The following is a 55,626-nucleotide window of genomic DNA, read 5'->3' on the forward strand; positions in this document are numbered from 1 at the left end:
GGCGGTACAACCCGGCGCCCGGCACGACCACGAGGTCCATCACGCCGCGGAGGGCTCCGCGGCGACCAACTGCTGAGTGCTGCTCACGTGCTCGCCGTCCAGGGCACGCACGAGCACTTCGTGCACCGCGTGCGCGGCCGGGAGCTGCCATCCCCAGACCTCCGGCTTGACCCGCCAGTGCACCACTCCGTGCTGATACGGCGTGGGCGGCAACGGAATCCAGCTGTCCGCACCGTGCACGCGGATGCCGCGGTGCTCACCGAGTTCCGCCGGCACCCGGTCGGCCGCGGTGGTCAGGAACAGCCACCGGCCGTTCGGCATGGCGACGATCGGCGCGGGGTGCCCGGTCGCGCGCAGCAGGCGGGCGGCCCGCCGGCCCAGCTCGTCGTCGACCTCGACGGCGTCGAGCACCGTGCCGGTCGCCACGAGCAGGCTGTACGGCGTTCCGGTCCACCAGGACGCCACCTGGTGCGGGTGCGCACCGAGCCGCTCACGCCAGTCCGCGTGCGCGGGCACCGGCCCGAACCAGGCCGCGTCCGGCTCCGCGCCAGGCGCGTCGTCGTCGGCGACCGCCGGATAGGTGCCCGGGAACACCGGCCAGCCACGCCAGGCGAGGCCGATGGCTTCGGCGCGCAGCTCGATGCGGAACGCGCCGCGCCAGCTATCCGACCAATCCGTGTCCAACATTGCTTGCTCTGCCTCCTACCTCTTCCACCTCAGGCGGGGTGGGCTGTCTCACTCAAATAAACGGCAACTTGCAAAGTGCCGGTAGGGCCCCAGCGGCAACCGGCGGTTGCGGCACGATGAACGAACGGCGGCCCACCGTTCGACCGAACGCCGCCCGTCCACCCGTCGCGTGAGTCATCCCCACCCGGGCCTGGCCCACATACCGCCTCGCCTGCACGGTTTTGCCTTGACGCACAACACATCTGCACGTGCATCGCCCGCCTGACCGGGCCCGCGCCGCCTACCGCTCGCCGTACACCGGCGTCGGTGAACGGTCGACCGGCCCGGCGCGGGCCCGCGCGGCGGCCGGTGCGAAACCGTTCAGCGCGCCCGATAACGGGCACTCGACCTCGACCAGCGCGTCCGGCCCGTCGAGGCGGCAGCTGATCAGCCGCGCGCCCATCCGCCAGACGACCCAGCTCGCGCGCTCGCAGGCCACGCCGACGCCGTCCCGCGCGCGACCGGCGGCGGCCAGGGCAGCCAGGTCGGCCGCCCCGCTCGCCCGGTGACGGGCCAGTGCCGCCGAGCCGAGCCAGCACAGCAGCCCGGTGACCAGGAGCAGCCCCGCGATCGCCGCGGCGGTCCACACCGTCGCCATCCCGGCGTCGGCGGACATCCGCCGCGCCCGGCTACGGCGGCGCACCGGGAGCCTCCGGCTCGGGTTCGAGCACCGCGTAGGCCGAACCGCGCAGTTCGACACCGGGCAGCAGCCCACCGGCGGGCGCGGCGCGCACCTCGATCTCCACGGTCCCGGACTCGGTGCGCACCGCCAGCCGGGCGCCGGCGGGCGCGATCTCGGCCACGGCCTGGTCGGCGAGTTGCCGGTCCCCGCGGGCGACCAGCCGGGCGGCCTCGCGGGCGGCGTCGACGCAGCGCAGCTGATCGGCCATCGCGACGAGCGCGGCGAGCGCCATGCCCAGAACGAAGATCAACGCTCCCACGGCGATCGCCGCCTCCACGGTGACCGCGCCGCGCTCGGGATCGCCCCGTGCGGCCACCCCGCCCTCACGCCACGAACGAGAGCGCACGTTCCACCAGCGCCTTCACCCCGTCGGTGATCGTGTCACCGGTGAGGACCAGGTAGAGCACGCCCGCGAACGCCGCCGCGGCGATCGTGCCGATCGCGTACTCGGCCGTGCTCATTCCCACGTCTCCGGCGAACGGCGAACGCCATCCGGGCGACCACCACCGGCGTGACCGGTACTTCCGTTGAGCGATCATGTCGAAATCCCTTCTCGGTTGCGGTTTCCTATCTTGTCCACAGTGGACGCTTGGTGATCAGTGCGGCAGGGCGAGCCCTTCGGCCAGGCCGAGGACGACCGGGAGCACCCCGAGGCAGAGGAACGCGGGCAGGAAGCACAGGCCGAGCGGCCCGGCGATCAGGACGCCCGCCCGCTGCGCCCTCGCCTCGGCTTCGTCGCGCATCGAGTCACGTACGCACGCCGCCAGTTCCGCCGCCACCCCGGCCAGGGCGGTTCCCGAGCGCGTGGTGCGCTGGGCGGCCCGGGCCAGTTCGGCGGTCGCGGGGCAATCCCGTGCGGGCGCCCAGGCTTCGCGTTCGCCCGCGCCCAGGGCGAGCAGTTCGGCCGTGGACCGGAGCGCGGCGGAAGCGGCCGGCTCCCCGGCGCCGTCGGCCACCGCCCGGATCGCCACCGGCACCGGCAGCCCGGCTCGCAGGCAAGCCGCCAGCAGGTCCCAGGTCGCGGCGAGCCGAAGCGCCTCGGCACCTCCGCCCGCGCGACGGCGCCGTGCCCACCACCGCGCGGAAAGCCACGCCAGCCCGGCGACCGGCCCCGCCAGCACGACCCCGTGCGGCCAGCCGCCGAGGGCGATGGTCAGCGCGCCCGTCCCCGCGGCCAGCCAGGCCGCCGGGGCGCGAGCCGGGGACGGCCAGCGACGCGGGTCCCGGCGCGCGGGCGGGCGCAGGCGAGCCAGCCGGGATCGCGCGACGCGGGGTTCCGGCGCCACCAGCAAAGCGGCGGCGATCAGCGCCGCGGCCGCGCCGGTCATCGCGGCACCGCCGGTTCGGTCAGGCGGGCGCTCCAGGCGGTTCCCGCCCAGATCAGGGCGCATCCGATGACCAGCAGCGCCTGCCCGGGCGGGGTCGCGGTGAGCACCCGCAGCGGATGCGCCCCCATGGCCTCGCCCAGCGCGACCCCGGCCGCGGGCAGCAACGCCAGGACGAAGGCGCCGGCCCGGGGACCCGCCATCCTGGCGCGGGTCTGGTCCGCGAAACGGGCGGTCGCCGCGAGGTCCCGCCGTACGGCGTCAAGCACCTCGGCCATCGGGAGCCCGTGCCGCCGGGCGAGCGCCCACGCCCGGGTGAGCCCGCCGAGCGCCCCCGCCGGAGAGAGCGCCTGATAACCGGAGTGACCTGTGGAAGGCGAGCACCGGAACTCGCCGGTCGCAGGCCGCGGCGTCGAGGTACGTCCTCCCGCCGAGGCGGCGTCCAACGCGGTCGCGGCGGCCAGCGCGGCACCGAGATCGCCGCCGAGCCGGGCCGAACCGGCCACCGCTCGCATCGCGGCCGCCGCTGCCGCGGGTGCGTCGGTGGCGGCCGATTCGGCGGCCACCGCGGGGTGTGCGCCCGCCCGCAATTCGGCCACCATGGTGCGCAATGCCTCGGCCATCGCCCGTGCCGAGGCGATCGCGTCGCTCGCCCGCGACCGCAGCCGCCACTGCCGCCATCCGGCGGCCACGAGCAACGCGGCGGCGACCGCACCCGCCGGCCCCGCGAACGCGGCGGCCGGGAGGATCACGAGCACCGGCAGGCAGCAGGCGAGCCGGACCGGGACGCGCGGGAGCCGGGCTCGGCGCGCGTGCAGCAGTCTGGCGAGCCGTGTTTCCGGACACCGGGCGGGCCAGCAGAACAAGGCGGCCGCGCACAGGAAAGCGCTGGGGCTCAACACGGTGCTCGCACCCCTCGCCGCTCGAGCAGTTCGGTGAGCAACGCTCGCGCCTCGGTCCAGGCGCCCGCGCGCCACACCGGCCGCACCCGTACGCCGCCGTCGTCCCGCTGCAGGACGCCGATCTCGGCGAGTCGCCGTGCCCCGCCCGATGCGCGAGTCATGTGCAGCACGACCTGAACCGCGGCGGCGAGCTGGCTGTGCAGCGCGGCCCGGGACAGGCCGCCGAGCGCGGCCAGCGCCTCCAGCCGCGCCGGTACCTCGCCGGGCGAGTTGGCGTGCAGCGTGCACGCCCCGCCATCGTGCCCGGTGTTCAGGGCGGTGAGCAGTTCGCAGACTTCGCGGCCGCGCACCTCGCCGACACCAGGCGATCGGGACGCATCCGCAGCGCCTGCCGGACCAGATCGCGCAGGGTGACCTCGCCCGCGCCCTCCACATTGGGCGGGCGGGCGACCAGCCGGACGAATTGCGGATGCTCGGGCTGCAGCTCACCCGCGTCTTCGACGCAGACGATCCGTTCCGCCGGCGGGACGCGGCCGAGCAGCGCGGCCAGCAGCGTGCTCTTCCCGGCACCGGTGCACCCGGTGACCAGGAACGCGAGCCGTGCCACCACGAGCGCCTCCAGGAGGCGCTCGCTTTCGGCGCCGAACGTGCCGAGTTCGCGCAGGGCGCGCAAGTCGTGCACGGCCGGGCGCAGCACGCGCAGGGAGACGCAGGTGCCGTCCGCGGCGACCGGCGGGAGCACGGCGTGCAACCGGATCCGGCCGTGCGGACCCGCGCCGGGGAGCCAGCCGTCCACGTAGGGCCGGGCGTCGTCCAGCCGCCGCCCGGCGGCGTGGGCGAGCCGCTGGGCGAGCGTGCGGACCGCCTCCTCCCCGGAGAACCGCACCTCGGTGCGGCGGAGCCCGCCCGCCCCGTCGACCCAGACCTCTTCCGGGGCGGTGACCAGGACATCGGTGGTGCTCGGATCGCCGAGCAGCGGCTCCAGCGGGCCTACGCCGACGAATTCCCGGCGCATCAGGCGCAGGGTGTCCAGCACCTCCGCGTGATCGACGGCCCCGCCGGCTTCGGCGCGCACCGCGGCGGCGACCGCCGCGGAGTCCGCGGGGTCCCCGGCGCCCGCGAGCCGCAGCCGGACCCGCTCGACCAGATCGTCGTTCATCGCGGCGCACCCGCTTCGGAGCGGCCGGAGCGGGCCGCGGTCAGGACCGCCTGCGCGGCGGTCGCCAGCGGGCCGCGCGGACGCGGCGCGAACTCACCGCGCTCGAGCGCCTTGGCGAGGCCGCGTTCGGCGGGCATGTCCGCGATGAGCGGTACGCCCACCACATCGGCCACGTACTCGGCGTCGAGACCGTCCGGGGCGGGGCCGCGGACGACCACCCGCACCCGTCCCTCGCGCTCGCCGAGGCGGTGGAGCACGCATTTCGCCGCCAGGCAGGCCCGCACCTCGGCCGGGACGACCAGGACGAGAAGGTCGGCCTGGTCCGCCGCGGCCGCGGCGCCGGCGCCGAGCTGGCGGGGCAGATCGCAGACCACGACCCGGCCGGACCGCCGCCCGGCTTCGACCACGGCCTTGACCGCCTGCGCGGTCGGGCCGAGGCTCTCCCGGTCGCACGAGATGAACGACAGCCGCCCGTCGCCGTGCCGCCGCTCGGGCAGCGCGGAGTGCAACGCGGGCATCGACACCCGCCCGGAGCCGACGCGGAGCGCGGGCCAGCGCAGGCCGCCATCGAGTTCGGCGCCGAGGAGCAGATCGATCCCGCCGCCGAGCGGATCGCAGTCGACCAGCAACGCGGGCCCCTCGCGGGCCGCGGTGAGGCCGATGCTCGCGGCCAGCACCGAGGCGCCCGCGCCGCCCCGGCCGCCGAGCACTCCGACGACACAGCCGCCTTCGACACCCGGGCCCTCGACGACCTCGGCGAGCTCCGCGATGAGTCCGTCCTCGCCTTCGGGCAGCGTGACGACCCGTTCGACACCGGCCTCGAAAGCACGCTGCCAGGTTTCCGGCGCGGGCGGCCCTTTGCTGACCAGGAACACGCCGCGGCGGCGCGGCAGCTCCGGCTCGACGCGGACCACGTGCTCGTCGAGGAGTACGAGCGGCGCGTGCGCCCAGCGGCCGCGCGCCGCGACCAGATCCGGGGCGCGTTCGGTGTCGCACCCGACCGCGGCCGCGAGCCGCAGTATCTCCTCGATGACCGTGTCGTCGCAGCCGACGACGAGTGGCCGGTTCTCCGTCATGGCAAACCCCCTGTGCAACCGTCCCCAGTGGACTCTCCGGCCTGGGCGAAGGCTTGGTCGCGGCCGGAAGTCCACCGTCGCGCCGGGGGTGCGGGCGGGACAAGGCGGTGTTGATCGGCTTGTGGACAACCGGGGTGCTGTGGACAACCGGCCGCGGTCCCGCCCCGGGCGCGCACGCGTTGTCGGGGGTGTGCGGGAGAATGTGCGGGGACCGCGCGGCACCCGCGAAAGCACCGGTGAAAAGGGGCGACCCCCGCCAGGGGGGAGGGACGGGGGTCGCCAGGGGTTCAGCCCCGGGGGGTCGGACTGAACCGGTCCGGTGAAACACCGGACGGCCTAACTGTAACTCGCCGACCCCCGAGTTGGCGCTCCGCACGCCACCCACAATTCGATAACGGCATGGGCAATCGATTTCCACTCGGGTCGCGTAATTTCCGTCCCACACCCGGCGTTCGTGCCTGTCCCACCAAGCGGACGCCGAGTTCGCCCGTCCGCGTGGTTACCGATAACAGCGCGCGCTCGCGTTCTCACCCCGGGTACGAGACCAGGCCGCGAATCGCGCCCACTTATCCTGGGGGCGTGGCCGACTCACCCAGCTCGCCGCCGAGCGCGCCGATCGATCCCGCCCCCGCGGCGACCCGGGTCGCGGCATTCTTCGATCTCGACAAGACGATCATCGCCTCCTCCAGCGCCCTCGCGTTCAGCCGCCCCCTGCTCCGGCAAGGCCTGATCAACCGCCGCGCCGCGTTGAAGAGCGCGTATGCGCAACTGGTCTTCTCGCTGTCCGGCGCCGACGCGAGCAAGACCGAGCGGATGCGCGCCGAGATCTCGGCGCTCTGCGCGGGCTGGGACGTCGCCCAGATCCGCGCGGTGGTCAACGAAACCCTGCACGACGTGGTCGATCCGCTCGTGTACGCCGAAGCCGCCGAACTCATCAGCCGGCACCAGGCCGAAGGGCACGACGTGGTCGTGCTTTCCGCGACCGGCGAAGAAGTCGTGGCGCCGATCGCCGAGATGCTCGGCGCCACCCGCAGCGTCGCGACGCGGATGGAAATCGTCGACGGCCGTTATTCCGGCCAAGTCGACTTCTACTGCTACGGCGAGCAGAAAGCGGTCGCCGCCCGCCGCCTCGCCGCCGAATACGGGTACGACCTGGCAAGTTGCCACGCCTATACGGATTCGAGTACGGACATTCCGTTACTGGAGGCCGTCGGCCATCCCCATGTGGTGAACCCGGACCGGGCACTGCGCAAACTCGCCGCCGAACGGGACTGGCCGGTGCTCGCGTTCTCCAATCCCGTGTCGCTGCGCAACCGGATCACCGGCCCGTCCGCCGCGGCGGCCGTCGCGCTCGGGGTGGGCGTCGGCGCGGTCGCCGCGGGTGTCACCTGGTACGGCCTGTCCCGCCGGAAACGGGAGAAGTAACCCGTTCCGGCGAGCAGGTCGCAGCTCGCAAATTGCGCTGGGATCAAGCGGATTCGTCGCCCCCTGTGCGTGCCGGACCCGGTAGCCACCCACACGGCGGTACCCCCGCGAACCACCACCCTCCGGGCACCTTGCCGCAGGTCGCGGAGGGTGCGCGCGCTCACTAAATCGAGCCTCTGTAACGGTGCACCCGTCCGCGCCCTTGTAGTGACGGCCGTCACTGGGTAGAAAGTAGGTGCGGACATCTTGATGGCCAGGGAGTAGGCGAAGAGAAGCCTTCATCCACCCCATGAGATCTCCGTGCGCGGACTCCGGGCACCCACGCGCAGCACGCCGCGGGAGGCTTGTCGTCTAGGGACTGCGTACCGGGACGCCGGACGCCGAGTCCAGGTAGGTACGACTGGAGTTGCACGCTTGGTCACCCGAGCAGTCCGCGCGAGCGGGCCCCTGTTCAGTTGGCATACGCCAACTTCCCAGGGGCCCGTTTTGTTGTGGGGGGCGACCCCCCACACCCCCACGTTCCGAGTTCCTTGCGTTGGTAGGGCTGGGCGCGTGGGGTTTGGACCAACGCCGGTTGGGGCTTCGGGTGGCTGGGGCCGGTTGGGTTGAGGATTTGTTGGGGTGGGGCCGCGTGTTGCGGGGGCAAGGCGGAACCTGGGCTGGTGTAACGATTTCGGGGTGGGGGTTGCGGTGGGTACTCCGAACGGCACAGTGGGTCGTTGACCTGGGGGGAATCGGTTAGTAGCTTCCCGGTGCCGGTCGATTCGGGTGAGGATATTTCGGATCGCCGGGGTGGTTCTTCGGCGTGGCGCGGTGGCGTCGCGCGACCCGACTAGGGAGGCTGTCGTGACCGTTCGGCATGCGCGCACCCGGAGGTTCCATGCACTCGCGGCGTCGTGCGCCGGACTGCTCGCCCTTTCCGGCATCTCCGCCGCGAGCCCGGCCGCCGCGATGAGCGCCGAGCAGCAGGCCGAGCTCGAATCCTCGGCATGGGCCCGGCAAGCGTTGCGCGGAATGACACTCGAGCAGAAGGTCGGGCAGCTCTTCGTCGCCGACGTCTGGGGGAAGTCCGCGACCGAGGTCAACGACGGCAACCAGAAGAAGTACGGCGTCGGCACGGCCGCCGAGGTCGTCAAGAAGTACGGGGTCGGCGGCGTCATCTACTTCAACAACCCGGGCACCGACAACGTCGACGATCCCGTGCAGCTCGCCCGGTTCTCGAACGGGTTGCAACGCGCCGCGCTGGGCTCCGGCACCCATCTGCCGCTGATCATCTCCACCGATCAGGAAGGCGGCCGGGTCACCCGCATCGGTGCCCCGGCGACCGAATACCCCAGCAACATGGCGATCGGGGCGGGGCGCAGCACCGAGGACGCGCGCACCCTCGCCGGGATCAACGGCCGGGAACTGCGCGCCATGGGCATCGCCCAGGACTTCGCACCGGACGCCGACGTGAACTCCAACCCCCTCAACCCGGTCATCGGATCGCGTTCGTTCTCCTCGGATCCCGCGCTGACCGGGCAACTGGTGGCCGCCGAGGTCAACGGGTACCAGCGTGCCGGCAGGGCGACCGAGACGGTTTCCTCTTCCGCCAAGCACTTCCCCGGCCACGGCGACGCGGCCACCGACAGCCACACCGGCCTGCCGGTGATTAACCGGTCCGCGGAGCAGTGGCGGGCGATCGATCTGCCGCCCTTCAAGGCGGCCATCGACGCCGGCATCGACTCGATCATGACCGCGCACATCACCGTGCCCAGCCTGGATCCCTCCGGCAACCCGGCCACGCTGTCCAAACCGATCATGACCGGTTTGCTGCGCGACGAGCTGAAGTACGACGGCGTGGTCGTCACCGATTCGCTGCAGATGGAAGGGGTGCGCAAGCTGCACCCCGACTCGGAAATCCCCGTGCTGGCCATCGAAGCGGGCGTGGACCAGATGCTGATGCCGCCCGATCTCGGCGTCGCGATCAAGGGCGTGCTGGACGCCGTGCGCGGCGGCCGGATCACCGAGCAGCGCATCGACCAGAGCGTGCAGCGCATCCTCAAACTGAAGTGGAAACGCGGAATCCTGGCCAAACCGTTCGCCGACGAGCACGCCGTGGCGCGGAAGGTCGGCACCCGGGAGAACCTCGCGAAGATCCAGGCCATCACCGACCGCACCACGACCGCGCTGCGCAACGACGCGGGCCTGCTGCCGCTGAAGAACCCGGGCAAGGTCCTGGTCACCGGCTGGAACCGGCCGGAATACCCCGGCTACCCGGCGGAACCGGTCGCCGCGCTCGCCAAGGCGCTCGGGGCGACCGCGCTGTCCACCGGCACCGCCCCGAACGCGGCGAAGATCGACGCGGCGGTCGCGGCGGCGAAGAACGCCGACACCGTGGTCGTGCTGACCAACGGCCTGCGCACCAGCGCCGCCCAGCGCGACCTGGTCTCCGCCTTGCAGGGCACCGGAAAACCGGTCATCGCGGTGACGGTCCAGGAACCGTACGATCCCGGTTACGCGGACGTGCCGACCTGGCTGGCCACCTACGACTGGCGGGACGTGACCATGAATTCCCTGGCCAAGGTGCTTCGGGGCGAGCTGGCGCCGCGGGGCAAGCTGCCGGTCGACATCCCCACCGGCGCCGATCCCGGCAAGGTCCTGTTCCGCTTCGGCCACGGGCTGAGCTGGTGACCGTCAACCGCCGCCGGTTCATCACCGCGGGCGCGCTGGCCACCCCGGCCCTGGCCGCGAGCTCGTCCCTGGCCGCCGCGGAAACCGAAGCGAACACGGGAATCGTGACGACCGGCGCGGACGTGCTCGCCACGCGGGGCTGGCGCGCGCTCGCCGGGCGCAAGGTCGGCGTGCTGTCCAACCCGACCGGCGTGCTGGCGAACTCCGACCACATCGTCGACTCGATGGTCGCGGCCGGGACCCGCCCGGTGGCCGCGTTCGGCCCGGAACACGGTTTCCGCGGCAGCGCGCAGGCCGGTGGGTCCGAAGGCGACTACACCGACCCGCGCACCGGCGTCCCGGTGTACGACGCGTACGGCGTGGACGCGACCAAGCTCGCCGGGATGTTCACCAAGGCCGGTGTGGACACCGTGGTGTTCGACATCGCCGATGTCGGCGCGCGCTTCTACACCTACATCTGGTCGATGTACACGGCGATGGTGGCCGCGGCGCGCACGGGCGCCGCGTTCGTGGTGCTGGACCGGCCGAACCCCTTGGGCGGCAAGGCTTCCGGGCCGACGCTGGATCCCGCGTTCGCGTCCGGGGTCGGCCGGAAGCCGATCGTGCAGCAGCACGGCATGACGGTCGGCGAGCTGGCGCGGTTCTTCGCCGCGGAGTTCCTGCCCGGCGAGGGGACCGCACTGGCCAAACTGGACGTGGTCGCCGTGCGCGGCTGGAAGCGGGACCGCTTCTTCGCGCAGACCGGGCTCGGCTGGACCCCGCCGAGCCCGAACATGCCCACCCCGGACACCGCGCTCGTCTACCCGGGAACCGGGCTGTTCGAGGGCACGGTGTTCTCCGAGGGCCGGGGCACCACGCGCCCGTTCGAGATCATCGGCGCGCCCGGGCTGGACTGGCGGTGGCGGGAGAAACTCGGCGAGGCCGGGCTGCCCGGCGCGCGGTTCCGGGAGACCTACTTCGTGCCCACCTTCGGCAAGTTCACCGGCCAGACCTGCGGCGGGGTGCAGCTGACGATCACCGATCCCCGTTCCTTCGACGCGATCCGCACCGCGGTCGCGATGATCGTCACGGCGAAACGGTTGCACCCCACCATCTTCGGCTGGCGAACGGACAACTTCATCGACAAGCTGTCCGGTTCGGACCGCCTGCGCACGATGGTCGACCGGGGCGCGGACGTCGACGAGATCGTCGGCGCCTGGCGGGGCGAGCTCGACGAATTCACCAGGAAGCGGCAGCGGTATCTGATCTACCGGTAGAGGCAGGGGACAATGCGTGCTGGCAAGTGGGTGGTCGCGTTCGTCGTCGCGGTCACGGCCCTGACCATTCCGGGAGCGAGCGCCATCGCCGAGCAGCAGGCCGCGACGGGCCGGTTCGACCGCCCGCGGCACGGGTTCGCGCCCGCGCACACGGTCCTGCGCGAGGGCGGCCCGGCCGAGGCCGGTCTCGACCCGGCGCCGATCGCCGCGGCGGAACGGTTCCTCACCGGCTGGACCGAACCGGACGCGAGCGGGCATCCGCACTTCTCCGGGGCGGTCGGCCTGCTCGCCCACGACGGCGTGATCGCGGCCCGGTTCGCCGCCGGTGGCGCGGTGCGTTACGCCGACGCCGCGGGCACCGAACTGCCCGCGGACCGGCAGGTGCCGATGCGCGCCGACACGATCTTCGACATCGCCTCGATCTCCAAGCTGTTCACCTCGATCGCGGTGCTGCAGCTCGTCGAGCGCGGCCAGGTCGCACTGGACGCGCCGGTCGTCGAGTACCTGCCCGAGTTCGGGGTGAACGGCAAGGGATCGATCACCGTCAAGCAACTGCTCACGCACGTGTCCGGCCTGGACGCGGATCCGATCCCGTCGCTGTGGGCGGGGTATCCGGACATCCCGTCGCGGCGCAAGGCCGTGCTCGACAGCCCGCTGAAGGACGCGCCGGGGACCACGTACCGGTACTCCGACATCAACCTGATGACGCTGGGCTTCCTGGTGGAGAAGCTGACCGGCGCCACCCTGGACGCGGTGGTGCGCGACCGGATCACCGGGCCGCTCGGCATGACCGACACCGGCTACAACCCGCCCGCGTCGAAGCTGGACCGGATCGCGGCGACGGAGTTCCAGTCGAACCCGCCGCGCGGCATGGTGCGCGGTCAGGTCCACGACGAGAACGCGTGGTCCCTCGGCGGGGTCTCCGGGCACGCCGGGGTCTTCTCCACCACCGGTGACCTGGCGATCCTCGGCCAGGCCATCCTCAACGGAGGCGTCTACCGCGGGCAGCGGATCCTGCGCCCGGACACCGTGCGGACGATGCTGAAGAACTACAACCAGGCGTTCCCCGGGGACGAGCACGGGCTGGGCTTCGAACTCGACCAGCCCTGGTACATGGGCGGGCTGGCCGCGCCGGGCTCGGCCGGGCACACCGGGTTCACCGGCACCTCGCTGGTGATCGACCCGAAGTCCCGGTCGATCGCGACCCTGTTCACCAACCGGGTGCACCCGACCCGCGGCTGGGGCACGATCAATCCGGCCCGGGAGGCCTGGGCGACCGCGCTGGCCCGTTCGCTGGCCGTCCTCCCGGTGCGCGGTCCGGACGCCTGGTTCAGCGATCTGGGCAATAACGGCAAGGCAACGCTCACGACTCCGCCGCTGCGTCCGCACGGGCGGATGCGCGTGACCTTCGACACCTTTATCGATACCGTCAGCAATGATCAACTTGTGCTCGAATTCAGCACGGACGGTACGAATTGGACACCGGTACCGGTGCGGGTTTCCGGCCCGGGAGCGCCGCGCGGCGAGGTCTCCTCGCTCGCCGGCCACGGGCATCGGGCCTGGTGGCACGCCCGTGCCGAAGTGCCGGCATCCGCGCAGGTCAGCGTGCGCTGGCGATATTTCACCGACTCGTCCTACACCGGCCGGGGCGTCTCGGTGGATAGTGTCAGGATCACGGCGGATCATGACACATTGCTCGACGGAGAACACGCTGCGTCATCGTTCTCCGCGGCGGGCTGGCAGCTCCGCACTCGATAGCAGCAGGCGCTTAGTTTCGGTTGCGACACTAAGTTGCCAAGTCGTTAACAAGTGCACGTTAACGACCTGGACCTTGTTGGCGACTTTCCGGGCAACTGAGTGATCGCAGCCTGGACGTGCAAACGCTGACGGGTTGCGCTCTGTTTGAAGGGTGTGGGTAGCCTTGTCTCAAATGCCAACGGTTAGTAAGTTTCCCACGGTCGCGGAGGTCGAATCCGTAGCCGTGTCAACACCGACCGACGCCGATACGACGCCGGCCCGGGACGCCGACGCCAGCCCCCTGGTCCGGATCCGTTCCCTCCTGCCCGGCCTCGCCCGCGCCGAACAGCGGGTCGCCAAGGTCGTCCTGGACGACCCGGCCTCCGTGGCCCGGCGCAGCATCACCGAGGTCGCGCTGGCCGCGAACACCAGCGAGACCACGGTGACCAGGTTCTGCAAGGCGGTGGGCGTGGGCGGCTATCCGCAGCTGCGCATCGCGCTCGCCGCCGACACCGCGCGGTCCGAGGCCCGCTCCAGCCGCAACCTCGGCGGCGAGATCGGCCACGACGACGACCTCGCCGCGGTGATCGGCAAGGTGAGCTTCGCCGACGCGCGCGCGGTCGAGGAAACCGCCGATCAGCTCGACGTCGCGACGTTACAGAAGGTAATCGACCTGGTGGCCTCGGCCGGGCGCGTCGACGTCTACGGCGTGGGCGCGAGCGCGTTCGTCGCCGCCGACCTCCAGCAGAAGCTGCACCGCATCGGCCGCGTCTCGTTCGCGTGGTCCGACACGCACATCATGCTGACCTCGGCCGCCGTCCTCGGCTCCGCCGACATCGCGTTCGGCATCTCGCACACCGGCGCGACCACGGACACCGTCGAGGCGCTGCGGGTGGCCCGCGAGCACGGCGCGACCACGGTCGCGCTGACGAACTTCCCCCGTTCGCCGATCACCGAGGTCGCCGACTACGTGCTGACCACCGCGGCGCGGGAGACCACGTTCCGTTCCGGGGCGACCGCCAGCCGGATCGCGCAGCTGACCGTCATCGACTGCCTCTTCATCGGCGTCGCGCAGCGGCACATGGACACCGCCGTCAACGCGCTCGACGCGACGCGGGACGCGGTCGGCTCGCACCGGCTCGGGGTCAGGCCGGACGGCAGAAGGCGTCCCAGGGACAACGGCAAATGACCGAGCCCCGGCGACACGATCGTGTCGCGCGCGAAGTCGCAGCAAGTACTGGAGTGAAGCGCATGATGACGGTTCCGCGCCAGATCGTCCACGTCGATTCGCCCACCGAGCAGCGGAATCCACGCACCACGGACATCGACCTGATGTCCACGGCCGGCATCCTGGAGACGATCAACGCCGAGGACCGCCGGGTGCCCGAAGCGGTGCGCAAGGTACTGCCGCAGCTCGCCCACGCGGTGGACTACGCCGTCGAAGCGCTGCGGAACGGGCGCCGCGTGCACTATTTCGGCGCCGGCACGTCCGGGCGCCTGGCGACGCTCGACGCCGCGGAGCTGGTGCCCACCTTCAACGTCCCGGCCGACTGGTTCGTGGCGCACCACGCCGGCGGCGAACGGGCGCTGCGGCAGGCGGTCGAGAACGCCGAGGACGACGCCAAATCGGGCGCCGCCGAGGTCTCCGCTTCGGTGGAACCCGGTGACTTCGTGCTCGGCCTGACCGCGTCCGGGCGGACCCCGTTCGTCCTCGGCGCGCTCCAGGCGGCCGGCCGGCTCGGCGCGCGGACCGCGCTGGTCTCCGGCAATCCCGGCGCGGTGCGGCCACCCGAGGTGGACGTGCTGATCGCGGTGGACACCGGACCGGAGGTGATCGCGGGCTCGACCCGGATGAAGGCGGGCACCGCGCAGAAGATCATCCTCACCGCGTTCTCCACCGCGACCATGATCAAGATGGGCCGCACGTTCTCGAACCTGATGGTCAGCGTCCGGGCGACGAACGCGAAACTGCGCGGGCGCACCGTGCGCATCCTGCGCGAGGCGACCGGGATGAGCGAGCAGGCCTGCGCCGACGCGCTGCTCGAGGCGGGCGGCGACCTCAAGGTCGCGCTCGTGCGCCTGCTGTGCGGGGTGGACACCGCCGAGGCGGCGGACATGGTCAGCAGCAACGACGGTTACGTGCGCAAGGCCCTCGGCGCCTGCGCGTGCGAGCCCGCCGAAGTCGGCTGACGCCGCCCCTTGTGGTGACCGGCGGGGCCACCATAAGGGGTGAGATCAAGAACACACTGTCAAGAACTCGGGTACATCGGACACGGAAGGTGCGCGTGCGGGTTCACAGTGCCACAGTCGATTAGGGATGCTAAGTAATCGACTTCGGGGAGCCACTGTGACCAGCACCCACCCGCAATGGGACATCGTGTCCAGCGTGGGCCTGACCGCGCTCGGCGTCGCGGCCGGGCGCGCCGTCGAGACCGAGCGCGCCAACGCCCTGATCACCGACCCGTACGCCGCCGAGTTCGTCCGGACCGCCAACCCGCCCACCCCGATGCCGATCACCGTCGCGGAAGCAGACGGGGACGGATCGGATCCGATGTGGAGCACCATGGCGACCTACCTGGGCGTGCGGTCGCGGTTCTTCGACGACTACTTCGCCGCCGCCGGGGTGGACCAGGTGGTCATCCTGGCCGCGGGGCTGGACACCCGGGCGTACCGGCTGAACTGGGCGCCCGGCTGCGATCTGTACGAGATCGACCAGCCGAAGGTGCTGGAGTTCAAGCAGGAGGTGCTGGACCGGCTGGGCGCCCAGCCGTCCTGCCGCCGCCACCCGGTGCCGACCGATCTGCGCGACGACTGGGTCGCCGCGCTGGGCGAGGCCGGATTCGACCCCGCCCGGCCGACCGCGTGGCTCGCCGAGGGCCTGCTGCCCTACCTCCCGGCCCGGGCCGAGGAGGAACTCTTCGACCGCGTCCACAAGCTGTCCGTGCCGGGCAGCCGGATCGCGATCGAGAAGACCGGTGACCGCGGTCCCGACGACTTGCTGGACGATCCCGAATTCCAGGGGGCGTCGGAACGGTTCGGCGTCGACCTCCGCGACCTGTGGCAGCGCGAGCCGCGCCGGGACTGCGCCGAGTGGCTGGGTTCGGCAGGGTGGCAAGTGACCGTCGAAACGGCCGCGGAGCTCTTCCGGCGGTACAACCGCGAACTGGTCCCCGGGTTCCCCGAAGCGATAGCGGGCAACCACTTCGCGGTGGCTCACCGCGCGGGCTGAACCGCGGCGGCGCGGTAGACGCACGCGAGCGTCAGCGCGATCGCGGCGAGCAGGGCGCCCGCAGGCGCGAGCCAGTCCACCCCGGCGGTGGCCAGGACCGCGCCCCCGGCCGCCGAGCCGAGCCCGCCGCCGAGGTAGATGGCCGAACCGTTCAGCCCGAGCGCCACGGTCGGCGCGTCCGGCGCGACCGAGAACAGGCGATGCTGCTGCGGCACCATGAGCATGCCCCCGGCCGCGCCCGAGACCAGGGCGAGCAGCAGGACGCCCGGCAGGCTGGGCGCGGCGACGTTCAGGATCGCGCACGTCACGACCGAACCGCCGAGCGAGAGCAGCCGGACCGGGCCCGGGCCGAAGCGGTCGGTCCAGCGCCCGGCGAGCGAATTGCCGGCGACCTGACCGGCGCCGAGCGCGACCAGCACCCAGGACAGCGCCGCGCCGGTGGCCGAGGGCGCCACGATGAGCGGCAGGTACACGAACACCGCGAAGGTCGCGACCGCGCCGACGACGGTCACCACGAGCACCTTGGCGACGGCGGGCCGGATCAGCACCGACAACCGGGCGCGCAGGCGCACCGGCGGCACGTGGACCGCGGGCAGCAGCGGGATGGCCACCGCGACGAGCACCCCGGCCACGCCAATCGCCCACATGACCGGCCGCCAGCCGAGGCCCTGCCCGGCGAGCACGCCGATCGGCACGCCCAGGACCGCGGAGGTGCTCATCCCGGCCGAGACCGTCGCGAGCGCGCGCCCGCGCCGATCGTCGGTGGCGAGCGCCCCGGCGACCACGTACGCGTTGGACTGGAAGGCGGCCGCGCCGACCGCCGCGAGCACGCGGGAAACGGCGACCACCGCGTAGGTCGTGCCGAGCGCCTGCCCGGCCATGCCGATCGTGAACAGCACCAGGCCACCGCCGAGCAGGCGACGGCGGTCCCAGTCGCCGGTGGCCGCGGCGATGAGCGGGGAGGCGATCGCGTAGGTGATCGCGAAGATCGTGGTCAGCTGCCCGGCGGTGGACTCGGAGACGTTCAGGTCGCGCGCGATGGATGGCAGGAGTCCGTTTAGGACGAACCCGTCGGTGCCCACGGTGAACGTGCCCACGGCGAGCACGAGCAGAACCCCCATCGACAGCCGATCATTAGATGATCGTCGAATTGTCATGGGGGTATGGTGAGAGAACCATTTGATGGTTGTCAAACAATCTAACGATGAGGGAGGCTTCGCGGCGTGACACGGCACCTGCCGCAGCCCAGCCGGGACGACATCGACATCGTGACCGTGCTGCACGCGCTGGCCGATCCGGTGCGGCTCGAGCTGATCCGCACGCTCAGCACCGAAATCGAACCGAGGACGTGCGCGGTGGACGCCTACGACGTGGAAATCAGCGCGCCGACGCTGTCGCACCACTGGCGGGTGCTCCGCGAGGCCGGGCTGACCAGCACCATGGTCGAGGGCCGGACCCGCTGGGTGGAACTGCGCACCGACGACCTCGAGGCCCGCTTCCCGGGCCTGCTCGCCGCCGTCCTCACCGACACCCGGGCCGGCGCCTAGCGGCTCCCGTCACTGGGCGGCGCTGGCGATGCCCCGGGCTTCCTTCGCGCCGGTTTCGACGGCCTCGCACCAGAACAGCAGCCACCCGCGGACGCCCTCGGGCTCACCGGTGGCGAAGCCCTCGGCCGCCGACGCGTACCGCCGGGCCCGCCGGTAGCAGGCGACCTCGGGGACGGTCAGCGATTTGGGATCCAGCCCGCTCGCGACCATCGCCAGCCGGGTCGCCGCCCGCGCGACCACGCCGTCCGCCGCGCCGAACGCCTTCAGCGCGAGGAGTTCACCGTGCACCACCGCGGTCAGCACCGGACCGCCCACGGTGGTCGCGCCGGTGACCAGCTGCGCGAGCAGCTCCAGCCGCTGGCCCGCGCCGGGGCGCGGCCGCCCGAGCGAATCGGCGTCCGCCACGAGGTCCGCCGCGGCCAGCACGTGCATCCGGGCCAGGGCCTGCAGCGGCGCCCGCCGCCAGGTGGGCAGCAGCGACTCCAGCGCCTCCGCGACGCGCAGCGCGCCGGCCAGCACGGGATCGGAGACCTCGCCCTCGGCGGGGATCTCCGGATCGGCGCCGTCGATCCCGGCCGACGCCCGCGCGGCACGCACCGACGCCTCGGCGGCGGTCGCCGAACCGCGCAGGTTCACCGGGAGCCGGTGCACCGCGAACACCGCGTCCTGCGCCGATTTCGCGGCGGCCGCGACCCCCTCGAGGTCCAGCAGCGGCGCGAGCGGATCCGCGGTCATGCGTCCAGCACCTGCCCTTCCCGCTTGATCACCGGCGGCAGGACGGACCACGGGAAGTTGATCCACTGATCGGTCCGCCGCCACACGTACTCGCATTTGACCGAGGAATGCGGTTTCTCGTAGATCACCGCGCAGCGCACCTGGGCGACGTGGTCGGCGCAGAAGTCGCGCACCAGTTTCAGGGTCGCGCCCGTGTCGGCGACGTCGTCGGCCACCAGGACCGTCGCGCCGGTCAGATCGACCGCGTTGGGCACCGGCGGCAGCATCACCGGGAGGTCGAGCCGCTCGTCCACCCCGGTGTAGAACTCGACGTTCATCACGTGCAGGTTCTTCACGTCCAGGGCGTACCCGAGCGCCCCGGCGACGAACAGCCCGCCGCGGGCGATCGACAGGATCAGGTCGGGTTCGAACCCGTCGTCGGCGATCTCCTGCGCCAGTTCCCGGCTCGCCGTCCCGAACAACTCCCAGGTGAGCTCTTCCCGATCCGCCATCCGCACTCCTCGTCCTCCCGCAAACCGCGTACCGGGAGCATAAGAGCAGGCCGCCTGGGGTTGACCGGTGACCGACCAATGGAGCCGCCGCCCACGCCGAAGGACCGCACGTAGCACCGCAGCGCACGAACGCTCACAGCGGGCGATCGAACGGCTCGGAGCGACACGCGAAGGTGTGTTGCGCGCCCACCGGATCCGCCCGGACGGCACCCTGCGTGACACCGTCGGGTATTCCGTGACCGCACCCGAATGGCCGAAGGTGCGGGACGGTTCGTGCGCCCGGCTCACCTGAACATCGCGCCACTCGTCTGCGACCTTTTACTTCCGGTACTAACGTCGTTACCGTGCCCTCCGGGCGTAAGCCGAGGATCAGTTAACAGGAGGCCGTGCACCATGACCGAGCAGTCCCCCGCGTTGGACAACCTGCTCACCGAGAATCGGACGTTTCCGCCGAGCGACGAGTTCGCCGCGCAGGCCAACGCCACCGCCGAGCTCTATTCGGAAGCCGACGCGGACCGCGACGCCTTCTGGGCGAAACAGGCGGAACGGCTGCATTGGGACACCAAATGGAACCAGGTGCTCGATTGGTCCGGTGCGCCTTTCGCGAAATGGTTCGTCGGCGGCAAACTCAATGTGGCCTACAACTGCGTCGACCGGCACGTCGAGGCCGGGCACGGCGACCAGGTCGCCATCCACTGGGTCGGCGAGCCGGGCGACACCCGGGACCTGACCTACGCCGACCTCAAGCGCGAGGTCTCCAAGGCCGCCAACGCGTTGCTCTCGCTCGGGGTCACCGCGCACGACCGGGTCGCCATCCAGCTGCAGATGGTCCCCGAGGCGATCATCGCGATGCTCGCGTGCGCGCGGATCGGCGCGCTGCACAGCGTGGTGTTCGGCGGGTTCTCCCCGACCGCGCTGCGCTCCCGGGTGGACGACGCGCGGGCGAAGATCGTGATCACCTCGGACGGGCAGTTCCGGCGGGGCAAGGCCGCGCCGATGAAGGCGAACGTGGACGAGGCGCTGCAGGGCGCCGAATCCGTGGAGAAGGTCATCGTGGTGCGGCGGACCGGTGACGACGTGCCGTGGACCGAGGGCCGCGACCTGTGGTGGCACGAACTGGTCGACGGTCAGTCCTCCGAGCACACCCCGGAGGCCTTCGACTCCGAGCACCCGCTCTACATCCTCTACACCTCGGGCACCACCGGGAAGCCGAAGGGCATCCTGCACACCTCCGGCGGCTACCTGACCCAGGCCGCCTACACCCACCACAACGTCTTCGACCACAAGCCCGGCGAGGACGTGTACTGGTGCACCGCGGACATCGGCTGGGTCACCGGGCACAGCTACATCGTGTACGGGCCGCTGGCCAACCGGGCGACCCAGGTCGTCTACGAGGGCACCCCGAACACCCCGCACGAGGGCCGGCACTGGGAGATCATCCAGCAGTACAAGGTCTCCATCTACTACACCGCGCCCACGCTCATCCGCACGTTCATGAAGTGGGGCGCGGAAATCCCGGCGAAGTACGACCTGTCCTCGCTGCGCGTGCTGGGCAGCGTCGGCGAGCCGATCAACCCCGAGGCGTGGATCTGGTACCGCGACCACATCGGCGCGGGCAAGGCTCCGATCGTGGACACCTGGTGGCAGACCGAGACCGGCGCGATCATGATCTCCCCGCTGCCCGGTGTCACCTCGACCAAACCGGGTTCCGCGCAGCGCGCGCTGCCGGGCATCTCGGCGAAGGTCGTCGACGACAGCGGCGCCGAGGTGCCCCGCGGCGGCGGTGGCTACCTGGTGCTGGACAAGCCGTGGCCGTCCATGCTGCGCGGCATCTGGGGCGACGACGAGCGGTTCAAGGAGACCTACTGGTCGCGGTTCGCCGACCAGGGTTTCTACTTCGCCGGTGACGGCGCGAAGTACGACGACGACGGCGACGTCTGGCTGCTCGGCCGGGTCGACGACGTGATGAACGTGTCCGGGCACCGGATCTCCACCACCGAGGTGGAGTCCGCGCTGGTGTCGCACCCGACCGTCGCCGAGGCCGCGGTCGTCGGCGCGACCGACCCGACGACCGGTCAGGGCATCGTGGCGTTCGTGATCCTGCGCGGCAACGCGACCGACGGTGGCGACGAGGCCGTCCAGGAGCTGCGCAACCACGTGGCCAAGGAGATCGGCCCGATCGCGAAACCGCGCCAGATCATGGTCGTCCCCGAACTGCCGAAGACCCGGTCCGGGAAGATCATGCGGCGCCTGCTGCGCGACGTCGCGGAGAACCGGGCGATCGGGGACGTGACCACGCTGGCCGATTCCTCGGTGATGGACCTGATCTCCTCCGGCCTGAAGTCCGGCAAGTCCGAGGAGTGACCCGGCGCGTCGAGCCCCTGCCCCGGTTTCAGGGCAGGGGCTCGACGCGGAAGATCGGGCAACGGTCGGCGAGGGCTTCGAATTCGTCCGGGTCGCCGGACCCGACCACCCCCGCCTTGATCATCATGGCCACGCCGTTCGGCACCTTGACCGGGAACTCGCGCAGGATCGGACCGCGCTCGGCGACCGGGAGTTCCACCAGCCGGACCCGGCGCTCGCGACGCCCGCTGGTGAGGGTCCCCGACTCCGCGGCACGCGCGTTGCGCACCCAATCGGCGCCGGGGAGCCCGCCGAAGAGATACCGCCGACCATCGACCTCGAACGGGGTCACCGGGGTGGTGCGCGGTTGCCCGCTGCGGCGCCCCGGCACGGTCAGCAGGGAGACCGGCCCCATCCGCAGCCCGATCCGGTTCAGGACTTTGACCGCCCGGTTGAAGGTTCTGAGCCCGCGTGGCAACGCGATGCGTTCGTTCACGATTTCGCTCCTTCGAAGCTCTGTCCCCAGCCCAGTTCGTCCGCCTCGGCCGCGCGCAGGGTTTCGCGCAGCCAGGCGAGTTCGGCGCGGCGAAGCGCCTGCGCGTAATCGGTTTCGAGCAGTACGGCCTTCGGGATCCCGGCCGCCAGCGCGGCGGCGAGGTTCGAAGCCACTTCCTCGATCCGCCCTTCCAGTTCGTCCGCGCGCGTGCGCAGGAGCGCCTGGACCTCGTCGCGAGGCAGGTGTCCCGCGTGGGCCAGCCCGGCGGCGAACACCGGGTATTCCTCGGCCCGCGTCCCCAGGTATTCCCGCAGCAGGGACCGCAACTCGGCCCGACCGGCATCGGTGATCGCGTAGACGGTCCGTTCCGGGCGGGCGCCCGCGCGCGAGGTTCCCGTCGCCTCGGCCAGGCCGAGATCGGTGAGCCGCGCGATCGCGTCGTACAGCGAACCGCCCCGCATCCGGACCACGTCGGCGATGTGCCGGTCCCTGATCAGCGCCTGCATCTCGTAGGGATGCCGGGGCTGCTCGTTGAGCAGGCTCAGCACGGCGAGCGTCAACGGGGTACGGCGGGCACGGCGAGCGGCCACGGTCACCTCTTAACCGAGTTCGATTGAACGAACTCGACTATATGGAGACTTCGCGGTTTCCGTCAACCCCACCCCAACGCTGGGTAGTCGAACGCATGTTCTACGCTGTCGCCCGGGAGAACCCATCCACCCGGCAAGGAGACGACACCGACGATGACCGTGGATTCCTTGACAGAGCAGCAGGAAGCGGCGACCTCAGCTCCGGAGGCCTCGGCGACGAACGGCGAGGCGTCGACCGAGACTCCCGAAGCCGCCGCGACCGAATCCCCTGCTGAAGACGCTCCGAAGCCGAAGCGCGGCCGGCCGAAGGGTGGCGCGGCCAAGAAGACCCGCACCGTGGAGCTCACGCTCACCGTCACCGGCACGGCCGACGGCGAGTGGCAGGCCGAGCTCAAGCACGGCAGCAAATGGGTGGCCAAGGGTCTGGAGATCCCGGCCGCCGCCGTGTCCCGTGCCGCGAAGGAGCTGCACGAGGATCTGTCCGTCCCGATCGACGAGGTGATCAACGCCGCCCGCGAGGAAGCGGCGGCGAAGGTCGCCCAGCTGGAAGCCGAGCTGGAGCAGGCGAAGCAGGCCCTGGCCGAGCTCGACTCCTGACCCCCGAGGCCACCCCGACCGCTGGGGCGGATGTCACTCGATCGGCATCCGCCCCGGCACCGGGGCTTTGAACTCGAGCCATTGACTGTCCACAATGGCCTCAACGGTGTGGGCGATTCCCTTGGGGTGCACCATGGTCTGGCCCGGTTCCACCTCGACCGGACGCCCGTCCAGGGTGCCCCGCAGCTGCCCGGACAACAGGTACACGACGCTGTCGTGGTCGTGGCTGTGCTCCGGCGAGGCCACCCCGGCCGGATACCGGATCTCGTAGAGCAGCCCGGACGGCGTCCGTTCCCGCAGCCGGAACTCCCCGGTTCCCCCGAGCAGGTCCAGGCCTTCCACCGCCGACAGGATCTGCCAGACGTTCCCTGATTCGCCCATGTTGGCCACTCCCTTTCCCGCACGCTGTGTCTACACTGTGTATACAAGCTGTATGGAACAGGGGGTGGCCATGCCGGTCTCCGGCCGCGACAAGGCGTACGAGTACCTCAAGCACACCGTGCTGACCGATCCCGCCGCGCAGGGCGAGTTCATCAGCGAGCAGGAGATCGCGGAACGGGTCGGCATCTCGCGCACCCCGGTCCGCGAGGCCCTGCTCCGGCTCGCCGCCGAGGAGCTGGTCCAGCTCGTGCCCAAACGCGGCGCGTACATCGCCCCGCTGACCCCGAAAGACCTGCGCGAACTGGTCGAACTGCGAGGCCTGCTGGAACGGTTCGCCGCGGAGAAGACCCTGGCCGCGGGCACCGTACCGCTGCGCGAGATGCGCGCCGCCCTGCACCAGCAGGAGGAGCTCGACCAGGCGGAGGAGTTCACCAGCGCCGAGATGGCCCGGCACTTCATCGAACTGGACACCTACTTCCACCGGCTGCTCGTCGAGGCCGCGGACAACGCCATGCTGATCCGGACCTACGACAACCTGCGCGCCCGCCAGCTGCGTGCCGGGCAGGTCGCCCTGGTGCACGGGCCCGACCGGCAGGCGGCCGTGCTCACCGAGCACCGGGCGATCCTGAAGGCGCTCGCGGCCGGGGACCTCGCGGCGGCCCTCGCCGCGATCGACCACCACCTCGAGGCGACCCTCGCGATTCAGCTCGGCACGTGATCAGGCGGGATCCCGGGCCAGGAGCACGCCCAGCGCGCTGAGCACCCCGGTCGCGGCGAGGTACACCGCGAGCGCGACCCAGGTGTGGAACCCGGCCAGCAGCGCGGTGAACAGCAGCGGCGCGAGCGCCCCGCCGATCACCCCCACCAGCGTGTAGGCGAGCGAACTTCCGGTGTAGCGCAGGCGTTCGGAGAACTGTTCGGTCACCAGCGCCGCCTGCGGTCCGTAGAGCACCGCGTGGATGATCAATGCGACCACCACCCCGGCCACCACGACCGCGAACGAGCGCCCGCTGGCGAGCGGGAAGAACACGAACGGCCACACCGCGGCCGCGATCGTCGCGAACAGGTACAGCCGGCGCCGGTTGACCCGGTCGGACAGCGCGCCCGCGGCGGGCATCACCACCAGTTGCACCGCCGATCCGATCATCACCGCGGCCAGCCCCTGGCCCCGGGACATGTGCAGCTCCTGGGTCAGGTAGGTGAGCACGAAGACGGTGAACAACGCGTACAGCACGTCCGGGCACACCCGCACCAGGATCGCGGCCAGCAGGGCCCGCCACTCGTGCCGGAACACCTCGGAGATCGGCGCGCTCGGCCGGTCGCCGCGCTCGGCGATCCGCCGGAACACCGGGGTCTCCTCCAGGCGGACCCGGATCCACAGGCCGAATCCGACCAGCACACCCGACAGCAGGAACGCCACGCGCCAGCCCCAGGAGTTGAACTGCGCGTCGGTGAGCGCCAGCGCGAGCACCGCCAGCACGCCGTTGGCCAGCAGGTTGCCCGCCGGGGGCCCGAGCTGCGCCGCGGACGCCCAGAAACCCCGGCGGGCCGGATCGCCGAACTCGCTGGAGAGCAGGACCGCGCCGCCCCATTCGCCGCCGATGCCGACGCCCTGGGCGAAGCGCAGCAGGACGAGCAGCACCGCCGCGAACCCGCCGATCTCGCCGTAGGTGGGCAGCACGCCGATCAGGAACGTGGCGACGCCGGTCAGCACGAGCGTGATCACCAGGACGCGTTTGCGGCCGAGCACGTCACCGAGCCGGCCGAACACGAACCCGCCGAGCGGGCGGGCCAGGTAACCGACGGCATACGTGGAGAACGCGGCCATCGTGCCGGCCAGCTTGTCGCCCTGCGGGAAGAACAGGCCGCCGAACACCGTCGCGGCGGCGACCGAATACGCCGCGAAGTCGTACCACTCCAGCGCCGTACCGGACAGGCTCGCCGCGAACGCCCGGCGCAGGGATCCTGGCCGGACGGGTTCCGCGGCCGCCTCCGGCGGCGGACCGGATTCGGTCGTGGTCATCGCTCATCCTCCTTACCGCGAGCCCCCGATGGCTGGTAATACTGGTTGTATACAACCTGCATGCGCAAGGTGTGCAAGCCGAGAACCTGGAAACCGAGCTTTGGAGAGCCGATGCCCACCCATCCCGAACTGCGGTTCGCGCTGCCCGACGGCACCGAGATCGCCACCCGGGTGCACACCCTGCTCAACGCCGGCTACGCGGGCCGCAACCAGGACGGCGTCGCCGCCCACATCGCCGAACTGGCCGAGCTCGGCGTGCCCGCCCCGGCCACGACGCCCGCCCTCTACCCGGTCGCGCCGTACCTGGCGGCGCAGACCGACGAGGTGCCCGCGCAGCACGCGCGCACGTCGGGCGAGGCGGAATGGGCGCTGGTGATCACCGGCCCCGGGCCCGCGGACGTCCTGCTGACCGCCGCCTGCGACCACACCGACCGGGAACTCGAGGTGCACGGCGTGGCGTGGAGCAAGAACGCCGGTCCGGACGTGCTGGCGCGCCGGGCGTGGCGGCTCACCGAGGTGTCCGACCGGATCGACGAGCTGACGCTGCGGGCGTGGGCAGGCGACGGCGAGGAGATCCAGCGGGGCACCCTCGCCGAACTGCTGCCGCCCGCCTACTGGCTGGACGTCCTCGCCGGACGCGGCCTGCGCGAAGCCGGGGTCGTGCTGCTGTCCGGGACGATTCCCATGCGCCCCGGCGCCGACCAGTTCGCCGACCGGTGGCGCGTCGAACTCGGCGATCCGGCGACCGGCGCGGTCATCGAACTCGGCTACCGCGTGCGCCGGCTTCCCGAGCCCATCGGTTAATTCGCCGAAAGGTCAGGCAAGGCACCGCTCAATAAGGATTGGCTGGCTTTCTTCCGGAATCCCGGAAATGCGTCACCACGCGATTCTGTGTTTCACTGTTCGCGTGACCGAAACACGGGGCCAGGCTTCCGGCGACGTGCCCGCGCATCCCGGCGAGCCGCATCACGAGAGCCTGGGCAGTAAGCTGAACTGGCTTCGCGCCGGGGTTCTCGGCGCGAACGACGGTATCGTCTCGGTGGCCGGGCTGGTGGTCGGCGTCGCCGGGGCCACCACCGATCGCACCACGATCCTGATGTCCGGAATCGCCGGCCTGGTGGCCGGCGCCCTTTCCATGGCCGGTGGCGAGTACGTGTCGGTGAGCACCCAGCGCGATACCGAACGGGCCATGCTCAAACTCGAGAAGCAAGAGCTGAAAACGATGCCCGAGGCCGAAGAACGGGAACTCGCCGGCATCTACGAGAAGAAAGGCCTTTCCGCGGAACTGGCCGCCCGGGTCGCGCGGGAACTCACCGAATCCGACGCGCTGCAGGCGCATGCCGAGGCCGAACTGCGGATCGATCCGGACGACCTCACCAGCCCGTGGCAGGCGGCGTGGGCGTCCTTCGTCTCGTTCTCGATCGGCGCGCTGCTGCCGCTGCTGGCGATCGCGCTCCCGCCCACGTCGTGGCGCGTCTGGATGTGCGCGGCCGCGGTGGTCGCGGGCCTGGCGCTCACCGGTTTCGTCAGCGCGCGGCTCGGTGACGCGGGGAGGCTGCGGGCGGTCGCGCGCAATGTCGGGGTCGGCGCGGTGACCATGCTGGTCACCTACTACGTGGGCGCGCTGTTCGGCGTCACACTCGGCTGATCTCGCCGAGGAACTCGTCGATGTGCCCGGCGAGCCGGGGCAGCTCGGCACCGGTGAACACGTCGAACCGCGAGCAGTGCAGATCCCGCGTCCGCAGCCGCCCGGCCAGCCGGGCCCATTCCGCGGGCTGACCCGCCTGACGGCCGCCGGGACACGAGACGAGCAGCACCTCCCCGCCGAACTCGCTGGTGACCCGATGCGCGCCGACCGCGTCGAGATGCGCGTCGGCGATGCGACGCACCCGCCGCCGCTCGGCCGCGGCGAGCCGGGCCGTCGAACGGTCGATCCGGCCGAGGAACCGGTGCCGCTCACCGGCGGAGAGTCGATCGCGCCGGGCGAAACTGTCCACCATCACCACCGCGGGTTCCGGTGCGCGGGAGACGCCCGCCAGGCGCACGGCGAGTTCCCAGGCCAGCACCCCGCCGAGGCACCAGCCCAGGAGCAATCCCGGCGGGCCGGGCAGGGCGCGCAACTGCGCGAGGCAACGCTCGACCATGGTGCCCACGTCGGCGTCCGGTTCCTCGGGCGGCACCAGCCCGTGCGCGCGGATCCCGTACACCGTGCCGTGCCGCCGCAGCGCACCGGCCAGGCCCAGGTACGGCGCCACCGCGCCGCCGACACCGGGCAGCAGTACGACGGGCCGGGTGTCCGCGCCGCGGGCGAGTTCGAGCAGCAGCGACGCGGGCGGGGAATTGCGCGCATTCTTCCCGGTGTCCGTTTTCAGTCCACTGTGGATATCCGCGGAAAATCGCCCGAAGAAAGGGAGAAAACGATCGTCCGATGCCACGGCCTCATCCCGGCCATCGGTTGGCCGGTTCAGCCGCCGTACCGGATGGCGAGCGGGCATGGCTGCCTCGGACCCCCTGCGTTTCCGGCGTACGCCTTGGCGAACGACCGCGATACCCCCTGTATCCCAATGGAGAATACCCCTGGCGCACAAGGTGACCACAAGTGTTTTCACTCGAACAGTCGCGATCGGAGTCGCACTACAGGGAACATTACCGCCACGCGCGTGAAATTTACTGTCTCACAAGGAAACCGGCGCGATGTGACGACGATTGGTGGCGATTCGAACTCGCCGAGATCTCCTGATCCCCGCCCACCGGCGGGAATCAGGAGAATCGGCTCAGCGAACCCCGGACATCAACTTCCGGACATACGGGCTGACGAGCGCGATCACCACACCGACGAGCACCGCGACCCCGCCGAGAATGCCGAAGTACGGCGTCTCGTTGTGCTCGTCGTAGTACTCGGCCAGCGAGCCGGACAACGCCGTTCCCAGGGAGATCGAAAGGAAGAACAACGCGACCATCTGGCTGCGGAACGCCTCCGGCGCGAGTTTGGTGGACACCGAGAGCCCGATCGGCGAAAGCATCAGCTCGGCCACGGTGAACAGGAACAGGATGCCCACCAGCGCCAGCAGCGGAGCCGAGTTCGCGCCGCCGTTGGCCATCGGCAGGAAGGCCAGGAACGCCAGCCCCATGATCGCGGTGCCCATCGCGAACTTGACCGGCGTGGACGGCTGCCGCGCGCCGAGTTTGGTCCACAGCGCGGCGAACACGGCGGCGAACACGATGATGAAGACCGGGTTGATCGAGCTGACCCAGGACACCGGCATCTCCCAGCCGAAGAGGTGCCGGTCCAGCCGGGTGTCCGAATAGATCGTCACCACGGTGAACTGCTGCTGGAACAGCGACCAGAACGCGGCGCTCGCGATGAACAGCGGGATGAACGAGAACACCCGCTTGCGCTCGAGCGCGGTCACCTTCTTGCTGGCCAGCATCACCGCGAAGTAGATGATCGAGGCCACGATGACCACGCCGACCACCACGTCGGCCAGGTTCGCCGCGGTCACCAGCCCGGCGAGCACGCACACCACGATCGCGGCGACCACGACCACCCCGGCGACCACGAACTTCGGGCGTTCCTTCGCGGGCAGCGGGTTCGGCACCTCGCCGGCGGTCGCGCCCAGGTTCTTCCGGCCGATCGTGTACTGGATCAGGCCCACGGCCATACCGACCGCGGCCAGGCCGAAGCCGTAGTGGAAACCGATCTTGTCCTGCGCCAGGCCGGTGAGGATCGGCCCGAGGAACCCGCCGAGGTTCACGCCCATGTAGAAGATCGAGAACCCGGCGTCGCGCCGTTCGTCCGATTTGTCGTAGAGCGTGCCGACCAACGCCGACGCGTTGCCCTTCAGCCCGCCGCTGCCGAGACCGACGCAGACCAGGCCGACACCCACCCCGGCCAGGCCGGGCAGCAGGGCCAGGCTGACGTGCCCGATCATGATCAGGATCGCGCTGTAGAACAGGGTCCGCTCGGCGCCGAGCACCCGGTCCGCGACCCATGCTCCAACAATTGTCGACAAATAGACCAGGCCGCCGTATGCGCCGACGATACTGGTCGCGGTGGCCTTCGGCTGCGCGAGGCCGCCCTGGTCCACCGAGTAGTAGAGGTAAATGGCGAGGATGCCCTGCATCCCGTAGAACGAGAACCGCTCCCACATTTCGACGCCGAAAAGATTCGCCAGTCCTCGTGGGTGCCCGAAGAACCCCTTCTCCCGCCTGACCTCGGTTGAGGTACTCACAACCCGCCCGTCCTTGTGGTCTAGACATCGTTGTCAGTACGCATGGTAAGGGTCGCCACATTCGGGCCTCTACCGACTACCGATGGGTAAGCGGGCGCTAAAATTACGTCAAGGTGCGCCGGGAAGTCTGGTCGGCAATGGTATTGCCGACCGACCGTACGGAGTTTGCCCGTGAGCGCTGCCGAGCCGAATCGCCCCACCAGAGTGGTCCAGGAGTTCGCCCGCTACCTGCGGACCGAGACCACGGGCGGGATGATCCTGCTCGCCGCCACCGCCGTCGCCCTGCTGTGGGCCAACTCCCCGCTCGACGAGACCTACCGCGCGGTGCGCGACTTCCGGCTCGGCCCGGAATTCCTGCACCTCGATCTGACCGTCGGCGACTGGGCCAAGGACGGCCTGCTCGCCCTGTTCTTCTTCGTCGCCGGACTCGAGCTGAAACGGGAGCTGGTGATCGGCGAGCTGTCCCAGGTGCGGCGGGCGCTCCTGCCGATCGTCGCGGCGATCGGCGGGATGGTGGTGCCCGCGCTGGTCGCGCTGCTGGTCGGCGGCGGCGCACCGGGGATGGATCGCGCGTGGGCCATCCCGGTGGCCACCGACATCGCCTTCGCCCTCGGCGTGCTCGCGCTGACCGGATCCAACCTGCCCTCGAGCGCCCGGGTCTTCCTGCTCTCCCTCGCGGTGGTCGACGACCTCGGCGCGATCGTCGTGATCGCTGTGTTGTTCACCACTGGCTTCAACCTCGCCGCCGCCGGGATCGCGGTGCTCGGGCTGGCGCTGTACGCCTGGCTGCAGCACCGGCGGGTCCGCTCGCCGTGGCTGTACGTGCCGCTCGCGCTGATCGTGTGGGTCGCGGTGCATTCGGCCGGAATCCACGCCACGATCGCCGGCGTCGCGCTCGGCCTGCTCACCCGGGTCCGTCCCGATCCGGGCGAGGAGGAGGCGCCCGCGCTGCGCCTGGAACACCGGTTGCAGCCGTGGTCGGCGGCGCTCGCGGTGCCGGTGTTCGCCCTCTTCGCCGCCGGGATCACGATCAGCGGCGGCGCGGTGAGCTCGGTGTTCACCAGTGCCGTGCCGCTCGCCGTGGTCGTCGGCCTGATCGGCGGCAAGACCGTCGGCATCCTCGGTGCGAGCATGCTGGCCGTCCGGCTGAAGCTGGCGAAGCTGCCGCGCGGAACCGGCTGGCGCGACCTGGGCGCGCTGTCCCTGCTGGGCGGCGTCGGGTTCACGGTCAGCCTGCTCATCGCCGATCTCGCGCTGGACGGCGAGGGTGCCGAACTGGCGAAAGCCGCCGTGCTGTTCGCCTCGGCGATCGCGTCACTCCTGGCCGCCGCACTGCTGTTGCGCAGGAGCAAGGCGCACGCCGACACCGATTTCTAGCGCGCCCGGTGAGCCCGGCGAAGCGATACGTGGCACGATGACCCCCGTGAGCAGCCCCAAGCACCAACTCAACGATCCCGGCGGCATGGGGGCCGTGCCCTACATCCCGCTGTCCCAGGACGACCCCGCGGCGGCGAACGGCGAACAGTCGATCGGCAAGCTGGTGAGCGACGCGACCCAGCATCTGTCCACTCTGGTCAGGGCCGAGGTCGAACTGGCGAAGTCGGAGCTCGTCGGCGAGGCCAAGAAGGCCGTCAAGGGCAGCATCTTCTTCGTCATCGCCCTGGTCGTCGCGCTGTACAGCTCGTTCTTCTTCTTTTTCTTCCTCGGTGAGCTGCTCTCGGAGTGGCTGCAGCGCTGGGCCGCGTTCGGCATCGTGTTCCTGCTGATGCTGGCGTTCGCCGGGCTGTGCGGGTTCCTCGGCTATCTCAAGGTGCGCAAGATCCGCGCACCGGAACGCACGATCAGCAGCGTCAAGGACACCGCCGCGGCGCTCAAACCGCGCCGGGAGGCGGAGTACGACCTGCCCGCGGTGCCGGACGACGCGGCCGCCCGCCGCTGAACGTCCCGCTCGGCCTCGTGACGCCGCCCGATCCGTCCACGGTCCGGATCGACGGCCCGTGGACGCACCGCGACGTGTCCGCCAACGGGATCCGGCTGCACATCGCCGAGGCGGGCACCGGGCCGACGGTGTTGCTGCTGCACGGGTTCGCCGAGTTCTGGTGGGCCTGGCGGCACCAGCTGCCCGCGCTGGCCGACGCGGGTTTCCACGCGGTGGCCGCGGATCTGCGCGGTTACGGGGATTCCGACAAACCGCCCCGCGGGTACGACGCGTGGACGCTCGCCGGGGACGTGGCGGGCCTGGTCCGCGCGCTGGGGCAGCGCCGGGCGCATCTGGTCGGGCACGCCTGGGGCGGGCTGCTCGCGTGGACCGCCGCGGCCCTGCATCCCCGGGTGGTCTCCTCGGTGACCGTCCTCGGCGGCGCCCATCCGCTCGCGCTGCGCGCGGCGATCCCGCGGACCGTGTGGCATCGCCGGCGCTCCAACCAGGCCCGGGCCCTGGGCCACCTGTTCCGGTTCCAGGTGCCGATGGCGCCCGAACGGCGGCTGGTCGCCGACGGCGCCGCGGCGGTGCGGAACCTGCTGCGCGACTGGTCCGGCCCCGCCTGGCCGGACACCCCGGACTTCGCGGCGACCGCGGCCCGGTTCCAGCAGGCCATGCTGGTGCCGGGCGTGGCGCACAGCGCGCTGGAGTACTACCGGTGGGCGTTCCGCGCCCAGTTCCGCGGCGAGGGCCGCCGGTTCACCGACGCCGTCGACTCCCGGATCGCGGCGCGCGTGCTGCAGGTGCACGGGGAGGCGGATCCGTGCGTGCTGCCGGAAACCGCACGCGCGTCGGCGCCCTGGCGGGGTCCGCGCTCCCGCTTCGAGACGCTGCCGGGGATCGGGCACTTCCCGCACCTGGAGTCCCCGGCCCGCACGACCGAACTCCTCGCGAGTTTTCTCGCGGCCCCCTGAACGCGGCACTCGGCGATAGCAAGGGACCTTTGCTCACGTCTGACCGTAGTAAATCTCCCTCGCTCCCGTTTCCGAGGAGCGAAGGTCCCTTCCTGCCGATCCCGGTCCGAGTTCGCTAGGCGGCGCAGGGGCCGGTGCCGACCGCGCTGCCGAAGCCCGGCGCCGCCTGGACCTCCGCCTGCACCTCGGCCGCGGTGAGCGTGAACCCGGTGTCGTTGTCCTGCGTCGACGCCCCGAACACCACGCCGATGACCCGGCCCGACGGATCGACCAGCGGCCCGCCCGAGTTCCCGCTGCGGACCGTCGCGCGCACGGTGAACACGTCCCGCCGCACGGTGTTCGCGTCGTAGATGTCCGGCCCCTGCAAGGTGATCCGCTGCCGCACCCGGGCCGGGGTCGCGGTGTACGGACCGTCCAGCGGGTAGCCGAGCACGATCGCGCTGTCCCCGGCGCGTGCCGGATCGTCGGCGAACGGCAGCGGCCGGGCATCCAGCCGGGGCACCGCGAGGATGGCCACGTCGATCTCGGGGTCGAAGTAGACGACCCGCGCGGGCAGGCGCCCCTCCTGGGTCTCCACGGCGGTCTCACTGGTCCCGGCGACGACGTGCGCGTTGGTCATCACCCGCTGCGGCGCGATGACGAACCCGCTGCCCTCCAGCGCCCGCGAGCAGGACGGCGCGTTGCCGCGGATCTTCAGCACGCTGCCGCGCAGCCGCCGGACGGTGTCGCTGGCTTGCAGGTTCGGGTCCGGCGGTTCGATCTCGGCGGTCGGCGCCTTCTGGAACGGGTCCATGATGGACGGCAGGCCGGAGGTGTCCAGCAGCCGCCGCAACTGGTTCGGCAGGCCCTGCGCGGCCTGCGGCATCACGTTGTTGACCCCGCCGAGCACCGCGGAGTTGTTGATCGCGGAGGCGAGCCCGGGCAGTCCGGCGACGCTGGTCAGCGGAAGCGCGATCATCCACGCGATCACGAACACGACCCCGCCCTGCACGACCGCGCCGAGCGTGTGGTCGACCGGGCTGAGCTTCTCGGTGTTGACGCGCTCCTTGACCTTCTGCTTGATCTTGCGGCCGAGCCACACCCCGAGCGTCTCGCCCAGGGCGACCAGGAACACCACGGTCGCCACCGCGAACGCGACCTTCAGCGCGGGGTTGTCGAACAGCTCCACGACCAGCGGGGCCAGCCGGACCCCGAGGATCGCGCCGCCGATCACCCCGACCAGTGCGGGCAGGGCGATCACCACACCCTGGCGCGCGCCGGAGATCACCGCCAGCACCGCCAGCAGCAACACCAGCACGTCGACCCAGTTCACCGTGTCCGTCTCCTCAGTGCCTGTTGGAAAACGCGCGGATACGAGCGGGGCTTCGCCAAAGCGCGCGTTCTTGGGCTCACCGCAGGCCAGTCCGGTTCGCCATCACTCTCTCAGGCGCGCCTCGTGTTCGGCCAACGCTACGTCAAGATCGCGCACATCCGTCCGATCCCACTCCCGCTCCCAGCCGCCGAGCGCGAGCAGGGTCGACAGCAGCCCGGCGGTGAAGCCCCAGACGAACAGGCCGTCGACCTCGAACACCGGTCCCTTCCACCCGCCGCCGGGGCGGCGGACCTGGTACCGGTTCGCCGGATCGACGAGATCGGCCACGGCGACCCGCGCCACGGCGGCGGTCTCACCGGGGTCAACGGCGCGCACCGGCGACGGGTTCACCCAGTGCGCCAGCACCGGGGTCACCGCGAAGCCGGACACCGGGACGAACAGCTCCGGGAGCACCGCGACCGGGCGGACCCCGGCCGGATCGACCCCGGTCTCCTCCTCCGCCTCGCGCAGCGCGGTGCCCACCGGCCCGCCGTCGCCCTCGTCGGCGCCGCCGCCGGGGAAGGCCACCTGGCCGGCGTGCGAGCCGAGGGTGTCCGCCCGGCGCAGCAGGAGCACGTCCGGGCCCCGGTCGGCCTCGCCGAACAGGATCAGCACCGAAGCCGAGCGGGTGAACGAGTCCGCGGGCGGGCTGAACCGGGTGAACGTCTTCGAGTCCAGTTCGCCGCTGACCTCCACCAGCGGCCGCAGCCACTCGGGCACCGAATCGACCTCGACCAGCGGACCGATGTCGCTCACGTCATTCCCCCCACCGTCGCGGCGATCTGCTCGACGCTGGTGAACAGCCGCGGGTCCTCGATGAACTTCACCCGGCCGTCCGCGGTGATCAGGTAGGAGGCGGGCAGCGTGGAGGGCGCCTTCAGCGCGGCGCGGACCGGCCCGCTGAACCCGTCGCCGTCGTACACGACCGGCAGCCGCACCCCGAGCCCGGCGAGCAGTTCCAGCCCGTCCGCGGGTTTGCTGGCCACCTGCACGGCGAGCACGCGCACGGCTCCCGGCCGGGCGGCGTATTCGCTCAGCGTCGGCAGTTCGCGTTTGCAGGGTTCGCACCAGGTGGCCCACAGGTTGACCAGCGTCGGGCCGCCGCTCAGCGCGGTGCCCAGGTCGATCGGCACGCCGTCGCCGAGGCATTGCGCGTAGACCCCGTCCAGCTGGGTGATCGGGGTTCCGGCGCCGTCCGGGCACGGCGGCAGGGCCGCCTTGGCGCGGGCGGGGGCCAGCGCGTCGGACGCGGGCGGGGGCGCCGGGGCCGGGCCGGGCGCGGGGTCGTCGCGCGGCAGCACCGCCACGATCACGGCGAGCACGAGCACGCCGACCGCGAGAGCCCATTTGACGGGAGTGGTCACCGCGGCTCCACCATGGCCAGCAGATGCTCCCGTTCGGGGCCTTTGACCAGCTTGGCCGCCTCGTCGAACTCGGTCGGGCCGGCGCCGAAGGACGGGCAGTCCCGGGCGAGCGGGCACGCGCCGCAGGCCGGTTTGCGGGCGTGGCACACCCGGCGGCCGTGGAAGATCACCCGGTGCGACAGCATGGTCCATTCCTTGCGCGGGATCAGCTCGCCGATCGCGTGCTCGACCTTCGCCGGGTCTTCCTCGGCGGTCCAGCCCCACCTGCGGACCAGCCGCCCGAAGTGCGTGTCCACTGTGATTCCCGGCACGTCGAACGCGTTGCCGAGCACGACGTTCGCGGTCTTGCGCCCGACCCCGGGCAGGGTGACCAGCTCGTCCAGGGTCTTCGGCACCCGGCCGTCGAAGCGTTCGACCAGCGCGGCGCCCAGCCCCATCACCGAATTCGCCTTGTTCCGGTAGAAGCCGGTGGGCCGGAGGTACTCCTCCAGCTCGGTGCGGTCGGCGCCCGCGTAGTCGGCGGCGGTGCGGTAGCGCGCGAACAGGGCGGGGGTGACCTGGTTGACGCGCACGTCGGTGGTCTGCGCGGAAAGCACCACGGCGACGATCAGCTCCAGCGGCGTGGTGAAGTCCAGCTCGCAATGCGCGTCCGGATACGCGTCGGTGAGGCAACGCAGCATCCGGCGTGCGCGTCTTACGAGTGCGAGCCGGCTTTCTCCGTCCGCGGAGCGACCACGAGCGCCACCCTTCCGGGGGGCGTTTCGAGCTACGGGTGGCACCCCGCTAGCCTACGGGCGCCATCCGAGAAGGACGCAGGCCCACGTGGGAGCACCCGCGAACGGCGTCGTCTTCGGACAAACCGACACGCCACAGCCGAACCCTTGGCGCAAGAGATCAAGCGGTATGAGCGAGGATCTGGAGTCAATGACTGTCTGGTTCGTAATCGCGGTGCCACTCGTGATCATGTTCTTCGCGCTGTTCATGGAGCGCGTGGAGAGCCGCCTCCGGCACGTCACCGTGCGGGAGGAAGAGGTCGAGGAGTTCCTCGAGCAGGCTCAGCCCAACGAGGTCAGGGCGCTCTACGGGCACGGCATCGGCCGCGCGCTGGAGCTCTTCCGGCTGCGCCGCTTCGGTGGGAGGGCGGCCAAGCTGCGGCCGCGCCGCGTGCGGAGTTAGGCTCCACCGTCGAGCGAGATCGATTCGACGCCCGCGCCTGAACAGCCGGTATCCGGCCAGGCGCGGTCGGTGTGTGCCGGCTCACCCTGCCGGGCGGTTTGCCCGGCGGTCGGCGAGCCATGAAGCGAACTCGCGGGCACGCCCTACACTGCACGTTAGTGATCGGTGACACGCTCCCCTGCCCGGGGAACGCGGTCGCCGCGCGATGAGGAGGCACGAGGTGGACGAGACCCTGGCCCGGGCGGGCATTTTCCAGGGTGTGGAACCAGCGGCGGCCGAGGCGCTTGCCCAGACCTTGGAATCCGTGGAGTTCCCCCGGGGCCACGTGATCTTCAACGAGGGCGAACCCGGCGACAAGCTGTACATCATCCAGTCCGGCAAGGTGAAGATCGGGCGCAAGTCCCCGGACGGCCGGGAGAACCTGCTCGGGATCTTCGGCCCGTCGGACATGTTCGGCGAGCTGTCGATCTTCGACCCCGGTCCGCGCACGTCGAGTGCGACCACGATCACCGAGGTCCGCGCGGTCACCATGGACCGCCCGGCGCTGCGCCAGTGGATCGCGACCCGGCCGGAGATCGCCGAGCAGCTGCTGCGCGTGGTCGCACGCCGGCTGCGGCGGACGAACAACATGGTCGCCGAGCTGATCTTCACCGACGTCCCGGGCCGCGTCGCGCGGGCGCTGCTGCAGCTCGCCCAGCGGTTCGGCAGCCAGGAGGCGGGTCTGCTGCGGGTCAGCCACGACCTGACCCAGGAGGAGATCGCCCAGCTCGTCGGCGCTTCCCGGGAAACCGTGAACAAGGCCCTGGCCGACTTCGCCCACCGAGGCTGGCTCCGCCTGGAAGGCAAGAGCGTCCTGATCCTCGACCCCGAACGCCTGGCCCGCCGAGCCCGCTGAACAACAGAACCCCAAGACCCCAACCTGTTGGCCAGCCAAGCGGACCAACCGGTGACCACCGCGGCCCCCGGCTACCTACCGGGGGTCCAGGGGGTTCGCCCCCTGGCGGGGGTCTGGGGGTTCGACCCCCAGTGCAATCACCGGAGTGACCCGGCGAGCGCGCCAGCGCGAGCAGGGTCACCCCAGAACGAAGGGCCGGGCGCCACCCCCGACGTGGCGCACCGGCCCTTCGTTTTTGCGCGAACCATCCCCCGACGATCCGCGCTCCCCGCCCTCCGGTGTTAGGCCCCGACCCGTGTGCCGGAGGGAGCTGAGCTGGTTAATTCTGTTGTTCCAACCATCGCACGACCCCTACCCCGAAGTTCAAGGTCGTTCACCCTCAAGGACGCCAATGGGTCCGATTCGTTGCGCGATTTCGCGGAGAATCCGCACACCGTTACCTAACCGAGACCAAACGTCCCGTCCCGTTGGTTCAACCCTACGCCGCGGCGGTACATTCCGCCGCGATCCGAATGGCACCTCCGTACCACTTGATTCCGGCGAGGGGCAGTCAGGCATACTGGTACGTGTGTCCCAGTCCCCTTCGGAGGGTCATACCTCCCTGGCCGACTACCGCACCGCGCTGACCTCGCCCGGTTCGCGCGGTCCCGTGGTCGCGTCGCTGCTCGCGCGCCTGCCGATCGCGATGATCGGCATTTCGGCGTTGCTGTACGTGCAGCGCGAGACGGGGTCGTTCGCGGCGGCCGGGCTGGTGTCCGCGGGCATGCTCATCGGTGTCTCACTGGGATCGGTCGCGCAGGGCAGGATCATCGACCGGTTCGGTCCCACCCGGCCGCTGCTGACGGCCACCGGGCTCTTCCTCGCTTCCGTGGTGGCGCTGGTGCTGACCATCGAGGCGCACGCGCCGACCGCGCTGCTGGTGCTGCTCTCCGGCGCGACCGGGGTCACCCAGCCGATGGTCGGCTCGGCCTCCCGGGCGCTGTGGGGCCGGTTGCTGCCGCCCGGGCCCGCGCGGAACGCCGCGTTCTCCTACGAGGCGATCAGCATGGAGGTCTTCTTCATCCTCGGGCCGGGCGTCGCCGGGCTGCTGGTCGCCGCGCCCTGGCCGGGCACCGGCGTGGTCGCCGGTTCCGCGTGCATGATCACCGGCGCGACGCTGTTCGCGCTGAGCCCGACCGTGCGGTCCTGGGGCCCCGCGGAGCCGGACGGGCGGCGGCTGCTCGGCGCGCTGGCCGGGCCGGGCATGCGCACGCTCGCGCTGGCCGCGCTCGGCTTCGGCATGGTGATCGGATTCGTCGAGGTGGCGGTGCCCGCGTCGGCCACGGAGGCCGGTCACCCCACGATCGGCGGGCTGCTGCTGTCGGTGTGGTCGATCAGCTCGGTGGGTTTCGGCGTGGCCTACAGCCTGCGCCCGTGGCCGCGGCCGATGCGGCTGCGGCTGCCGGTGCTGCTCGCCGGGTTCGGCGCCTGCGTGGCGGTGCTGGCCTGGCCGACGACGTTGTGGGGACTCGCCCTGGGCATGCTCCTCGCCGGGGCGCTGATCACCCCGCAGTCGACCACGCATTCGACGGCGATCGAGCTGGTGGCGCCGGCGGGCACCGCGGCCGAGGCGTTCGGCTGGGTGCTGACCGCGGTGACGCTGGGGCTGGCGGTCGGCCAGTCGATCAGCGGGTACCTGGTGGAGCACTTCGGGCCGCCGGCCTCCTTCCTCGCGGCGGCGGGCGGCGCGCTCGTCGTGGCCGCGGTGGTCTGGCTGTTCCGCGGCACGATCCGCCCGGCCGGCCAGAAGTCCCCGGCACCGGCCGCCGATTTCGCGGCGACCGCCCCCTAGACCTCCGGGGTCGGGCATTTACCCCCAGGATGCCCGGCCCCGGAACCCCCGTTCTTGTCGGTGGTGCCCGATAGCTTCGGCGCATGGACCTCACCGCGACCACCCGCACCCTGGCCGAGGCGGTGGGCGCCGCCGCCCGCCTGCTCCCGGCGAATCCCGTGAACCCGGTGCTGTCGGGCCTCCTGCTGTGCGCCGGCGCCACCGGGCTCACCCTGGCCGGAAACGATCACGAACGCGCGATCCGGCTGGAGTGCGCGGCGACCGTGCACACCGACGGCGCCGTCCTGGTGCCCGCGGCGCCGCTCGCCGAGACGCTGCGCGCGCTGGAGGATCCGCTGGTGCGCCTGGTGGTCGAGGGAAATCGCCTGGCGATCCGGGTGCCGGGCGGGCGGTTCGCACTGCCGCTGCTCAACCGCGAGCTGCATCCCGGCCCGCTGTCCCCGCCGCCGCGAGTGGCCGAAGCAGACGGTGACGAGCTCGGCGCCGCGCTGCGCACGGTGGCGGGCACCGCGTCGCGGGACGATTCGCTGCCACTGTTCACCGGGGTCCGGCTGCGGCTCGCGGACGGCCGGTTGCACCTGGTCGCCTCGGATCGGTACCGGCTCGCGTCGGCGCGGCTCCCGGTGCGTTCGGGCGAGGGCCCGCTGGACGTCCTGGTCCCCGCCACCCTGCTGGCCGAGATCGCCCGGCAGGCGAGCGGCACGGTCGGCCTGCACGCCGACGGCAACCGGTTCGGGCTGCACTGGGCGGACACCACGGTCAGCACCGCGTTGCTGGACGCCGGGTTCCTCTCCGAGGACGCCATCGCGGTGTCCACTGTGGACACGGTCGTCGAGCTGGCGGCGGACGCGCTGGCCGCCGCGACGCGCCGGGTGAGCCTGTACACCGATCCGCGCAAGGTGCTGACGCTCGCCGTGGGCGAGGCCGAGGTCCGCCTGTCCGGCACCAACCTGCGCGACGCCGAAGCCGAGGAGACGGTGAAGGCGGCCGTGCACCACGGCCGCACCTCGCCGTCGTTCCAGGCGCGCTACCTGCTCGACGCGCTGCGGCCGTTCGCGGGCGAACGGGTCCGGCTGGAGATCCAGCCCGGGATGAAGGCGACCGTGGTCCGCGCGGTGGATCCCGGTCCGGTCGAGGTGACCTATTACGTGATGCCCATGCGACCGCCCGGGGCGTGACCGAGGGCCGTATACCGGTCACTGCCTATAGTGGTTAACCATGGTCGTGCGAAGTGCCGCGCCGGGCCGGTTGGAGCTGGTCAGGTCGTTCCTCAACACCTGGCGGCTGCCGCATGACACCCGGGTTCCCGAGGATCGGCTGCCGGACCTCGTCGCCAATCCGTGGGAATGGCGAAAAGTGCTGCCCGGCGTCCCGCACGGCCACCGCCGCGAACTCGACGAGCTCACCGAACTCCGCACGGCACTGCGGCATACGCTCGGTATACAAGCTCCATACGAGCTGCGGGACTGGCTCGACCGCCATCCGGTCCTGGTGACGATCGGCGAGGAGCAGCCGATCGAGCACCGGCCGCGGGATCCCGGTGCGGCCGCCGCGCTGCTGGCGCTGGTCGTGGACGGCGTGGCGCAGCGCCGGTGGGCCCGGCTGAAGGCGTGCCCGGACTGCAAGCACGTGTTCTACGACCACAGCCGCAACGGAACCCGCACCTGGTGCGGAATGTATGCCAACCAGCCCGGCGGCCGCGCGTGCGGCAGCATCGCGAAGGTGCGCGCCTACCGCGAACGCAAACGCGACCAACCGTCCACAGCGGACTCCTAAGAGCCGTCTTGCGCACTTTCCCGCCAAGGTGACCTTCTTGCCTGCGCGAGTAAGGAGCCGGGTGCTGGGGGTCGTGAGTGTTCAGGCCGGTTCTAACCCAATGCCGCGTAGCTTAAGTTGATCTTGGTGTGTGGGTGAGTTTGTGGAGTCTGATGGTGGGTGGGCCGGGGTGGCGGATGCTGGCTGGTTCGGTGCGTTTCTTGGCGCGGTAGGCGTTGTGGCGTAGGCGTTTGACCGCGCGGGGGCTGGTGCGGTGTCGTCGTGGTGGGAGGGTTCGGCGGGTGATGTCGGCCAGGATCGCGGGGAGGGTGTTAGTCCAGTCCTGAGGGGGAAAAGCCCGCCGTGCCGGTGGCGGTGCGGCGGGTGATGCGCAGGACGCGGGTGTAGCGGATCCGGTCGGGGTCGAGGTCGGCGGCTTCGGCGGCTTGGGCGATGAGCACGCTCAGGGCGTAGTGGACGGTCAGCCAGGCCCAGATCTCCTGGTGGGCCAGATCGGGCAGCCGGGACCGCAGAATCTTGCCTGGTCCGCGGAGGTGGGTTTTGAGCTGGTCGTTCGCGGTTTCGGTTTCCCACCGCTGGTGGTAGGCGGCGGCGAGTTCGTCGGCGCGTGCGTCGGCGGGGTCGGTGAGGGTGGACAGCAGCACGATCACCTCCCCTTTGCCGTTGCCCTCCCGATCGGGCACGTCATACTCGACGACCCGGGCCAGGTGCGCCTCGTCAGGACCGATCTCGAGCCCGGCCCGGGCAGTGGCGAGGATCCGCCCGCGCCGGGCCGCGCCGCGGACTGCGGGATTGATCAGAGCGGTCAGGTAGGTCCCGTCGGGCAGGGTCGCCACGACCGGCAACTCGAGGGTGGCCGACACACGCCACAGCAACGCCGCACCGGTCGCGGCGGCGGTGTCCCACGCGGCCCAGCTGTAGAAGTTGCGGTCAGCGGTCAGCAACTCCTCGCCCCGCAGGCGCGGGTAGAGCCGCTGGGCCAGGGTCTGCTCCCCCACCGTGTAGGCCCCGACCTCGGCGGCCAGGAACGCGTGCGTACCGCACTCGGCCAGTGCCACCACCCGCGCCTTCGGAAACGCCGACCGATGTTTACCCGACCCGGCATACCCGAACTCCTCCACATTGCCGGGCGTGTCGGGCAGGTCCACCTCGAACCCGTCAATCGCCAGCAACCGCCACCCCCGCAACCACGCTCCCCGGGTGTCCGAGGTCGCCACCGGCGCGGCCACACCCTCGAACACCTCAGCCATCACCTCACGACCCAACCGCTTCCGGGCCTGGGTGATCCCACTGGCCGTCGGCACCGCCCACGACGCATCCCAACACCCCCACCGCGACAACGACCCCGTGACCTTCGTCGCGACCTCTTCATAGTCATCATCAGGAAACAGGCACATCGCCATCGTCAAATACGCCACCACATGCGCCGGCAGCTTCCCACCCGACCGTCTGGCCCCCACCCCACACCCCGCGACCGCGGCATCGATCACATCCCGCCCCACCGTCGACACCAACACACCCAGCGACACCTGATCCGGACGAACCACCCCACCCAACTCCATAACCCACAATCACAACACCCCCACCCCAACCAGCCACACCGCCACGCCGAAACCCCACCCCACAACCAAGATCAACTTAAGCTACGCGGCATTGGGTTAGAACCGGCCTGAACACTCACGACCCCCAACCGGGCCGAAGCCAGGCGCCTAAGGCGTGGTGAGTTCGTAGAGGCCCCGGCCGAAGGTCGCCGCGACGAGGCGACGCGTGCCCCGGTCGTACTCGATGTCGTCCACCGGCACCTTCGGCAGCCCCCGGCCGAGCCGCACCCAGTGCCCGCCCGCCGCCGCGTGGCCCGCGAACACGCCCTGATCGGTCGCCAGGTACAGCATGCCGTGCGCACCCAGGACGATGTCGTTGACCGGCGCGTTGGGCAAGTTGCCGGAAAGATCGCGCCAGTGCGCGCCGCCGTCCCGGGTCATCCGCACGTGCGCGGTGTCCGAACCGCTCCGGTACGCCGACAAGGTCACGTACGCCGTGGCCGGATCCCGTTCGTCGACCGCGATCCGGGTGATCCACGGCTGCCCGTCGAGCACCTTCGTCCACGTGGCGCCGAGATCACGGGTGAGCCAGATCCGGCCGTCGTCGGTGCCGGCCCAGATCGTCCGGGGATCCGAAGGCGCCGCGGCGACCGTGGTGATGGTGCCGTAGGGATACGCGTCCTGCCCCGGCCCGCCGGTGAGGTCCGGGCTGATCGGTGTCCACGTCACCCCGCCGTCGGCCGAACGGTTCAGCCGGTTTCCGCCGTAGTACAGGACCTTCGGGTCGGACGGGTCGAACTGCACCGGGGTGAACCAGTTCCGCCGGTCGGCCGTGGTCTGCGGGGTGAAGAACGTCAGGGTGTCGCCGCCGTCCGCGGAGCGGAAGCAGTTGCCGTACTGGTAGCACGCGAACACGTTGTCCTTGTCCCGCGGATTGATCAGGTTCTCCTCGCCGTCCCCGCCGAGGTACTCGTTGAACCGCGCGCCGCCCCAGGAGCGCAGCGAGCCGTTGTCCTGGGTGCCGCCGGAGATCCGCGACGCGTCCTGCGGGCTGATCGCCGCGCTGTAGAACTGGGTATACGGCTCGTATACCGCTTTCGTCCAGCCGCCGTCCCCGTCCGCGTCGGACCGGTAGACCCCGCCGTCGTTGCCCAGGTAGACCCGCGCCGGATAGCGGGGATCCCACACCATCGCGTGGTGGTCGACGTGCGTGCTGGTGCCGTCCGCGGTCCAGGTCGCGCCGCCGTCCTTGCTGGTCACCAGCGGCACACCGGCGACATGCAGGTGGCGCGCGTCGTCCGGATCGACCCACACCTTCCCGAACCACCAGCCGTAACTGGACTGCGAGTCCATGAGCTCGGCCGGTTCGGGCAGCCGGGTCCAGCTGGTGCCCGCGTCGGCGGAGGTGTACATCCCGGCGAACGGCCCCGCCGTGGCGTTGACGATCGCGTAGAGGCGGCCCGGTTCGGACTTCGAGACGCCGATCCCGATCCGGCCCACGTCCGGACCGGCCGGAGGCAGGCCACCACCGAGCCGCTGCCAGGTCAGGCCACCGTCGGCCGACCGGAACACCCCGGAACCCGGCCCGCCGTAGGTGCGCTTCTCCGGGGTGCGGCGGTGGTCCCACAGCACCGCGTATACCCGCCGCGGATCGGCCGGATCGAACTGCACGTCGACCGCGCCGGTGAACTCGCCGCCCGGCTCCAGCGCGCGCCGCCACGACCGGCCGCCGTCGGACGAGAGGTACACGCCGCGGTCGCCACCGGCGGAGTACAGCGAACCGGTCGCCGCGACGAGCAGGCGCCGGGGATCGCGCGGGTCCACCGCGATCGCGCCGATCGCCGCCGAGTCGCGCAGCCCGGCGAACTGCCAGCTCGCGCCCTGGTCCGCCGAGCGGTAGAGGCCGGTGCCCTCGTAGGTGATGCTGCCACCGCCGGGATTGGCCTCGCCGGTGCCGACGTAGAGCGTGCCGTCGTCGGCCGCCGCGACCGAACCCATGGCCTGGGTCCGGTTGTCCGGCCACGCGGGGGCGAACGTGCGGCCCGCGTCGGCGGACTTCCAGAGCCCGCCGCTGGCCGCGGCGGCGTACACCGTGTCGGCGCGGTGCGGATCCAGGGCGAGGCCGACGATCCGGCCGCCGATGTTGGTCGGCCCGGTCGCGGTCCACCGGCCGCCGATCGCGGGGATCCGGTCGGCCTGCGCGGCGGCCTGGTCGTAGGCGTGGCGCGGCAGGCTCTGCCCGCGTTCGGTCTTCTGCAGAAAGCGGTGTTCCGCGGGGGCCGAGGGACCGCGCACCGGCCGGTATTCGCCGGGCTGTCCGGTACCGGGCGGATCGGCGAGCGCGGGCGCGGCCGGAGCGGCCAGCGTGATCGAGAATCCGAGGAGGAGGGCGGCGGGTAACCGGCGGCGCAATCGCATCGCGGACTCCAGGTGAGCTCCGGAAGAAAGCCGACGAGCGCGACATTATGGACGGCCGCAGGCCGCCGGTACCGGCATTGGTTGGCAATCCGCCCGGCTTTCGAAGCACCGCCTAGTGCAGGAGCAGTCCCGCCCGTTTCACGGTCCGCATGACCGGCGCGGACTCCAGGTCGCGGATGGCGTCGAGGGCGGCGAGCGGGCCCGCCACGTAGTCGAACAGCTGGTCCACATCGCGCACACCGAGGCTGGCGACCAGGTTCGCCGAACCGGTCGTCGCCGCGACGAACGCGATCTCGGGGTGCCCGGCCATCGCGGTCGCCACCGAGACCAGGTCCCGGGGCGCGACCGAGAGCCACAGCCACCCCTCGCCGGAGAAACCGAGCAGTCCCGGTTCGATCTCGACGTCGAAGAACAGCGCACCGCGGGCACGCAGGTGCTCGAGCCGGCGCTGGACCGTGGATTCCGAGCGGCCGCAGGCCGCGGCGAGCCGCTGCAGGCTCGCGCGCCCGTCCAGGGCCAGTTCGGCCAGCAGGGCCTCGTCGCCGTCGCCGAGGCGGACCGGTTCGCCGCCGGGTTCGGCGGGCTCGGGCCGGAGCGCCTCGATCTGGTCCGGGGTCAGCGCGTCGGCCCGTCCGTTCCACCCGGTCGCCCCGCCGAAGAACGTGCGCAGCAGCAGATGCGCGGTCACCGCCACCACCCGCGGCGTATGCGGCAACTGGCCCAGCAGCAACGCGTTGCGTTCCGCCGGGCTGCGCGACCGCAGGACGCACACGATCTCGGCGCCACCCGAGGTCAGGCCGACCCAGCTGGTGTTCTCCCGGCGGGCCAGCGCTTCGGCGATCGGCCCGGCCGCGTCCGGCATGCAGCGCAACCGCACCAGCCATTCCACGTGGCCCAGGCGGCGGGCGTTCGGCAGCCCGACCACGCGCAGCGCACCGGCGGAACGCAGCCGCCGGTACCGCCGGGCGACGGTCTGGTCGGAAACGCCGAGCACCGCCGCGATCGTGCTGAACGAGGCCCGGCCGTCGAGTTGCAACGCGTGCGCGAGCTGCCGGTCCACAGTGTCCAGGGCAACGATTTCCACCAAGCGAGCGTAGCTTCTGTCGGATTCACCCGATGTCACGCGCCTGAATGGAAACCCCTCGCAGCCGGGTCGATCTTGGAGGGAGACGGAAGGAGTGCCATGACGAAGTCGGCGGACATCGACTACCTGGACCACACGATCACCATCACCCGGCGGTACGAGCAGGTGTGGCGGCGGTACGAGGATCTGGGTTTCACCCTCAGCCCGCTGTCGCGGCACCTGGCCGCCGAACGGCCGGGCGGTCCGCTGATCCCCAGTTGCACCGGCAACCGGTGCGCGCTATTCGGCGAGACCTTCATCGAACTGATCGGCATCGTGGACGAATCCGCGCCGGATCCCTGGCGCGTGCTGCCCCTGATCGGCGACGGTTTCTCCGGCCTGCGGGGGTACTCCTTCGGCTGCGGCGACTCCGCGGTGGCCGGGCGCAGGCTGGCCGCGGCGGGGCTGTCCTCGTCCGGCGTGCTGGCACTGCAACGCGATGTCGAGACCCCGGACGGCATCCGGACCGCCCGGTTCCGCAGCGCGCACCTCGACCGCGAGCGGACCCCGGAAGGCATCCTGCACACCGCCGAACAGCTGACCCCGGAACTCATCCACCAGGACCGCTACCTCACGCATGCCAACGGCGCACGCGGCGTGCACAGCGTGCTCCTCGTGGTGGCGGATGACGAGTTCGACGACTACCTGCGCCGCTACGCGCTGATGCTCGACCGGACCGCGGACGTGAACGGACCGCGCCGGGTGTTCGCGTTGCGCGCCGGGCGGATCGAACTGGTCCCGGCGTCGGCGTTCGACACCGTGCTGCCGGGCGAGGAACTGCCCCGGCTCCCGTTCATCGCGGCGCAGACGGTCGCCGTCGACGACCTGGCCCTCGCCCGGAAACTGGTGGAGGGCAACGGAATTCCCACCCGCACCGGACCGGACGGGTTCTTCGTGGGCGCGGACGACGCATTCGGCTCCGCGGTCGGCTTCACGGCGGTGCGCTGATGACCGTCGTCGAGACCACGGCCGGGCGGGTGCGCGGGTACCGGCTCGAGGACGCGATCGCGTTCCGCGGTGTGCCGTACGGCGAGCACACGCGTTTCGCACCGGCCACGCCGCCGCGGGGCTGGACCGGGATCCGGGAGGCCGCGGAACCGGGTCCGATCGCTCCCCAGCCACCGTCCCGCCTGGAACACGTGATGGGGCCGATCCGCCTCCCGCAGGCCGAGGACTGCCTGACGCTCAACCTGTATACAACCGGTGTACAAGGTGCGCGGCCGGTGCTGGTCTGGGTGCACGGCGGCGGTTTCTCCAGCGGTTCGGGCGGGCTCGACTGGTACGCGGGCCATCGGCTGGCCGCCCGCGGCGACCTGGTCGTCGTCTCGATCAACTACCGGCTGGGCGCGCTGGGCTTCCTGAGCGCGCCCGGGATCGGCACCGGGAACCTCGGCCTGCGCGACCAGGTGCTCGCCCTGGAATGGGTGCGGGACAACATTTCCCGCTTCGGCGGCGATCCGAACCGGGTGACCCTGGCCGGGCAGTCGGCCGGTGCGCTCAGCACGCTCGCGCTGCTCTCCGCACCGGCGGCACGCGGTCTGTTCCACCGGGTCGCGCTGCAGAGCACCCCGACCGGCATGGCCCCGCTGAGCCCCGGCGAGGCCGCCGGACACGCCGACCGCCTCCGGTATGCCGCCGGTATACAACACGTACGCGAGCTGTACGACCTCCCGGTGGCCCGGCTGATCGACGCCCAGGTCGAGGTGGCACGGCAGGCGACCAGCGGGATCGCGCCGCCGTTCCAGCTCGTCGCGGACGGCGACCTGGTGCATGCCGATCTCGTCCGGGCCGCACTCGACGGCCCCCGGACCGACGCCCTGCTCAGCTGGACCCGGGACGAGGGCGCCGCGTTCGCACCCGAGCCGGAGGTGGCCCGCCTGGTGACCGACACCGTTTTCGCCCAGGGCACCGCCGAACTCGCGGCGGGCCTGCCCGGCGACGCGCACGCCTACCGGTTCGACTGGCATCCCGAAGACAGCCCGCTCGGCGCCTGCCACTGCCTCGACATCCCGTTCGTATTCGGCACGTTCGACGCGTTCACCGAAGCGCCGATGCTCACCGGAGCCCGGGACTTCGAGCCGCTGGCCGAAGCCGTGCGGCAGACCTGGACCGCCTTCGCCCACGGGGAACCGGATCCGGTTCACCCGTTGCTGCGCAAGTACTCCAACTGAGCGTGGACGCTGGATTCCGCAGCGCCCCAGAGGACCGGGTCCACGTCGGCGTAGACGTGCTCCACCACCTGCCGGGCGGTGGCGTCCGCACCGAGTTCGCGCAGTGCCGCGCGCACCTGGGCGAGACGCTGCTCCCGGTGGGCCAGGTACTCCCGTGCCGTCGCCGCGAGGTCGGCCAGTTCGGCGCCGTGCCCGGGCAGCCCGAGCGTGCCGTCCGGCAGGTCGATCAGCACGCGCAGGGAACGCAGGTAGTCGCCCAGGTCGGTGAGCACGGTCGTGCCGCGGCCCAGCACGGTGTCCCCGGTGAGCACGAAGTCCCGCCCGCCGTGCGCCACCCGCAGGCACACCGAATCACCGGTGTGCCCGGGCGTGTGCAGCACCTGGATCTCCAGTCCCGCGAGGGAAAGCACTTCACCGTCCACAAAGGACTCGGCACCGGAGCAGAGCGCCGGGTCGAACGCGCGCACCGGCACCCCCGCCCGCTCGGCGAACCAGGGCGCGCCGTCCGCGTGGTCGATGTGGTGGTGCGTGAGGAGCACGGCGACGGCCCCGGGCGCGGACTCGAGGAGCTTGCCCAGGTGCTCGCGGTCGTCGTGGCCGGGGTCGACCACCACGCACGCGTCCGAACCCGGCGCGCGCAGCACCCAGGAATTGGTGCCCTCCAACGTCATCGAGGACGGGTTGTGCTCCAGGAGCACGGAAGCGATCGGCGCCACCTCGCGCAGCACGCCGTAGGCCGGATGCTCGGTCACATTCCCTCCAGCACGATCCGCACCTGACCGCGTTCGCGGACCAGGGTGGGGCTGATCTTGTCGATAGTCCGTTCCTCGGCGAGCACGGCGGCCGTGGTACCGAACTCGGCGATCTCGTGCAGCGTGATCCACGTCGGCGGCATCAGCGTGCTGCGCTTGGTCCGCGCGTCGTCGAGCGCGTCCTCGGCGCGCTGCCAGCCGGAGCTCTCCGCCTCGGTGGTCGCGCCGTCCGCGCGTTGCCCGGCGGGCAGGGCGGCGACGAAGAACCGGGTGTCGTAGCGGCGCGGCTCGCCGCTCGGGGTGACCCAGTTCGCCCACGGCCGCAACAGATCCGCGCGCAGGGTCAGCCCGGCCTCGGCGAGGAACGCGGCCAGCGAGAGCTCCCGGGACACCAGCGCGGCACGCGCGTCGGCGTAGACCGAGGTGTCCTCGACGACCGCGTCACCGACCCCGGCCAGCAGTACGCCGGATTCCTCGAAGGTCTCCCGCACCGCCGCGCACACCAGCGCGCGGGCCAGGGATTCGTCGCAGCCGAACCACTCGGCCCACCGCCGCGCGGGCGGGCCCGCCCAGCTCACCGACGCGTCCGCGTCGCGCTTGTCGACCCCGCCGCCGGGAAACACGGTCATCCCCGCGGCGAACGCCATCGCCGCGACCCGGCGCTGCAGGAACACCTCGAGCCCGGCCGCGGTGTCGCGCAGCAGGATCACGGTCGCCGCGTCCTTGGGCTGGACCGGTTCGGCGGCCTCGGGCGCCAGCGCGAGTCCGGGCGGCACCTCGAAAGTCAGGTCCTCAGGTTGATCAGACACGCCCGAAACATACGCCCAGTAGGCCATTTGGACGTGAGACGCATGTCACTCAGGCGCCGGAAAACCCGTCGACCCACCGGACCTGGGGCGGTTCGCTGCCGCGGCCCGAGCCGTTCAGCCGGACCTGGGCGGCCTCCGCACGCTCCCGCTCGGCGAGCTCGGCGTGCAGTTCGCGCAGCAGCCTGCGGTCCCGCTCGCTCAGCTGCGGATCATCCAGGTCGAGGTCGGGGATCTCGACCACCTCGGCCGGGGTGATGCTCGCGATCGCCTTGCCCTTCTCCGGCTCCTCGGCGAGCGCCTCGCGCAGCTGGGCGACCTCGGCGGAGCTCATGTCCGACGTTTTCTCGGCACGGGCCTCCGCGTCGGGCTGGGGCGGCGCGCTTTCGATGCGGGCCTCGGGGGCCGGATCTCCTTTGGCCGGCGGCGGTTCCGGCGCGGGCTCCGGCCCCTTGGCGACCGGGGTCTCCGCGGTGTGCCGGCCGGCCTTCTCCCGCGGCGGCTTCTTGTCCCCGACCGAAGTCAGCGCGGGCGGGGAAACCGGGGAGCCGTTGGTCCCGGCGAGCCACACCGGGTTCGCCGAGGCGCCGGCCGCGTCGTGGTAGCCGGTGCGCTGGGCGCTGGGCCCGGTGACCTCGACGACCGAGCGGATCCCGGCCCGCCGCAGCGCCGCGTCGACGCGGTAGGCGACCGCGGGCGGGTTGCCCTCCGGCCCGATCTCCACCAGCACGACCCGCTGCGGCAGCGGACCCGGCACGCTCCCGGCCGGGGTGTTGCGCCACACCGCGTGCACCGACCGCAGATCGGGCAGCACCTGCAGCGTCCGGTCGAGGGCTTCGGCGAGCCCCTGCTCGGGCTGGTTGTCCCCGCTGAAGCGGTGCGCGACGCCGGGATCGGCGTCGTCGATGGTGAGCTGGTCGGCCAGCGTGGCGTCGGACCGGGACAGCTCCAGCACCAGGGCGAGTTCCCGCTGCTCGGCCGTCTGGACCGGCAGCCGCCCGGCGATCAGCGCACCGGCGACCAGCTCGGCGGCCTCGTCGAGGCGCGAGCGCGCGACCTGCTCACGGGCCTCCGACAGCGCGCTGTCGTCGAGCCGGCCCGCGAGCGCGAGCAGCAGGTTGTGCAGCCGCAACGGAACCGCGAAACCCTCGGCCGCGAGTCCGTCGTGGACGTCCACCATGCCTTCTCCCTCCAGCCCGCCGGGGGAGCGAGCTTTACGCAGCGGCGAGTCTGTTGCCGGCGCCTTCCGCGCCGACACAGACCAGCTCGGAGTTCGCCAGTGCGGCTTGGTGATATCCGGGAGGGTCGAACCGCGGCGGCATGACCTCGACGCTGGGTTCCTCGTCGCCCAGCACCCGCAACACCCGCTGCAGCTCACCGGTCAGCCGCGGCATACCGGCCAACGCGGTGATCAGCAGTACGCGCTTCGCCCCACGCTCACCGGCGCCACCATCGTGTCGCCAGCTCTCCCGCACTTCACCAACGTCCGGACGGCCACGCAACGTTGCGTGAACCACCACGGACACCGAGTCGACAGAGTTCACCCAATCGGGGGCACTCCGCGTGAATGTGTACCCGTTCTGAGTGACCTCGTCTACCCCAAGGGTGGAACTTACTTGATGCCAGTCGGCCCCGTGCGGGACCAGCCCGGCTACCAACAGGCGATACTCCGGTTGGTCCAGGTCAATACTGTGCTTTAGCAAAGATCTTGGAAGGGTTCGCGCGAGCGTGCTCATCGCGCCCTCGCCGAGCCAGTCGCGGAATCGCCACAGCAACTGGTCCGGCAACCGCCCGGCCAGCCGCAGGAGCAGCTCGTGACACGCCTGCTCGATATCCGGATCCATCAGCCCACCTCAGTGCCTCTCGCGAGCGTTCACTCGCCGACTTCAACGACCAGTTCGACCTCGACGGGCGCACCCAGCGGGAGCTCGGCGACCCCGACGGCGGACCGGGCGTGCACGCCCGCGTCGCCGAAGACCTCACCGAGCAACTCCGATGCCCCGTTGATCACCGCGGGCTGGCCGGTGAAGCCCTCCGCGGAGGCGACGAAACCCACCACCTTCACCACCCTGGTCACCTTGTCAATACCCACCAGCGCGTGCACCGCGGCGAGCGCGTTGAGAATCGAGGTGCGGGCGTGCTGCTTGGCCTCCTCGGGGCTGACCTCCGCGCCGACCTTCCCGGTGGCCGCGAGCGTCCCGTCCACGAAGGGCAATTGACCGGAGGTGAGCACCTGGGAACCGCTGCGCACCGCGGGCACGTACGCCGCCAGCGGCGCCGCGACCCCGGGCAGTTCGATCCCCAGCTCGGCAAGCCGTTCGCTCCAGCTCATGTCTGGTGGTCCCCTCAGTCCTTCGGGCGCTTCAGGTAGGCGACGTGCTGCTCCCCGCTGGGGTTGGGCAGCACGGTGACCAGTTCCCAGCCGTCCTCGCCCCACTGGTCGAGGATCTGCTTGGTGGCGTGGATCAGGAGCGGAACGGTGGCGTACTCCCACTTGGCACTCATGTGCGGGAGCCTAGCCACTCGCTCAAGTGACCACGCACCTCCCCGACCGGACCAGAAATCGACCCGGTTTCGCGCACGTAGACGGCCCGTGATCACGCACAGCGACCGGCGACTACGGCTAGTCCACCCTGAAGTGTTCTAGGCGACGGGCCCGAACTCCAGGAATCTCGTTGATGTCCGGCTCGCGAACCGAGGAGAACGCCGTCATGCGGAAGAGAAGGCTGGGAACCGCCGTCCTCGCTGCCGCCACCCTGCTGAGCCTGCTCGCCCCGGCCACCGCCAACGCCGCCGAGGGCGGCCTCAACGACTGGTCGTGCCGCCCGGGCCCGGCGCATCCGGAGCCCGTGGTCCTCGTCCACGGCACCGGCGACAACAAGGACACCACCTGGCGCGCCCTCGGCCCGATGCTCGCCGAGCGCGGCTACTGCGCCTTCGCGCTGACCTACGGCGTCGTGCCGAACACCCCGATCGTCCGGGACGTCGTCGGCGGCATGATGCCGATGGACTACAGCGCCCGCGAGTTGCAGTCCTTTGTGGACACCGTGCTGCGGGTGACCGGCACGCGGCGGGTCGACATCGTCGGCTATTCGCAGGGCACCTGGGTGCCGACCTACTACGCGAAACTGCTCGACGGCGGCGACAAGATCAATAAATACGTCAGCCTCGCCCCCGGCTGGGACGGCACCAACCTGCACGGGTTCGCCGACCTGTACGCGGTGCTGCGGACGCTCGGGATCGGCTGGCTGGCCGGGGTGCTGAGCAACTGCGCGGTCTGCCCGGAGTTGCTCGCCGGATCGGACCTGCTGAAGAAACTCCAGGCGGGCGGAGTCTTCCTGCCGGAGATCACCTACACCAACATCGTGACCCGGTACGACGAGCTGGTCGTGCCCTACACCAGCGGCATCGGCCGGGGCCCGAACGTGACGAACGTGGTGCTCCAGCAGATCTGCGAAGCCGACCACGTCAACCACGTCGGCATCGTCGTCGACCCGAACGCGCTCGGGCACGTGCTCAACGCCCTCGACCCGGCGCACGCGCGGCCGGTGCCCTGCGTGCCGATGGAGCCCATCCCGCCGAGAAGGTGAGCCGGGCGCATGGGTCCACAGTGGACAATGGTGGCGGCGGCCCGGGGTCCGGCCGGGTACCGTGACGGCGTGGAAGCCTGGCGGATCATCGCGGCGGCCGTGCTCGCCGTGGCGGGGATCGTCCTCACGCTGATCGTGATGGCCAAGGTGCGCGACCGCACGCAGAACTCGGGCCAGGTCGCGATCTCCGGCGCCGTGACGCTCACCACACTCGCACTGCTCGCCGTGCTCATGCTGACCGTGTTACCCGGCGTCGTGACCTGGGCGATCGTCGTGATCGTGGTGGTCGCGGTCAGCGTCATGCTGCTCGCGAGCTGAGCGCTGGCTTAGGCTGCCGACGTGACCACACCGCTGGCTGGCTGGACCGACGAGCTCGCACGGGCCCGGCTGCATTTCGTGACCGGCAAGGGCGGAACCGGCAAGACCACGCTCGCGGCGGCGCTCGCGCTCGCGCTGGCCCACGGCGGCCGCCGGGTGCTGCTCGTCGAGGTCGAGGGCCGCCAGGGCATCGCGCAGCTGTTCGACACCGAACCGCTGCCCTACGCCGAGCAGAAGATCGCGGCCGTGCCCGGCGGCGGCGAGCTGCGCGCCCTGCACATCGACGCCGAAGCCGCGCTGCTCGAGTACTTCGAGATGTTCTACAACCTCGGCTTCGCCGGGCGCACGCTGCGCCGGATGGGCGCGATCGAGTTCGCCACCACGCTCGCGCCGGGCCTGCGGGACGTGCTGCTGACCGGGAAGATCAAGGAGTGCGTCGGCCGCACCGAATCCGACGGCCGGCACACCTACGACGCGGTGGTGGTCGACTCCCCGCCCACCGGCCGGGTCGTGAAGTTCCTCGACGTCACCAAGGCCCTCACCGATCTGGCCAAGACCGGGCCGATCCGCGGTCAGGCCGAGGGCGTGGTGCGCCTGCTGCACTCCGGCGAGACCGCGGTGCACCTGGTGACGCTGCTCGAGGAGATGCCGGTGCGCGAGACCGTGGAGGCGGTCGCCGAACTCGACGGCGCCGACCTGCGCCCCGGCGCGGTGCTGGTGAACCGGGTCCGCCCGCCCCGGCTGCCCGCGCGGTCGGTCACCGCCGCCGCGGACGGCCGGGTGGACGCCTCCCGGGTCCGCGCCGGGCTGGCCTCGGCCGGGCTGGAGCTCCCGGCGGCCACCCTGGACGCGCTGGTCGAGGAGACCGTGGAGCACGCCATCCGGGTCGCCGCCGAGCAGCGCGCGCGGGAACAGCTCGCCGAAGCGGATCTGCCGACGCTCGAGCTGTCCGACCTGACCGAGGGCGTGGACGTGGCGGCGCTGTACGACCTCGCGGACGCGCTGGTCGACCAGGGGGTGCGGTGACCATGGGGCTGAACATCGACGCGCTGATCGACGATCCGGCCAGCCGGGTGATCGTGTGCTGCGGTTCCGGCGGGGTCGGCAAGACCACCACCGCCGCCGCGCTGGCGCTGCGGGCCGCCGAACGCGGGCGCCAGACGGTGGTGCTGACGATCGACCCGGCGCGGCGCCTGGCGCAGGCGCTCGGCCTGCGGGAACTCGGCAACCACCCCCGGCAGGTGTCGGTCGCGGGCTTCGACCCCAAGGGCGAGCTGTGGGCGATGATGCTGGACATGCGGCGCACCTTCGACGACATGGTGCGCGTGCACGCCGGGCCCGAACGCGCCGAGCAACTGCTGGCGAATCCCTTCTACCAGACCATTTCCACGTCGTTCTCCGGCACGCAGGAGTACATGGCGATGGAGAAGCTGGGGCAGCTCGCGGCCACCGACGAATGGGACCTGATCATCGTCGACACCCCGCCGAGCCGGTCCGCCCTGGACTTCCTGGACGCGCCGAGCCGGCTCTCCAGCGCGCTCGACGGCCGGATGATCCGGCTGCTGACCGGCCCGGCCAAGGCCGGTGGCTGGGGCCTGCGCAAGGTGGTCAGCGCCGGGTTCTCGATGTTCGCCAAGGCGGTGTCCACGATCCTCGGCGGGCAGCTGCTCGCCGACGCGTCGGCGTTCATGCAGGCCTTCGACAGCATGTTCGGCGGGTTCCGCGAACGGGCGCGCCGGACCGCCGAGCTGTTGCGCTCCGAGGGCACCGCGTTCCTCGTGGTCGCCGCGCCGGAGCCGGACGCGCTGCGCGAGGCGAGCTACTTCGTGGAACGGCTGTCCACCGAGTCGATGCCGCTGTCCGGCCTGATCGCGAACCGCACGCATCCGGTGCTCGCCGAGCTCTCCGGCACCGAGGCGATCGCCGCCGCCGATTCACTGGACCGCGGCGGCTCGGCCGCGCCGCTGGCGAGCGCGGTGCTGCGCCTGCACGCG

Annotated in this window: 57 protein-coding genes and 2 pseudogenes (2 of these 59 cut by a window edge); 29 read left to right on the forward strand and 30 right to left on the reverse strand. The window is 71.4% G+C overall.

Features of this window, described 5'->3' with window-relative positions; translation table 11 throughout:
• Positions 1–76, forward strand: the final stretch of a protein-coding gene (locus FXO23_RS23545) for a DEAD/DEAH box helicase (RefSeq protein WP_158887578.1). It extends 2,360 nt beyond the left edge of the window; 76 of the gene's 2,436 nt are visible here — the last part of the coding sequence; its start codon lies off the left edge, out of view; the stop codon is at positions 74–76.
• Here FXO23_RS23545 and FXO23_RS23550 read toward each other — a convergent pair.
• From FXO23_RS23550 to ssd, 8 genes and pseudogenes are all read right to left on the reverse strand, one after another.
• Positions 40–687, reverse strand: coding sequence for a bifunctional DNA primase/polymerase (locus FXO23_RS23550; RefSeq protein WP_158887579.1), 648 nt, complete (start codon positions 685–687; stop codon positions 40–42). The genes FXO23_RS23545 and FXO23_RS23550 overlap by 37 nt on opposite strands.
• A 280-nt stretch (positions 688–967) precedes the next feature.
• Positions 968–1,369 (reverse strand): Rv3654c family TadE-like protein, encoded by a 402-nt coding sequence (locus FXO23_RS23555; protein WP_343034504.1) that lies wholly within the window; start codon positions 1,367–1,369, stop codon positions 968–970.
• The gene (locus FXO23_RS23560; RefSeq protein WP_158887687.1) at positions 1,356–1,724 is read right to left on the reverse strand and encodes a TadE family type IV pilus minor pilin; all 369 of its coding nucleotides are present in this window, start codon (positions 1,722–1,724) and stop codon (positions 1,356–1,358) included. Before FXO23_RS23560 ends, FXO23_RS23555 begins: the two co-directional genes overlap by 14 nt.
• Before the next feature lie 7 nt (positions 1,725–1,731).
• Complete coding sequence (locus tag FXO23_RS23565) at positions 1,732–1,947, reverse strand: DUF4244 domain-containing protein (protein ID WP_158887580.1); 216 nt, start codon at positions 1,945–1,947, stop codon at positions 1,732–1,734.
• Positions 1,948–2,004: 57 nt separating this feature from the next.
• Positions 2,005–2,736, reverse strand: coding sequence for a type II secretion system F family protein (locus FXO23_RS23570; RefSeq protein ID WP_158887581.1), 732 nt, complete (start codon positions 2,734–2,736; stop codon positions 2,005–2,007).
• Positions 2,733–3,635, reverse strand: coding sequence for a type II secretion system F family protein (locus tag FXO23_RS23575; RefSeq protein WP_158887582.1), 903 nt, complete (start codon positions 3,633–3,635; stop codon positions 2,733–2,735). Before FXO23_RS23575 ends, FXO23_RS23570 begins: the two co-directional genes overlap by 4 nt.
• Positions 3,629–4,794 (reverse strand): annotated as a pseudogene (locus tag FXO23_RS23580) (TadA family conjugal transfer-associated ATPase). The gene FXO23_RS23575 and the pseudogene FXO23_RS23580 overlap by 7 nt, the downstream one beginning before the upstream one ends.
• Positions 4,791–5,870: a septum site-determining protein Ssd gene (gene ssd, locus FXO23_RS23585; RefSeq protein WP_158887583.1), complete on the reverse strand. Its 1,080-nt coding sequence runs from the start codon at positions 5,868–5,870 to the stop codon at positions 4,791–4,793. Before ssd ends, FXO23_RS23580 begins: the two are co-directional and overlap by 4 nt.
• A 579-nt stretch (positions 5,871–6,449) precedes the next feature.
• Between ssd and FXO23_RS23590 the strand changes: the two genes are divergently transcribed.
• The 7 genes from FXO23_RS23590 (at position 6,450) to FXO23_RS23620 (ending at position 16,190) form a co-directional block, all read left to right on the forward strand.
• Positions 6,450–7,295 carry an HAD family hydrolase gene (locus FXO23_RS23590; RefSeq protein WP_425484895.1) on the forward strand — a complete coding sequence of 282 codons (846 nt, stop codon included), beginning with the start codon at positions 6,450–6,452 and terminating at the stop codon, positions 7,293–7,295.
• Positions 7,296–8,141: 846 nt separating this feature from the next.
• On the forward strand, positions 8,142–9,968 hold the full coding sequence (locus FXO23_RS23595; RefSeq protein ID WP_425484896.1) for a glycoside hydrolase family 3 protein: 1,827 nt from the start codon (positions 8,142–8,144) through the stop codon (positions 9,966–9,968).
• The gene (locus FXO23_RS23600; RefSeq protein WP_158887584.1) at positions 9,965–11,224 is read left to right on the forward strand and encodes an exo-beta-N-acetylmuramidase NamZ family protein; all 1,260 of its coding nucleotides are present in this window, start codon (positions 9,965–9,967) and stop codon (positions 11,222–11,224) included. Before FXO23_RS23595 ends, FXO23_RS23600 begins: the two co-directional genes overlap by 4 nt.
• Before the next feature lie 12 nt (positions 11,225–11,236).
• Entirely contained in the window at positions 11,237–12,982 is a 1,746-nt protein-coding gene (locus FXO23_RS23605; RefSeq protein WP_158887585.1) for a serine hydrolase domain-containing protein, read from the forward strand.
• A 172-nt stretch (positions 12,983–13,154) separates the two neighbouring features.
• The gene (locus FXO23_RS23610; protein ID WP_179956854.1) at positions 13,155–14,150 is read left to right on the forward strand and encodes a MurR/RpiR family transcriptional regulator; all 996 of its coding nucleotides are present in this window, start codon (positions 13,155–13,157) and stop codon (positions 14,148–14,150) included.
• Positions 14,151–14,215: 65 nt separating this feature from the next.
• Positions 14,216–15,151 carry an N-acetylmuramic acid 6-phosphate etherase gene (locus tag FXO23_RS23615; protein ID WP_425484902.1) on the forward strand — a complete coding sequence of 312 codons (936 nt, stop codon included), beginning with the start codon at positions 14,216–14,218 and terminating at the stop codon, positions 15,149–15,151.
• Positions 15,152–15,308: 157 nt separating this feature from the next.
• Positions 15,309–16,190, forward strand: coding sequence for a class I SAM-dependent methyltransferase (locus tag FXO23_RS23620; protein WP_246257708.1), 882 nt, complete (start codon positions 15,309–15,311; stop codon positions 16,188–16,190).
• Here FXO23_RS23620 and FXO23_RS23625 read toward each other — a convergent pair.
• A complete protein-coding gene (locus FXO23_RS23625; RefSeq protein WP_246257709.1) occupies positions 16,175–17,311 on the reverse strand; it encodes an MFS transporter in 1,137 nt (378 codons plus the stop codon). The two genes, FXO23_RS23620 and FXO23_RS23625, sit on opposite strands and share 16 nt — an antisense overlap.
• Positions 17,312–17,413: 102 nt before the next feature.
• Here FXO23_RS23625 and FXO23_RS23630 point away from each other — a divergent pair, with 102 nt between their 5' ends.
• Positions 17,414–17,737, forward strand: a complete 324-nt coding sequence (locus FXO23_RS23630; RefSeq protein ID WP_158887589.1) for an ArsR/SmtB family transcription factor — start codon at positions 17,414–17,416, stop codon at positions 17,735–17,737.
• Between the two features lie 9 nt (positions 17,738–17,746).
• On the opposite strand, the gene FXO23_RS23635 is transcribed toward FXO23_RS23630, so the two are convergent.
• Positions 17,747–18,472 (reverse strand): oxidoreductase, encoded by a 726-nt coding sequence (locus tag FXO23_RS23635; protein WP_158887590.1) that lies wholly within the window; start codon positions 18,470–18,472, stop codon positions 17,747–17,749.
• Positions 18,469–18,963 (reverse strand): phosphoribosyltransferase, encoded by a 495-nt coding sequence (locus tag FXO23_RS23640; protein ID WP_158887591.1) that lies wholly within the window; start codon positions 18,961–18,963, stop codon positions 18,469–18,471. The genes FXO23_RS23635 and FXO23_RS23640 overlap by 4 nt, the downstream gene beginning before the upstream one ends.
• A gap of 130 nt (positions 18,964–19,093) precedes the next feature.
• On the opposite strand from FXO23_RS23640, the pseudogene FXO23_RS23645 reads away from it, so the two are divergent.
• Both FXO23_RS23645 and acs read left to right on the forward strand, forming a co-directional pair.
• Positions 19,094–19,255: pseudogene (locus FXO23_RS23645) on the forward strand (GNAT family N-acetyltransferase); the annotation flags it as partial.
• Between the two features lie 101 nt (positions 19,256–19,356).
• Positions 19,357–21,327, forward strand: coding sequence for an acetate--CoA ligase (gene acs, locus FXO23_RS23650; protein ID WP_158887592.1), 1,971 nt, complete (start codon positions 19,357–19,359; stop codon positions 21,325–21,327).
• Positions 21,328–21,355: 28 nt separating this feature from the next.
• Here acs and FXO23_RS23655 read toward each other — a convergent pair whose 3' ends face one another.
• Positions 21,356–21,802 (reverse strand): nitroreductase family deazaflavin-dependent oxidoreductase, encoded by a 447-nt coding sequence (locus FXO23_RS23655; RefSeq protein ID WP_246257710.1) that lies wholly within the window; start codon positions 21,800–21,802, stop codon positions 21,356–21,358.
• Complete coding sequence (locus FXO23_RS23660) at positions 21,799–22,392, reverse strand: PadR family transcriptional regulator (RefSeq protein WP_246257712.1); 594 nt, start codon at positions 22,390–22,392, stop codon at positions 21,799–21,801. Before FXO23_RS23660 ends, FXO23_RS23655 begins: the two co-directional genes overlap by 4 nt.
• A gap of 153 nt (positions 22,393–22,545) precedes the next feature.
• On the opposite strand from FXO23_RS23660, the gene FXO23_RS23665 reads away from it, so the two are divergent.
• Positions 22,546–22,989 carry a DUF6319 family protein gene (locus tag FXO23_RS23665; RefSeq protein ID WP_158887593.1) on the forward strand — a complete coding sequence of 148 codons (444 nt, stop codon included), beginning with the start codon at positions 22,546–22,548 and terminating at the stop codon, positions 22,987–22,989.
• 33 nt (positions 22,990–23,022) lie between these two features.
• Here the strand turns inward: FXO23_RS23665 and FXO23_RS23670 are convergent, their stop codons facing one another.
• The gene (locus FXO23_RS23670) at positions 23,023–23,370 is read right to left on the reverse strand and encodes a cupin domain-containing protein (RefSeq protein WP_158887594.1); all 348 of its coding nucleotides are present in this window, start codon (positions 23,368–23,370) and stop codon (positions 23,023–23,025) included.
• Positions 23,371–23,422: 52 nt separating this feature from the next.
• Here FXO23_RS23670 and FXO23_RS23675 point away from each other — a divergent pair, with 52 nt between their 5' ends.
• Positions 23,423–24,088 carry a GntR family transcriptional regulator gene (locus tag FXO23_RS23675; protein ID WP_246257713.1) on the forward strand — a complete coding sequence of 222 codons (666 nt, stop codon included), beginning with the start codon at positions 23,423–23,425 and terminating at the stop codon, positions 24,086–24,088.
• Here the strand turns inward: FXO23_RS23675 and FXO23_RS23680 are convergent, their stop codons facing one another.
• Positions 24,089–25,393 carry an MFS transporter gene (locus tag FXO23_RS23680; protein ID WP_158887595.1) on the reverse strand — a complete coding sequence of 435 codons (1,305 nt, stop codon included), beginning with the start codon at positions 25,391–25,393 and terminating at the stop codon, positions 24,089–24,091.
• A 111-nt stretch (positions 25,394–25,504) separates the two neighbouring features.
• Here FXO23_RS23680 and FXO23_RS23685 point away from each other — a divergent pair, with 111 nt between their 5' ends.
• Together FXO23_RS23685 and FXO23_RS23690 are read left to right on the forward strand one after the other, a co-directional pair.
• A complete protein-coding gene (locus tag FXO23_RS23685; protein WP_158887596.1) occupies positions 25,505–26,197 on the forward strand; it encodes a DUF2848 domain-containing protein in 693 nt (230 codons plus the stop codon).
• 103 nt (positions 26,198–26,300) lie between these two features.
• Complete coding sequence (locus FXO23_RS23690; RefSeq protein WP_246257715.1) at positions 26,301–27,041, forward strand: VIT1/CCC1 transporter family protein; 741 nt, start codon at positions 26,301–26,303, stop codon at positions 27,039–27,041.
• Here FXO23_RS23690 and FXO23_RS23695 read toward each other — a convergent pair.
• Both FXO23_RS23695 and FXO23_RS23700 read right to left on the reverse strand, forming a co-directional pair.
• A complete protein-coding gene (locus tag FXO23_RS23695) occupies positions 27,028–27,828 on the reverse strand; it encodes a thioesterase domain-containing protein (protein WP_158887598.1) in 801 nt (266 codons plus the stop codon). The genes FXO23_RS23690 and FXO23_RS23695 overlap by 14 nt on opposite strands.
• A gap of 339 nt (positions 27,829–28,167) precedes the next feature.
• A complete protein-coding gene (locus FXO23_RS23700; protein WP_158887599.1) occupies positions 28,168–29,625 on the reverse strand; it encodes a peptide MFS transporter in 1,458 nt (485 codons plus the stop codon).
• A gap of 171 nt (positions 29,626–29,796) precedes the next feature.
• On the opposite strand from FXO23_RS23700, the gene nhaA reads away from it, so the two are divergent.
• The 3 genes from nhaA to FXO23_RS23715 are packed head-to-tail and all read left to right on the forward strand — an operon-like array spanning position 29,797 to position 32,520.
• Positions 29,797–31,002: a Na+/H+ antiporter NhaA gene (gene nhaA, locus FXO23_RS23705; RefSeq protein WP_158887600.1), complete on the forward strand. Its 1,206-nt coding sequence runs from the start codon at positions 29,797–29,799 to the stop codon at positions 31,000–31,002.
• A 37-nt stretch (positions 31,003–31,039) separates the two neighbouring features.
• Positions 31,040–31,564, forward strand: a complete 525-nt coding sequence (locus FXO23_RS23710; RefSeq protein WP_179956855.1) for a phage holin family protein — start codon at positions 31,040–31,042, stop codon at positions 31,562–31,564.
• A 17-nt stretch (positions 31,565–31,581) separates the two neighbouring features.
• Positions 31,582–32,520, forward strand: coding sequence for an alpha/beta fold hydrolase (locus tag FXO23_RS23715; protein WP_158887602.1), 939 nt, complete (start codon positions 31,582–31,584; stop codon positions 32,518–32,520).
• A 115-nt stretch (positions 32,521–32,635) separates the two neighbouring features.
• On the opposite strand, the gene FXO23_RS23720 is transcribed toward FXO23_RS23715, so the two are convergent.
• The 4 genes from FXO23_RS23720 to nth all read right to left on the reverse strand — a co-directional run bounded on the left by FXO23_RS23720 (position 32,636) and on the right by nth (position 35,915).
• The gene (locus FXO23_RS23720) at positions 32,636–33,832 is read right to left on the reverse strand and encodes a MarP family serine protease (RefSeq protein ID WP_158887603.1); all 1,197 of its coding nucleotides are present in this window, start codon (positions 33,830–33,832) and stop codon (positions 32,636–32,638) included.
• A 102-nt stretch (positions 33,833–33,934) separates the two neighbouring features.
• Positions 33,935–34,627: an NUDIX hydrolase gene (locus FXO23_RS23725; protein WP_246257717.1), complete on the reverse strand. Its 693-nt coding sequence runs from the start codon at positions 34,625–34,627 to the stop codon at positions 33,935–33,937.
• Positions 34,624–35,235, reverse strand: coding sequence for a TlpA family protein disulfide reductase (locus FXO23_RS23730; RefSeq protein WP_158887604.1), 612 nt, complete (start codon positions 35,233–35,235; stop codon positions 34,624–34,626). Before FXO23_RS23730 ends, FXO23_RS23725 begins: the two co-directional genes overlap by 4 nt.
• Positions 35,232–35,915, reverse strand: coding sequence for an endonuclease III (nth, locus tag FXO23_RS23735; RefSeq protein ID WP_158887605.1), 684 nt, complete (start codon positions 35,913–35,915; stop codon positions 35,232–35,234). Before nth ends, FXO23_RS23730 begins: the two co-directional genes overlap by 4 nt.
• A 244-nt stretch (positions 35,916–36,159) precedes the next feature.
• Here nth and FXO23_RS23740 point away from each other — a divergent pair, with 244 nt between their 5' ends.
• From FXO23_RS23740 to FXO23_RS23760, 5 genes are all read left to right on the forward strand, one after another.
• Entirely contained in the window at positions 36,160–36,411 is a 252-nt protein-coding gene (locus tag FXO23_RS23740) for a hypothetical protein (RefSeq protein WP_158887606.1), read from the forward strand.
• Between the two features lie 220 nt (positions 36,412–36,631).
• Positions 36,632–37,306, forward strand: coding sequence for a Crp/Fnr family transcriptional regulator (locus tag FXO23_RS23745; protein ID WP_158887607.1), 675 nt, complete (start codon positions 36,632–36,634; stop codon positions 37,304–37,306).
• Positions 37,307–37,874: 568 nt separating this feature from the next.
• Positions 37,875–39,137 carry an MFS transporter gene (locus FXO23_RS23750; protein ID WP_158887608.1) on the forward strand — a complete coding sequence of 421 codons (1,263 nt, stop codon included), beginning with the start codon at positions 37,875–37,877 and terminating at the stop codon, positions 39,135–39,137.
• A gap of 83 nt (positions 39,138–39,220) precedes the next feature.
• Entirely contained in the window at positions 39,221–40,315 is a 1,095-nt protein-coding gene (gene dnaN / locus FXO23_RS23755) for a DNA polymerase III subunit beta (protein WP_158887609.1), read from the forward strand.
• A gap of 40 nt (positions 40,316–40,355) precedes the next feature.
• Positions 40,356–40,913 (forward strand): CGNR zinc finger domain-containing protein, encoded by a 558-nt coding sequence (locus FXO23_RS23760; RefSeq protein WP_158887610.1) that lies wholly within the window; start codon positions 40,356–40,358, stop codon positions 40,911–40,913.
• Between the two features lie 311 nt (positions 40,914–41,224).
• Here the strand turns inward: FXO23_RS23760 and FXO23_RS23765 are convergent, their stop codons facing one another.
• From FXO23_RS23765 to FXO23_RS23775, 3 genes are all read right to left on the reverse strand, one after another.
• On the reverse strand, positions 41,225–42,475 hold the full coding sequence (locus tag FXO23_RS23765) for an IS4 family transposase (RefSeq protein ID WP_158887611.1): 1,251 nt from the start codon (positions 42,473–42,475) through the stop codon (positions 41,225–41,227).
• Positions 42,476–42,622: 147 nt separating this feature from the next.
• On the reverse strand, positions 42,623–44,872 hold the full coding sequence (locus FXO23_RS23770) for a sialidase family protein (RefSeq protein WP_158887612.1): 2,250 nt from the start codon (positions 44,870–44,872) through the stop codon (positions 42,623–42,625).
• A gap of 112 nt (positions 44,873–44,984) precedes the next feature.
• A complete protein-coding gene (locus FXO23_RS23775) occupies positions 44,985–45,956 on the reverse strand; it encodes an Lrp/AsnC family transcriptional regulator (RefSeq protein WP_343034505.1) in 972 nt (323 codons plus the stop codon).
• Between the two features lie 99 nt (positions 45,957–46,055).
• Between FXO23_RS23775 and FXO23_RS23780 the strand changes: the two genes are divergently transcribed.
• Both FXO23_RS23780 and FXO23_RS23785 read left to right on the forward strand, forming a co-directional pair.
• On the forward strand, positions 46,056–46,943 hold the full coding sequence (locus FXO23_RS23780; RefSeq protein WP_158887614.1) for a VOC family protein: 888 nt from the start codon (positions 46,056–46,058) through the stop codon (positions 46,941–46,943).
• The gene (locus tag FXO23_RS23785; protein WP_158887615.1) at positions 46,943–48,166 is read left to right on the forward strand and encodes a carboxylesterase family protein; all 1,224 of its coding nucleotides are present in this window, start codon (positions 46,943–46,945) and stop codon (positions 48,164–48,166) included. Before FXO23_RS23780 ends, FXO23_RS23785 begins: the two co-directional genes overlap by 1 nt.
• On the opposite strand, the gene FXO23_RS23790 is transcribed toward FXO23_RS23785, so the two are convergent.
• Genes FXO23_RS23790 through sp36 form a run of 6 tightly spaced genes read right to left on the reverse strand, consistent with a single transcriptional unit; the run spans position 48,136 to position 52,229 of the window.
• Positions 48,136–48,918, reverse strand: coding sequence for an MBL fold metallo-hydrolase (locus FXO23_RS23790; RefSeq protein ID WP_246257719.1), 783 nt, complete (start codon positions 48,916–48,918; stop codon positions 48,136–48,138). The two genes, FXO23_RS23785 and FXO23_RS23790, sit on opposite strands and share 31 nt — an antisense overlap.
• Positions 48,915–49,754: an NUDIX hydrolase gene (locus FXO23_RS23795; RefSeq protein ID WP_158887616.1), complete on the reverse strand. Its 840-nt coding sequence runs from the start codon at positions 49,752–49,754 to the stop codon at positions 48,915–48,917. The genes FXO23_RS23790 and FXO23_RS23795 overlap by 4 nt, the downstream gene beginning before the upstream one ends.
• Positions 49,755–49,776: 22 nt before the next feature.
• Entirely contained in the window at positions 49,777–50,904 is a 1,128-nt protein-coding gene (locus FXO23_RS23800) for a hypothetical protein (protein WP_158887617.1), read from the reverse strand.
• Between the two features lie 34 nt (positions 50,905–50,938).
• Positions 50,939–51,568: a hypothetical protein gene (locus FXO23_RS23805; RefSeq protein ID WP_158887618.1), complete on the reverse strand. Its 630-nt coding sequence runs from the start codon at positions 51,566–51,568 to the stop codon at positions 50,939–50,941.
• 29 nt (positions 51,569–51,597) lie between these two features.
• The gene (locus FXO23_RS23810; protein WP_158887619.1) at positions 51,598–52,056 is read right to left on the reverse strand and encodes a RidA family protein; all 459 of its coding nucleotides are present in this window, start codon (positions 52,054–52,056) and stop codon (positions 51,598–51,600) included.
• Between the two features lie 14 nt (positions 52,057–52,070).
• Positions 52,071–52,229 (reverse strand): Sp36 family protein, encoded by a 159-nt coding sequence (gene sp36, locus FXO23_RS23815; protein ID WP_158887620.1) that lies wholly within the window; start codon positions 52,227–52,229, stop codon positions 52,071–52,073.
• A gap of 206 nt (positions 52,230–52,435) precedes the next feature.
• Here sp36 and FXO23_RS23820 point away from each other — a divergent pair, with 206 nt between their 5' ends.
• The 4 genes in view from FXO23_RS23820 to bagB are tightly spaced (at most 21 nt apart) and all read left to right on the forward strand, a layout consistent with a single transcriptional unit that may run on beyond the window.
• Positions 52,436–53,314 (forward strand): esterase/lipase family protein, encoded by an 879-nt coding sequence (locus FXO23_RS23820; protein WP_158887621.1) that lies wholly within the window; start codon positions 52,436–52,438, stop codon positions 53,312–53,314.
• Positions 53,315–53,323: 9 nt separating this feature from the next.
• Entirely contained in the window at positions 53,324–53,632 is a 309-nt protein-coding gene (locus tag FXO23_RS23825; protein ID WP_425484897.1) for a hypothetical protein, read from the forward strand.
• 21 nt (positions 53,633–53,653) lie between these two features.
• Entirely contained in the window at positions 53,654–54,658 is a 1,005-nt protein-coding gene (bagA, locus tag FXO23_RS23830; RefSeq protein ID WP_158887622.1) for an ATPase BagA, read from the forward strand.
• Between the two features lie 2 nt (positions 54,659–54,660).
• Positions 54,661–55,626, forward strand: the 5' portion of a protein-coding gene (bagB, locus tag FXO23_RS23835) for an ATPase BagB (RefSeq protein ID WP_158887623.1). It continues 156 nt past the right edge of the window; only the first 966 of its 1,122 coding nucleotides appear in the window; it begins with the start codon at positions 54,661–54,663; the stop codon falls past the right edge of the window.

Source organism: Amycolatopsis anabasis (genome assembly GCF_009765355.1).
Classification (GTDB): domain Bacteria; phylum Actinomycetota; class Actinomycetes; order Mycobacteriales; family Pseudonocardiaceae; genus Amycolatopsis; species Amycolatopsis anabasis.

Coding starts and splice junctions, on each gene's coding strand:
- FXO23_RS23805 (WP_158887618.1), bottom strand. CDS start 51,568: ATGGATCCGGATATCGAGCAGGCGTGTCACGAGCTGCTCCTGCGGCTG.
- FXO23_RS23760 (WP_158887610.1), top strand. CDS start 40,356: ATGGTCGTGCGAAGTGCCGCGCCGGGCCGGTTGGAGCTGGTCAGGTCG.
- FXO23_RS23710 (WP_179956855.1), top strand. CDS start 31,040: ATGACCCCCGTGAGCAGCCCCAAGCACCAACTCAACGATCCCGGCGGC.
- FXO23_RS23685 (WP_158887596.1), top strand. CDS start 25,505: ATGCCCACCCATCCCGAACTGCGGTTCGCGCTGCCCGACGGCACCGAG.
- FXO23_RS23610 (WP_179956854.1), top strand. CDS start 13,155: ATGCCAACGGTTAGTAAGTTTCCCACGGTCGCGGAGGTCGAATCCGTA.
- FXO23_RS23810 (WP_158887619.1), bottom strand. CDS start 52,056: ATGAGCTGGAGCGAACGGCTTGCCGAGCTGGGGATCGAACTGCCCGGG.
- FXO23_RS23765 (WP_158887611.1), bottom strand. CDS start 42,475: ATGGAGTTGGGTGGGGTGGTTCGTCCGGATCAGGTGTCGCTGGGTGTG.
- FXO23_RS23680 (WP_158887595.1), bottom strand. CDS start 25,393: ATGACCACGACCGAATCCGGTCCGCCGCCGGAGGCGGCCGCGGAACCC.
- acs (WP_158887592.1), top strand. CDS start 19,357: ATGACCGAGCAGTCCCCCGCGTTGGACAACCTGCTCACCGAGAATCGG.
- FXO23_RS23640 (WP_158887591.1), bottom strand. CDS start 18,963: ATGGCGGATCGGGAAGAGCTCACCTGGGAGTTGTTCGGGACGGCGAGC.
- FXO23_RS23675 (WP_246257713.1), top strand. CDS start 23,423: ATGGAACAGGGGGTGGCCATGCCGGTCTCCGGCCGCGACAAGGCGTAC.
- FXO23_RS23795 (WP_158887616.1), bottom strand. CDS start 49,754: ATGGCCTACTGGGCGTATGTTTCGGGCGTGTCTGATCAACCTGAGGAC.
- FXO23_RS23550 (WP_158887579.1), bottom strand. CDS start 687: ATGTTGGACACGGATTGGTCGGATAGCTGGCGCGGCGCGTTCCGCATC.
- FXO23_RS23785 (WP_158887615.1), top strand. CDS start 46,943: ATGACCGTCGTCGAGACCACGGCCGGGCGGGTGCGCGGGTACCGGCTC.
- FXO23_RS23565 (WP_158887580.1), bottom strand. CDS start 1,947: ATGATCGCTCAACGGAAGTACCGGTCACGCCGGTGGTGGTCGCCCGGA.
- FXO23_RS23665 (WP_158887593.1), top strand. CDS start 22,546: ATGACCGTGGATTCCTTGACAGAGCAGCAGGAAGCGGCGACCTCAGCT.
- FXO23_RS23570 (WP_158887581.1), bottom strand. CDS start 2,736: ATGACCGGCGCGGCCGCGGCGCTGATCGCCGCCGCTTTGCTGGTGGCG.
- FXO23_RS23820 (WP_158887621.1), top strand. CDS start 52,436: ATGCGGAAGAGAAGGCTGGGAACCGCCGTCCTCGCTGCCGCCACCCTG.
- dnaN (WP_158887609.1), top strand. CDS start 39,221: ATGGACCTCACCGCGACCACCCGCACCCTGGCCGAGGCGGTGGGCGCC.
- nth (WP_158887605.1), bottom strand. CDS start 35,915: ATGCTGCGTTGCCTCACCGACGCGTATCCGGACGCGCATTGCGAGCTG.
- FXO23_RS23625 (WP_246257709.1), bottom strand. CDS start 17,311: ATGGGGGTTCTGCTCGTGCTCGCCGTGGGCACGTTCACCGTGGGCACC.
- ssd (WP_158887583.1), bottom strand. CDS start 5,870: ATGACGGAGAACCGGCCACTCGTCGTCGGCTGCGACGACACGGTCATC.
- FXO23_RS23770 (WP_158887612.1), bottom strand. CDS start 44,872: ATGCGATTGCGCCGCCGGTTACCCGCCGCCCTCCTCCTCGGATTCTCG.
- FXO23_RS23800 (WP_158887617.1), bottom strand. CDS start 50,904: ATGGTGGACGTCCACGACGGACTCGCGGCCGAGGGTTTCGCGGTTCCG.
- FXO23_RS23635 (WP_158887590.1), bottom strand. CDS start 18,472: ATGACCGCGGATCCGCTCGCGCCGCTGCTGGACCTCGAGGGGGTCGCG.
- sp36 (WP_158887620.1), bottom strand. CDS start 52,229: ATGAGTGCCAAGTGGGAGTACGCCACCGTTCCGCTCCTGATCCACGCC.
- FXO23_RS23780 (WP_158887614.1), top strand. CDS start 46,056: ATGACGAAGTCGGCGGACATCGACTACCTGGACCACACGATCACCATC.
- FXO23_RS23825 (WP_425484897.1), top strand. CDS start 53,324: ATGGGTCCACAGTGGACAATGGTGGCGGCGGCCCGGGGTCCGGCCGGG.
- FXO23_RS23670 (WP_158887594.1), bottom strand. CDS start 23,370: ATGGGCGAATCAGGGAACGTCTGGCAGATCCTGTCGGCGGTGGAAGGC.
- FXO23_RS23740 (WP_158887606.1), top strand. CDS start 36,160: ATGACTGTCTGGTTCGTAATCGCGGTGCCACTCGTGATCATGTTCTTC.
- FXO23_RS23615 (WP_425484902.1), top strand. CDS start 14,216: ATGACGGTTCCGCGCCAGATCGTCCACGTCGATTCGCCCACCGAGCAG.
- FXO23_RS23605 (WP_158887585.1), top strand. CDS start 11,237: ATGCGTGCTGGCAAGTGGGTGGTCGCGTTCGTCGTCGCGGTCACGGCC.